Annotated in this window: 49 protein-coding genes and 1 tRNA gene (1 of these 50 only partly in view); 17 read left to right on the top strand and 33 right to left on the bottom strand. The window is 69.2% G+C overall.

Features of this window, described 5'->3' with window-relative positions:
• The 7 genes from ABTX24_RS19085 to ABTX24_RS19055 form a co-directional block, all read right to left on the bottom strand.
• Positions 1-500 carry the 5' portion of a glutamine amidotransferase-related protein gene (locus ABTX24_RS19085; RefSeq protein WP_350841747.1) on the bottom strand. The gene continues 163 nt to the left of window position 1, outside the view, so the window shows 500 of its 663 coding nt (coding positions 1-500); the start codon lies at positions 498-500; its stop codon lies beyond the left edge, outside the window.
• A gap of 53 nt (positions 501-553) precedes the next feature.
• Positions 554-2359 (bottom strand): methionine--tRNA ligase, encoded by a 1806-nt coding sequence (metG, locus tag ABTX24_RS19080; protein ID WP_350841746.1) that lies wholly within the window; start codon positions 2357-2359, stop codon positions 554-556.
• Between the two features lie 68 nt (positions 2360-2427).
• Positions 2428-3642, bottom strand: a complete 1215-nt coding sequence (locus ABTX24_RS19075; RefSeq protein WP_350841744.1) for a peptidoglycan recognition protein family protein — start codon at positions 3640-3642, stop codon at positions 2428-2430.
• Between the two features lie 98 nt (positions 3643-3740).
• Positions 3741-4286, bottom strand: a complete 546-nt coding sequence (locus tag ABTX24_RS19070) for a maleylpyruvate isomerase family mycothiol-dependent enzyme (protein WP_350841742.1) — start codon at positions 4284-4286, stop codon at positions 3741-3743.
• Positions 4287-4298: 12 nt separating this feature from the next.
• Entirely contained in the window at positions 4299-4850 is a 552-nt protein-coding gene (locus tag ABTX24_RS19065) for a TIGR03086 family metal-binding protein (RefSeq protein WP_350841740.1), read from the bottom strand.
• A 60-nt stretch (positions 4851-4910) separates the two neighbouring features.
• Complete coding sequence (locus ABTX24_RS19060) at positions 4911-5579, bottom strand: mycothiol-dependent nitroreductase Rv2466c family protein (protein ID WP_350841738.1); 669 nt, start codon at positions 5577-5579, stop codon at positions 4911-4913.
• 40 nt (positions 5580-5619) lie between these two features.
• The gene (locus tag ABTX24_RS19055; RefSeq protein WP_350841736.1) at positions 5620-7278 is read right to left on the bottom strand and encodes a CHAP domain-containing protein; all 1659 of its coding nucleotides are present in this window, start codon (positions 7276-7278) and stop codon (positions 5620-5622) included.
• A gap of 201 nt (positions 7279-7479) precedes the next feature.
• On the opposite strand from ABTX24_RS19055, the gene pepN reads away from it, so the two are divergent.
• Together pepN and helR are read left to right on the top strand one after the other, a co-directional pair.
• Complete coding sequence (pepN, locus tag ABTX24_RS19050) at positions 7480-10023, top strand: aminopeptidase N (RefSeq protein WP_350841734.1); 2544 nt, start codon at positions 7480-7482, stop codon at positions 10021-10023.
• Between the two features lie 198 nt (positions 10024-10221).
• Entirely contained in the window at positions 10222-12450 is a 2229-nt protein-coding gene (gene helR / locus ABTX24_RS19045; RefSeq protein ID WP_350841732.1) for an RNA polymerase recycling motor ATPase HelR, read from the top strand.
• Positions 12451-12459: 9 nt separating this feature from the next.
• On the opposite strand, the gene ABTX24_RS19040 is transcribed toward helR, so the two are convergent.
• Complete coding sequence (locus tag ABTX24_RS19040; RefSeq protein ID WP_160025139.1) at positions 12460-12750, bottom strand: hypothetical protein; 291 nt, start codon at positions 12748-12750, stop codon at positions 12460-12462.
• A 120-nt stretch (positions 12751-12870) separates the two neighbouring features.
• Between ABTX24_RS19040 and ABTX24_RS19035 the strand changes: the two genes are divergently transcribed.
• Positions 12871-13812, top strand: coding sequence for a mechanosensitive ion channel family protein (locus ABTX24_RS19035; RefSeq protein WP_350841730.1), 942 nt, complete (start codon positions 12871-12873; stop codon positions 13810-13812).
• Between the two features lie 60 nt (positions 13813-13872).
• On the opposite strand, the gene ABTX24_RS19030 is transcribed toward ABTX24_RS19035, so the two are convergent.
• Positions 13873-14298: an OsmC family peroxiredoxin gene (locus ABTX24_RS19030; protein ID WP_160025141.1), complete on the bottom strand. Its 426-nt coding sequence runs from the start codon at positions 14296-14298 to the stop codon at positions 13873-13875.
• A gap of 86 nt (positions 14299-14384) precedes the next feature.
• Here ABTX24_RS19030 and ABTX24_RS19025 point away from each other — a divergent pair, with 86 nt between their 5' ends.
• Entirely contained in the window at positions 14385-14756 is a 372-nt protein-coding gene (locus ABTX24_RS19025) for a globin (RefSeq protein WP_160025142.1), read from the top strand.
• Here the strand turns inward: ABTX24_RS19025 and ABTX24_RS19020 are convergent.
• The 7 genes from ABTX24_RS19020 to ABTX24_RS18990 form a co-directional block, all read right to left on the bottom strand.
• Positions 14753-16651 carry an APC family permease gene (locus ABTX24_RS19020; RefSeq protein WP_502890795.1) on the bottom strand — a complete coding sequence of 633 codons (1899 nt, stop codon included), beginning with the start codon at positions 16649-16651 and terminating at the stop codon, positions 14753-14755. The two genes, ABTX24_RS19025 and ABTX24_RS19020, sit on opposite strands and share 4 nt — an antisense overlap.
• A gap of 70 nt (positions 16652-16721) precedes the next feature.
• The gene (locus ABTX24_RS19015; RefSeq protein ID WP_350841728.1) at positions 16722-17411 is read right to left on the bottom strand and encodes a response regulator; all 690 of its coding nucleotides are present in this window, start codon (positions 17409-17411) and stop codon (positions 16722-16724) included.
• Positions 17408-19954: a DUF4118 domain-containing protein gene (locus ABTX24_RS19010; protein WP_350841727.1), complete on the bottom strand. Its 2547-nt coding sequence runs from the start codon at positions 19952-19954 to the stop codon at positions 17408-17410. Before ABTX24_RS19010 ends, ABTX24_RS19015 begins: the two co-directional genes overlap by 4 nt.
• Positions 19955-19958: 4 nt before the next feature.
• Entirely contained in the window at positions 19959-20573 is a 615-nt protein-coding gene (kdpC, locus tag ABTX24_RS19005) for a potassium-transporting ATPase subunit KdpC (RefSeq protein WP_350841725.1), read from the bottom strand.
• Positions 20574-20575: 2 nt separating this feature from the next.
• The gene (kdpB, locus tag ABTX24_RS19000; RefSeq protein WP_350841723.1) at positions 20576-22648 is read right to left on the bottom strand and encodes a potassium-transporting ATPase subunit KdpB; all 2073 of its coding nucleotides are present in this window, start codon (positions 22646-22648) and stop codon (positions 20576-20578) included.
• The gene (gene kdpA / locus ABTX24_RS18995; RefSeq protein WP_350841721.1) at positions 22645-24309 is read right to left on the bottom strand and encodes a potassium-transporting ATPase subunit KdpA; all 1665 of its coding nucleotides are present in this window, start codon (positions 24307-24309) and stop codon (positions 22645-22647) included. The genes kdpB and kdpA overlap by 4 nt, the downstream gene beginning before the upstream one ends.
• Positions 24306-24452: a hypothetical protein gene (locus tag ABTX24_RS18990; protein ID WP_350841719.1), complete on the bottom strand. Its 147-nt coding sequence runs from the start codon at positions 24450-24452 to the stop codon at positions 24306-24308. Before ABTX24_RS18990 ends, kdpA begins: the two co-directional genes overlap by 4 nt.
• 306 nt (positions 24453-24758) lie before the next feature.
• On the opposite strand from ABTX24_RS18990, the gene corA reads away from it, so the two are divergent.
• The 4 genes from corA (at position 24759) to ABTX24_RS18970 (ending at position 28603) form a co-directional block, all read left to right on the top strand.
• Positions 24759-25895: a magnesium/cobalt transporter CorA gene (corA, locus tag ABTX24_RS18985; protein ID WP_160025151.1), complete on the top strand. Its 1137-nt coding sequence runs from the start codon at positions 24759-24761 to the stop codon at positions 25893-25895.
• An 11-nt stretch (positions 25896-25906) separates the two neighbouring features.
• On the top strand, positions 25907-26935 hold the full coding sequence (locus ABTX24_RS18980) for a magnesium transporter CorA family protein (RefSeq protein ID WP_350841717.1): 1029 nt from the start codon (positions 25907-25909) through the stop codon (positions 26933-26935).
• A gap of 59 nt (positions 26936-26994) precedes the next feature.
• Positions 26995-27954: a DUF389 domain-containing protein gene (locus ABTX24_RS18975; protein ID WP_350841715.1), complete on the top strand. Its 960-nt coding sequence runs from the start codon at positions 26995-26997 to the stop codon at positions 27952-27954.
• 94 nt (positions 27955-28048) lie between these two features.
• Positions 28049-28603, top strand: a complete 555-nt coding sequence (locus ABTX24_RS18970) for a hypothetical protein (RefSeq protein ID WP_350841713.1) — start codon at positions 28049-28051, stop codon at positions 28601-28603.
• Between the two features lie 6 nt (positions 28604-28609).
• Here ABTX24_RS18970 and ABTX24_RS18965 read toward each other — a convergent pair whose 3' ends face one another.
• Positions 28610-29452, bottom strand: coding sequence for an acyl-CoA thioesterase (locus tag ABTX24_RS18965; protein WP_350841711.1), 843 nt, complete (start codon positions 29450-29452; stop codon positions 28610-28612).
• Positions 29453-29611: 159 nt separating this feature from the next.
• Here ABTX24_RS18965 and ABTX24_RS18960 point away from each other — a divergent pair, with 159 nt between their 5' ends.
• The gene (locus ABTX24_RS18960) at positions 29612-30826 is read left to right on the top strand and encodes an acetyl-CoA C-acetyltransferase (RefSeq protein WP_350841709.1); all 1215 of its coding nucleotides are present in this window, start codon (positions 29612-29614) and stop codon (positions 30824-30826) included.
• Positions 30827-30881: 55 nt separating this feature from the next.
• Here ABTX24_RS18960 and ABTX24_RS18955 read toward each other — a convergent pair whose 3' ends face one another.
• Positions 30882-31361, bottom strand: coding sequence for a MarR family winged helix-turn-helix transcriptional regulator (locus ABTX24_RS18955; RefSeq protein WP_160025157.1), 480 nt, complete (start codon positions 31359-31361; stop codon positions 30882-30884).
• Positions 31362-31613: 252 nt separating this feature from the next.
• Between ABTX24_RS18955 and ABTX24_RS18950 the strand changes: the two genes are divergently transcribed.
• Complete coding sequence (locus tag ABTX24_RS18950; protein WP_350841707.1) at positions 31614-32909, top strand: MFS transporter; 1296 nt, start codon at positions 31614-31616, stop codon at positions 32907-32909.
• A gap of 81 nt (positions 32910-32990) precedes the next feature.
• Here the strand turns inward: ABTX24_RS18950 and ettA are convergent, their stop codons facing one another.
• The 5 genes from ettA to ABTX24_RS18925 form a co-directional block, all read right to left on the bottom strand.
• Positions 32991-34673 (bottom strand): energy-dependent translational throttle protein EttA, encoded by a 1683-nt coding sequence (gene ettA / locus ABTX24_RS18945; RefSeq protein ID WP_160025159.1) that lies wholly within the window; start codon positions 34671-34673, stop codon positions 32991-32993.
• An 81-nt stretch (positions 34674-34754) separates the two neighbouring features.
• Positions 34755-35282 (bottom strand): single-stranded DNA-binding protein, encoded by a 528-nt coding sequence (gene ssb, locus ABTX24_RS18940; protein WP_350841705.1) that lies wholly within the window; start codon positions 35280-35282, stop codon positions 34755-34757.
• Between the two features lie 148 nt (positions 35283-35430).
• Complete coding sequence (locus ABTX24_RS18935; RefSeq protein ID WP_350841703.1) at positions 35431-37083, bottom strand: YfjP family GTPase; 1653 nt, start codon at positions 37081-37083, stop codon at positions 35431-35433.
• A 42-nt stretch (positions 37084-37125) separates the two neighbouring features.
• Complete coding sequence (locus ABTX24_RS18930) at positions 37126-38988, bottom strand: GTPase domain-containing protein (protein ID WP_350841701.1); 1863 nt, start codon at positions 38986-38988, stop codon at positions 37126-37128.
• The gene (locus ABTX24_RS18925; RefSeq protein ID WP_350841699.1) at positions 38985-40151 is read right to left on the bottom strand and encodes a PrsW family intramembrane metalloprotease; all 1167 of its coding nucleotides are present in this window, start codon (positions 40149-40151) and stop codon (positions 38985-38987) included. The genes ABTX24_RS18930 and ABTX24_RS18925 overlap by 4 nt, the downstream gene beginning before the upstream one ends.
• Before the next feature lie 124 nt (positions 40152-40275).
• Between ABTX24_RS18925 and ABTX24_RS18920 the strand changes: the two genes are divergently transcribed.
• Both ABTX24_RS18920 and ABTX24_RS18915 read left to right on the top strand, forming a co-directional pair.
• Positions 40276-41700, top strand: a complete 1425-nt coding sequence (locus tag ABTX24_RS18920; protein ID WP_350841697.1) for an aminopeptidase P family protein — start codon at positions 40276-40278, stop codon at positions 41698-41700.
• Positions 41701-41935: 235 nt separating this feature from the next.
• Positions 41936-42577: an N-acetylmuramoyl-L-alanine amidase gene (locus ABTX24_RS18915; RefSeq protein WP_350841695.1), complete on the top strand. Its 642-nt coding sequence runs from the start codon at positions 41936-41938 to the stop codon at positions 42575-42577.
• A 2-nt stretch (positions 42578-42579) separates the two neighbouring features.
• Here the strand turns inward: ABTX24_RS18915 and ABTX24_RS18910 are convergent, their stop codons facing one another.
• Entirely contained in the window at positions 42580-44343 is a 1764-nt protein-coding gene (locus ABTX24_RS18910; protein ID WP_350841693.1) for a hypothetical protein, read from the bottom strand.
• Positions 44344-44811: 468 nt separating this feature from the next.
• Between ABTX24_RS18910 and ABTX24_RS18905 the strand changes: the two genes are divergently transcribed.
• Positions 44812-44888 (top strand) — tRNA-Arg (locus tag ABTX24_RS18905).
• A gap of 100 nt (positions 44889-44988) precedes the next feature.
• Here the strand turns inward: ABTX24_RS18905 and ABTX24_RS18900 are convergent.
• From ABTX24_RS18900 to yczE, 5 genes are all read right to left on the bottom strand, one after another.
• On the bottom strand, positions 44989-45243 hold the full coding sequence (locus ABTX24_RS18900) for a tyrosine-type recombinase/integrase (protein WP_350841773.1): 255 nt from the start codon (positions 45241-45243) through the stop codon (positions 44989-44991).
• 90 nt (positions 45244-45333) lie between these two features.
• A complete protein-coding gene (locus tag ABTX24_RS18895; protein WP_350841691.1) occupies positions 45334-46071 on the bottom strand; it encodes a transglutaminase domain-containing protein in 738 nt (245 codons plus the stop codon).
• Positions 46072-46160: 89 nt separating this feature from the next.
• Positions 46161-46676: a hypothetical protein gene (locus tag ABTX24_RS18890; RefSeq protein WP_350841689.1), complete on the bottom strand. Its 516-nt coding sequence runs from the start codon at positions 46674-46676 to the stop codon at positions 46161-46163.
• 232 nt (positions 46677-46908) lie between these two features.
• Positions 46909-47235, bottom strand: coding sequence for a hypothetical protein (locus ABTX24_RS18885; RefSeq protein ID WP_350841687.1), 327 nt, complete (start codon positions 47233-47235; stop codon positions 46909-46911).
• Between the two features lie 432 nt (positions 47236-47667).
• Positions 47668-48291, bottom strand: coding sequence for a membrane protein YczE (gene yczE, locus ABTX24_RS18880; protein WP_350841685.1), 624 nt, complete (start codon positions 48289-48291; stop codon positions 47668-47670).
• Between the two features lie 78 nt (positions 48292-48369).
• On the opposite strand from yczE, the gene yczR reads away from it, so the two are divergent.
• On the top strand, positions 48370-49800 hold the full coding sequence (gene yczR / locus ABTX24_RS18875) for a MocR-like transcription factor YczR (protein WP_350841683.1): 1431 nt from the start codon (positions 48370-48372) through the stop codon (positions 49798-49800).
• 18 nt (positions 49801-49818) lie between these two features.
• Here yczR and ABTX24_RS18870 read toward each other — a convergent pair whose 3' ends face one another.
• Entirely contained in the window at positions 49819-50886 is a 1068-nt protein-coding gene (locus tag ABTX24_RS18870; RefSeq protein ID WP_350841681.1) for a DUF1152 domain-containing protein, read from the bottom strand.
• A 113-nt stretch (positions 50887-50999) separates the two neighbouring features.
• On the opposite strand from ABTX24_RS18870, the gene ABTX24_RS18865 reads away from it, so the two are divergent.
• Positions 51000-52625, top strand: coding sequence for a long-chain fatty acid--CoA ligase (locus tag ABTX24_RS18865; protein WP_350841679.1), 1626 nt, complete (start codon positions 51000-51002; stop codon positions 52623-52625).
• Between the two features lie 9 nt (positions 52626-52634).
• Here ABTX24_RS18865 and ABTX24_RS18860 read toward each other — a convergent pair whose 3' ends face one another.
• From ABTX24_RS18860 to ABTX24_RS18850, 3 genes are all read right to left on the bottom strand, one after another.
• On the bottom strand, positions 52635-55361 hold the full coding sequence (locus ABTX24_RS18860; protein ID WP_350841677.1) for an AfsR/SARP family transcriptional regulator: 2727 nt from the start codon (positions 55359-55361) through the stop codon (positions 52635-52637).
• A gap of 134 nt (positions 55362-55495) precedes the next feature.
• Complete coding sequence (locus ABTX24_RS18855; protein WP_160025172.1) at positions 55496-56080, bottom strand: hypothetical protein; 585 nt, start codon at positions 56078-56080, stop codon at positions 55496-55498.
• Positions 56081-56329: 249 nt separating this feature from the next.
• A complete protein-coding gene (locus tag ABTX24_RS18850) occupies positions 56330-56710 on the bottom strand; it encodes an MmcQ/YjbR family DNA-binding protein (RefSeq protein WP_350841675.1) in 381 nt (126 codons plus the stop codon).
• 76 nt (positions 56711-56786) lie between these two features.
• On the opposite strand from ABTX24_RS18850, the gene ABTX24_RS18845 reads away from it, so the two are divergent.
• Positions 56787-57245, top strand: a complete 459-nt coding sequence (locus tag ABTX24_RS18845; protein WP_350841674.1) for a MarR family winged helix-turn-helix transcriptional regulator — start codon at positions 56787-56789, stop codon at positions 57243-57245.
• 2 nt (positions 57246-57247) lie between these two features.
• Complete coding sequence (locus ABTX24_RS18840) at positions 57248-57670, top strand: winged helix DNA-binding protein (protein WP_350841672.1); 423 nt, start codon at positions 57248-57250, stop codon at positions 57668-57670.
• The last annotated feature ends 1 nt before the right edge of the window (position 57671 follow it).

Genomic DNA, 57671 nt, shown 5'->3' with positions numbered 1-57671 from the left:
ACGACACCGATCTTCTCCAGCGTCGCCACGGCCTCAGGTGTGGGCGCGTAGTTGCAGAAGTGCATGCCGACGAACGGCTCCGGCTGCCAGGCTTCGAAGCGGGTGCCGGTGACCGGGGTCACCAGCCGCTCCTCGCCGTAGAGCGAACAGGCCAGCGCAGCCACCGCGTTGTCCTCGCCCACGCCGTCGGACTCGGCATGGGTCGCCGTGGAGCCGAGCACGTTGCGGGTCCACTCCAGCACGGCGTACTGCATCCCACCGCACACCCCGAGGAACGGAATCCCCCACTCCCGCACGACCGTGAGCGCCGCGAGGACCGCGGCGTCATCGGCGTAGGGCGAACCGGGCACGAGCCAGACCCCGTCAAAGGCTGCGATGTCGAACCCGGAGTCGGTCGGCACCCACTCCGTCTCGGCCCCGAGCTCGGCCAGCTGCGGCCGAAGCGCGTTGAGCTCCTGATGGCTGCGGTGTCCCCGGTCGTCGCCGAGCAGTGCGATCATGCGCCGAATCGTCCCAGCCACGCCGGGTTCGATCCAACCGATTACCGCAGCCGCTACTCCGGCTTGATGCCCAGCCGGTCGAGCTCCTCGTCGATGATCGCGGAGTCCAGCTTCTGGAAGACCGGGGTGGGCTTGGCGACCGGGGTGCCGACGACGATCGGGTGACGCTCCCACGAGGGCGCGCCGGAGTAGTCGCCGGTGATGATCGGGTAGGGCTTGCCGTTGTCGAGGTCCTCGACCTCCTCGATGCGGGGCATCGGGGCGACCTCACCCTTGCCACCCAGCGCCTTGTCGATCTCGTTGGCGGAGAACGGCAGGAACGGGGAGAGGATCAGGTTGAGGTCGGCGACGCACTGCGCCATCACGTGCAGCACGGTGCCGAGCCGCTCGCGGTCCTCGGGAGCCTTGGCCAGCTTCCACGGCTCGAGGTCGGTGACGTACTTGTTGACCTCGCCGACCGCACGCATCGCCTCACCGATCGCCTGCTTCTGCCGGTGGCGACCGATCAGGTCGCCGACGGTGCCGAAGGCCGCCTCCACGGTGGACAGGATGACCTGGTCCGCCTCGGTCAGCGTCCCGGCGGCGGGCAGCTCGCCGAAGTTCTTCGCGATCAGGGTGGCGGTGCGGTTGACCAGGTTGCCCCAGCCGGCGACGAGCTCGTCGTTCGTACGCCGCACGAACTCCGCCCAGGTGAAGTCGGAGTCGTTCGACTCGGGGCCGGCGGCGGCCACGAAGTAGCGGAACGCGTCGGGCTGGTAGCGCGAGAGGAGGTCGCGCACGTAGATCACGATCTTCTTCGAGGAGGAGAACTTCTTGCCCTCCATCGTCAGGTACTCGCTGGAGACGACCTCGGTCGGCAGGTTGAGCGTGCCGTACGCCCCCGGCTCGCCGCCCTTCGAGCCGCCGCCGTTGTAGGCGATCAGCTCGGCCGGCCAGATCTGGGAGTGGAAGACGATGTTGTCCTTGCCCATGAAGTAGTACGAGGGCGCGTCAGGCGAGTTCCACCAGGCTCGCCAGGCGTCGGGGTCGCCCGAGCGCCGGGCCCACTCGATCGAGGCGGACAGGTAGCCGATGACGGCGTCGAACCAGACGTACATCCGCTTGGTCGGGTTGTCGCGCCAGCCGTCGAGGGGGACCTTGATGCCCCAGTCGATGTCGCGGGTCATCGCCCGCGGCCGGATCTCCTTGAGGATGTTCTGGCTGAACCGGATGACGTTCGGGCGCCACAGGCCGGTCTGCTCACGCTCGTCGAGGAACGCGTGCAGGGCGTCGGCCAGGGCGGGCAGGTCGAGGAAGAAGTGCTGGGTCTCGATGAACTCCGGCGTCTCGCCGTTGATCTTGGAGACGGGGTTGATCAGCTGGTCCGGGTCGAGCTGGTTGCCACAGTTGTCGCACTGGTCACCGCGCGCACCATCGGCCCCGCAGATCGGACAGGTGCCCTCGATGTAGCGGTCGGGCAGGGTCCGGCCGGTCGACGGCGAGATCGCACCCTTGGAGGTCTGCTCGACGAAGTAGCCGTTGTTCCACACCCCGAGGAACAGCTCCTGCACCACCGAGTGATGGTTGGCCGAGGTGGTGCGGGTGTAGAGGTCGTACGTCAGGCCGAGCGAGGTCAGGTCCTCGACGATGATCCGGTGGTTCTTGTCGACGAGCTCCTGGGGCGTCACGCCGGCCTCGTCGGCGGCGATCAGAATCGGGGTGCCGTGCTCGTCCGAGCCGGAGACCATGAGCACGTCGTGACCCGCCATCCGCATGTACCGACTGAAGACGTCGGAGGGCACGCCGAAACCGGCCACGTGGCCGATGTGGCGCGGGCCGTTGGCGTACGGCCAGGCGACTGCGGACAGAACGTTGCTCATGGCTCCATCCTAGGGAGCGGGCGTCATCAGCCCTCCATCGACACAGTCATCGACACCGGCAACCCGGATCACGGGTTGAACATCTGGTCCCGCTGGTAGGCGTACTTCCGGATCCACGGCAGCCACTTGGCGAGCTGGGCGCCCGGGCAGGAGGTCTCGTTGGTGTGGAAGTGGCCGTCGATGACCCAGACCCGCACCCTCCGGCCGGCCGGGAACCGGTCGCTGCCCTTGGAGATCGTCTCGAGCGTGCCGCGCTCGTCGCGGCCGGCCATGTCGAGCTTCCAGGCCGCCATCCGCTCGGTCTTGATGAGGGCGTCGTCGGAGGGACGTACGTTCTCGAAGTTGCCGATCAGGGCGATGCCCATCGACTGGTGGTTGAAGCCACGCGTGTGCGCGCCCTTGACGAGCCGGTCGATGCCGCCGGAGCGGCCCTCCCAGGCACGGCCGTACTTGTCGATGAGGAAGTTGTAGGCGATGTCGAACCACCCCAGTGACCTGGTGTGATAGCTGTAGATGCCGCGGATGATCCCCGGCACGTCGCCCTTGGAGTAGTTGTTGCTCGTGGCGGTGTGGTGGATGTGGACCTGCTTGAGCGTGCTGTTGTACTCCGGGCGGCCGTTGCGCCAGGAGTTGTTGGCCCCCCACTGCGACCGGGTGAAGATCACCGGCTTCGGCGCCCACCGCGGTCGCGACCGCGCGACCCGGCCGTTGGCGCCGCCGTCGCCGGCGCTGCCGTAGCCGAGGTCGTCGGCTTCCCTCTTCGGAGCCTTGACGTCCTCCTGCGGCCCGGTGTTGATGAGGGTCAGCTTCAGGTCCTTGGGCTGCGCACCCTCGACCCGCACCTGTACGCCGCTGGCCCGGCCGGTCCACACCGGCTGGGTGCCTCGGCGCTCGACCTTGCCGCGCGCGGCGACGTCCCCTTCGCCGCCGTCGGGCAGGTCCTCCTGCAGCGGCAGCTCCTGCCACTCGCGCCACTGGTCCGACTTGCTCACCCGCACCTCGACCTGGGGAGTCTCCTCCCCGCTCCACGAGACCCCGACCATCGAGAAGGTCGTCGTACGCAGCTTCTCCGTCGAGGCCGCGGCGGCGGACCGCTCGGTCAGCCGCGGCGGCAGCTTCACGTCACGGGTGGCGATGCCGTCCTCGAGACGGGGCAGCTTGATCAGCTGCCCGTCCTCGGCGGCTGCCGGATCGATCGCCGAACCGATAGCAGGCACGAGCATCGACGCGCCGACGACGACAGCGGTCAGGGTCACGGTGATGACGCGGGGGAAGCTGGCCATACCCTTGATTTTGAAGAGTCGAGCGCCCGACATGCCGCAAACGCATGTGTTCGGTGTGTCGTTTGAGACCTCTGTGACTCATGAGTCACAGTTTGGGGTCAGGCTACGAACGGCACCGGACGCCCCGCGTACGCAGCCAGGTGCTCATAGGCCCCCGACCCCTCCGGCGCCGAGAGCGCGTTGGCGAAGGCCCGCCCCTTGCGCTCCGGCCCGAGGATGCGGTCCATCGCGACGACCGCGCGCTGGGCGACGGCCTCGTCGAGGCCGTCGGTCGGGCGGCCGAGCGCCGCACACAGGTCCCAGGTGTGGACCGCGATCTCGGCCGACTGCCAGTCGGGGTCGATCATGACCATGTCGTCGGGGCCGACCTCGCGCCACAGGTTGATCAGCGCGTTGCCCCTGGTGCGGAGCTCCTCGCCCAGGTTGGCCGCGTAGTCCTCACGCCCGTCCCATCCGGGCGGCGAGCCCTGGAGCATCGTCACGAAGACGCGCGGCTGGGCGATCATGTGGTTGGCCAGCTTGCGCAGATCCCACTCCGGACACGGCGTCGGCCGGGTCAGATCATCCGCCGTGACGGTGTCGAGAAGCTCTGCTGCCTGCGTCAGTGCCCGCTGCAGCGCGAACACTCCCATCTGATCAACCACACGCCCATGGTGTCAGGCGAGCCTGCGTCCCGCGAAAGCAGCCAGCCGCTCGTACGCCCCGGCACCCTCGGGCGCCGCCACCTCGGCCTCGAACGCGCCCGTGCGCATCTCCGGTTTCAGGGTCGCCTTCATGAAGGCCAGCCCGACCTCGGCCAGCTCCGGGTCGAGCTCGGAGGTCGGGACGTCGAGTGCCTGCGCGAGGTCCCAGGAGTGGGTGGCGTACTCGGCGACGAGCAGACCGACCGGCACCGACGCGCCGCCCTCCCAGCCGTCCGTCCCGGGACCCTGGTCCCACGCGTGCAACACGTCGTCGGCGCCGACCTTGAACGCCGGTCCCCAGCTCTCGGCGATGTGCGGCGCGGGCGCACCCCAGTCGGGCTCACCGCCACGAAGCATCGTGACGAAGTTGGCGCCGTCCGCGATCACGTGGTCGGCCAGCGTGCCGACATCCCACTGGCGGCACGGCGTCGGCCGCGAGACGGTGTCGGCGTGCACCCGGTCGAGCAGATCGCCGGTCTGGTCCAGCGCCCGCGAGAGGAGTCCTGCGTCGTCTGTAGTAGTCACCCTGCCAACGTACGACTGGTAGACCTCGGCGTCACCGAAAAATTCCTCGCGGTCAGCACCTCAGCTGAAGTCGAGGTCGTGGACCCGGGCGCGCTTGAGCTCGTAGACGTAGGGGTAGGCGGTGATCAGCTGGAAGCCGTCCCAGAGCTTGCCGGCCTCCTCGCCCTTGGGCGCCTTGGAGATGACCGGGCCGAAGAACGCGGAGCCGTTCATCGCGATCGTCGGGGTGCCGACGTCGTTGCCGACCTGGTCCATACCCTCGTGGTGGGACTTGGCGATGTCCTCGTCGAACGAGGAGTCGTCCATCGCGTCGGCCAGCTCGACGGGCAGACCGACCGAGGCCAGCGCCTCCTCGATCAGCGCCCGGTCGAAGTCACGGCCCTCGACGTGGCGGCGGGTGCCGAGCGCGGTGTAGATCTCGGCGAGCTTCTCCTGGCCGTACTCGTTCTGGACCGCCATGCAGACCCGCACCGGGCCCCAGGCGGTCTTGAGGAAGTCCCGGTACTCCTGCGGGATGTCCTTGTCCTGATTGAGGTACGCCAGGCTCATGATGTGCCAGGTCACCTCGACGTCGCGCACCTTCTCGACCTCGAGGATCCAGCGCGAGGTGATCCAGGCGAACGGACAGGCGGGGTCGAACCAGAAGTCGGCAGAGGTCTTCTCGGGGGTCTTCTCGGAAGTCTTCTCGGAAGTCTTCTCGGACGGCGCGGCGGGGGTGGTCTGAGTCATATCGACACGAACCACTCCCGCCGCGGATCTGTTCCAGCCCTCACCTGACGGTGGTGAAGTCACCCCCGCTGGCCCAGTAGGCGACCTCGTCGCCGCTGTAGGCGGCGGTGACGGCGTACTCGCCGGCGGGGAGCTTGACGAAGGTGACACCGGCCGCGCCATCGCTGAGCGTCTTGGTGACCGTACGTCCGCCGTTGGTCGTGATCTTGACCGTCCCGGTGGGGAGGTAGCCCGGCGCGGTGACCTGGACGGCCACCTTCGCCTGCCGGGAGCCGCCGGTCGCGGTGACCTTGACGCTCGGCTTGACGCGGACCCGGCCGCTGGGGCCGTACGTCTTGCTCAGCGTCTGGCCGCTGCTGGAGCGGGCGACCACGGTGACACTGAGGCGGTGGCCGACGTCGGCCTCGGTGGGACGGTACTTCTCGGTCGTGGCTCCGGAGATCGGCGTGCCTTCACGTGTCCACTGGTAGGAGAGGTCGACGGCCTCGCTGAAGCCGCCCGGGTCGACCTGCATCAGGCCGCCGAGACGGGTGCCGCCCTTCACGAAGCCGGCCTCGGTCCGGGCGAGCGTGCCTCCAGGCGTCGGCTCCACCGGCTGCTGCGGTGCCTTGCCGCCACCGACGAGCGTGCTGGCGAAGGCGTACGACTGCTTCGGGCGGTAGCCCTCCTGGACACCGACGACGACCGCGCCGATCCTCTTCCCGGAGGCCGTTGCGGGCACCTTCAGGAAGCGGGACTTGGTGCGTGCGATCAGGGTCTTGTCGGCGTACCACCTGACCTCGCCGATCTTGGCCGACGGCTCGTAGTCCGCTCCGCCGACGGAGATCGTCGAGCCGACCTTCTGGGTGCCGTTGATCTTCGGCTGCGCCAGGACCTTGAACGTGCCCTGCTTGATCGGCGGCAGGATCTCGCTCATCGTCTTGGCCTCGCTGTAGTCCCGGCGGGTGCCGGTGAGCACTGCCGCGATCTGCTTGCCGGCGAGGTGGCCGGGGATACGGAAGGTCTTGTTGGTCGCTCCCGGGATCGGCTTCTTGTTCACGATCCACTGGTAGCGGATCTTGTTCGGGTTCGGGCTCCACGAGCCGGTGTTGACGGTGACCGCCTTGCCGACCTGTGCCGTGCCCTCGACCGTGGGCCGCTTGGTGACCGAGAGGCGCTGGTCGTTGAAGTGGATGAACCCGGTCGGGTAGTTCACCGAGTCCTTGCCGATCCGGCGCCAGCTGATGTCGCTGCCGTAGTTCGACTCCGAGATCGTGATCGTGTCCGCGCCGACCTTCTCGACGATCGCGACGTGCCCGAAGCGGCTCGCGCTCGGGTGCGAGGAGTGCCACCAGGCGACCGAGCCGACGGTCGGCGTGCGGTTCGTCAGCCTGCTCAGCGCGACGCCCCAGTTGGTGGCGTTGCCCTCGCCCGACCAGGGACGAGCGTTCGGCAGGCCCGTCTGGATCAGCTTGTACGCGACGTAGTTGGTGCAGTTCCGACCGGCGTACATCCGCCAGTACATGCTCCCCCACGCACTCTCGTACCCGCCGGTGGAGTAGCCCTTGCTGCGGCAGTCCGAGAAGCCGGAGCAGAGCGTGATCGAGCCCGCGTGCGCCGGTGATGCCAACTTGGGGATGACTTGCACACCGAGGCCGACGAGCAGCAGAACCGCGCCGGTGACCAAGGCCCGGCGCAGCGCCCCGCCAGGCTTCCCCACCTGGCGCGACTCCTGTGAATACTGGTGTTTCTGTGACTTGAGGGGCACATGAGCACCCTAGAGAAAGTTGTCAACCATTGATACCGGTGTGTCGGAATTACAACACTGTATTTTTACTTTTCACGCTCAGCGACTCCCAAGAACGGGCAACAACGGCGATATAAATGTCTCGAATTCCGGGCGCAGTGAGAGGATCCAGCCATGCCTGGAACCAATCTGACGCGCGCCGAAGCCACCGCTAGGGCCGCACTCCTCGACGTCCTCTCGTACGACATCGAACTCGACCTCACCACGGGTGCTGAGACCTTCGGTTCGACGACGACGATCACCTTCACCTCCACCGAGGCCGGAGCCTCGACGTTCGCCGATCTAGTCGGCGCGACGGTTCACGAGATCACGCTCAACGGCGTGGCGCTCGACCCCGCGGTGGCGTACCAGGACTCCCGGATTCTCCTCGACGGCCTGGCGGCCGAGAACGTGCTCGTGGTCAAGGCCGACTGCACCTACTCCCACACCGGCGAGGGCCTGCACCGCTTCGTCGACCCCGCCGACGACCGCGTCTACCTCTACTCCCAGTTCGAGGTGCCCGACGCCCGCCGCGTCTACACCACCTTCGAGCAGCCCGACCTCAAGTCCGTCTTCACCTTCCACGTGACCGCTCCCGAGGGCTGGAAGGTCGTCTCCAACGCCGTCACCCCCGAGCCGAAGCCGCTCGGCGACGGCCGCGCGACCTGGGACTTCGAGCCCACCAAGAAGATGTCGACCTACATCACCGCGCTGATCGCCGGTGAGTACCACGAGGTCCAGGATGTCTACGAGGGCAAGTTCGGCACCATCCCGCTGGGTCACTACTGCCGCCAGTCGCTGGTCCCCCACCTCGACCGCGACGAGGTCGTGAAGATCACCAAGCAGGGCTTCGAGTTCTTCGAGGACGCCTTCGACTTCCCCTACCCCTTCGGGAAGTACGACCAGCTCTACGTGCCCGAGTACAACATGGGTGCGATGGAGAACGCCGGCGCCGTGACGCTGCGCGACGAGTACCTGCCGCGCTCCAAGCAGCCGCGCTCCTTCTACGACTTCCGCGCCTCGGTGATCCTGCACGAGATGGCGCACATGTGGTTCGGCGACCTGGTCACCATGAAGTGGTGGGACGACCTCTGGCTCAACGAGTCCTTCGCCGAGTGGGCCTGCTACCACGCCCAGGCCAACGCGACCGAGTTCACCGACGCCTGGACCGGCTTCACCAACGCCCGCAAGCAGACCGGCTACCGCCAGGACCAGCTGCCCACGACGCACCCAATCGCCGCGGACAACTACGACCTGCAGGCCGTCGAGGTCAACTTCGACATGATCACCTACGCCAAGGGCGCTTCCGTCCTGAAGCAGCTCGTGGCGTGGGTCGGCCTGGAGCCGTTCCTGGAGGGCCTCAAGGCCTACTTCAAGGAGTTCGCCTACGGGAACTCCGAGTTCAAGGACCTGCTGCGCCACCTCGAGGCCGCCTCCGGGCGTGAGCTCCAGGGCTGGGCCCAGGAGTGGCTGCAGACCGCCGGCGTCAACACCCTCGCTCCCGAGTTCACGCTCGCCGACGACGGCTCCTACGCCGCCTTCGCCGTGCGCCAGTCGGCCGCCGCCGACTACCCGACGCTCCGCCGTCACCGCATCGGCCTCGGCCTCTACGACCTCGTCGATGGCGCGCTCGTGCGTCGGGACGCGTTCGAGATCGACGTCACCGGAGAGCTGACCGAGGTTCCGCAGCTGGCCGGGGTCAAGCAGCCCGACCTGCTGCTGCTGAACGAGGGCGACCTGACGTACGCCAAGATCCGGCTCGACGAGCGGTCGCTGGCCACCGCGCTGTCGTCGCTGTCCGCGCTGGGCGACTCGCTCTCGCGCGCGCTGATCTGGGGTGCGGCGTGGGACATGACCCGCGACGCCGAGATGCGGGCGAGCGACTTCGTCGAGCTCGTGCTCGCCAACATCGGCCAGGAGACCGACGCCTGGGGCGTCACCCGGATCCCGGTCTTCGCCGCCCAGGCGGTGGGCTCGTTCTCGGCTCCGGCCAACCGCGACGCCCTCAAGGCGCGCTGGGAGACCGGCCTGAGGGAGCTGCTGGAGGCCGCCGCGCCGAGCAGCGACCACCAGCTGACCTTCGCCCGGACGTACGCCGCCGCAGCCCGCTCCGAGGCCGCGATCGCCGACCTCAAGGGCCTGCTCTCCGGCGACCTGGCCTTCGACGGTCTCGACATCGACCAGGACCTGCGCTGGGCGCTCGTCACCGGCCTGGCCGCCTCGGGCACCTTCGGTGAGGCCGAGATCGCTGCCGAGCTCGAGCGCGACAACACGATCTCCGGCCAGGAGAAGGCTGCCGCCGCCCGCGCCGCGCAGCCGACGGCCGAGGCCAAGGAGGCTGCCTGGGAGTCGGTCGTCGTCCGCACCGACGTGGCCAACGAGACCGCCCGCTCGATCGTGCTCTCGTTCCAGCGTGGCGGGCAGGACGAGGTGCTGGCGCCCTTCGTCGACCGCTACTTCGAGGCCGCCGACACCCTCTGGGAGCACCTCGGCACCCACCGCGCCTCGACGGTGCTGGAGTTCATCTTCCCGAAGCCGGCCGCCTCCCCGGAGCTTCTGGAGAAGGCCGACAAGTGGCTCGAGACCTCCCCCGCCGAGCCGGCCGCGAAGCGGTACGTCCGCGAGGGACGTGACGAGGTCGCCCGCGCCCTCGCCGCTCAGGAGCGCGACGCTCAGTAGCACCACCCGCGAAGGGCCCCGGAAGCACCTGCTTCCGGGGCCCTTCCGTATCTGCTCGAAAACCACGAATGGAAGGGAGATCTCCCCTTCCACTAACAACTTTATAGCGCACATAGGGGCTTGCCGCAAGGCCCCCGGCTTGGGGCAGAATCTCCTCCTCGAACAGGTAAAAGGCCTGATCAGACAGGGGATTCAACGTTGCAAGCATTCGATCTCGCGGGCCGTCACGACGCCAAGGCGGACCCGGCATTGATCGCTGAGGACGAGCAGCACTTCGCTGCCATCGCGGAGAGTCTCGAGGAGCAGATCTCCGAGCTGAACGAACGGCTCGATGACGTACGCCGCCGCCCGGGTGGGCACGGGCAGGAGGCGATGGATCGCGACCTGGAGGTGCACCGGATCGGCGGGCAGCTGCGGATGCTGCGCAGGTTCAGCCTGGACCTGTGCCTGGGGCGGATCGTCACGGACGCCGGCAGCACCATCTACATCGGACGGCTCGGTCTGACGGCCAACGACGGGAAGAGGCTGCTGGTCGACTGGCGGTCGCCGGCCGCGGAGCCGTTCTTCGCGGCCACGCACGCCGACCCCCGCGGGCTGCTGAGCCGGCGCCGCTACCGCTGGACCAACGGACGCATCACCGACTACTGGGACGAGGTCTTCACCGCCGAAGGGCTCGAGGGGCACGCCGCCCTCGATGATCAGTCGGCCTTCATCGCCACGCTGGGCAGCAGCCGCTCGCCGCGGATGCGCGATGTGCTCGGCACCATCCAGGCCGACCAGGACGCCATCGTCCGAGCGTCCTCACGGGGCGCGCTGGTGGTCGACGGCGGTCCGGGGACGGGCAAGACCGTGGTGGCGCTGCACCGCACGGCGTACCTCCTCTACTCCGACCCGCGACTGGGCGAGGGCAAGGGTGGGGTGCTGTTCGTGGGGCCGCACGAGCCCTACCTCTCCTATGTCGCGGACGTGCTGCCGAGCCTGGGCGAGGAGGGCGTACGCACCACCACGCTGCGCCGGATGGTGCCCGAGGGTGCCTCGCTGGCACCGGAGACGGACAAGGAGGTCGCCCGGCTCAAGGCCGACGCCCGGATGGTCGCGGCGATCGAGCCCGCGGTGGCGCTCTACGAGAAGCCACCGTCGAAGCCCACGCTGGTCGAGACGCCCTACGGCGACGCGGTGATCAGCACCGGCGACTGGGCCGAGGCGATCGCCGCGGCCGAGCAGGGTACGCCGCACAACGACGCCCGCGACCAGGTCTGGGAGGCGCTGCTGAAGATCGTGACCGAGAGGATCCAGGAGAACACCGGAGCCGATCCCGACCGCGACTACGACGCCGATCTCGACGATTGGGGCGACGCGGACCAAGAGGAGGACGAGTTCGACGCGTACGGCCTCGTCGACGAGGACGCGACCGACGCCCTGCGCGCCTCGCTGGAGACCAACGCTGGCCTGCTCGACGTCTTCGGCGAGGTCTGGCCGCGGCTGCGGCCGGCCGACATCGTCGGGGACCTGTGGGAGGTGCCGGCGTTCCTGCGGATGTGCGCACCCTGGCTCACTCCGGAGGAGGTGAAGACGCTGCAGCGCGAGGACCCGAAGGCCTGGACCGAGGCGGACCTGCCGCTGCTCGACGCCGCCCACCGCCGGCTCGGCGACCCCGACGCCTCACGGCGCCGGAGCGCGCAGAAGGCAGCGGCGGCCGCCGACCGGAAGGCGAAGGCGGCGGTCGTCTCGGACCTGATCAGCCACGACGACTCCGACATGAAGGTGATGTCGATGCTGCGCGGACAGGACCTGCGCACCGCCCTTCTCGACGACTCCGTGCGGGAGCCGGAGGAGCTCGACCCGTACGCCGGGCCGTTCGCGCACATCGTCGTCGACGAGGCGCAGGAGCTGACCGACGCCGAATGGCAGATGCTGATCAGCCGCTGCCCCGCGCGCAGCTTCACGATCGTCGGCGACCGCGCCCAGGCGCGGCACGGGTTCACCGAGTCGTGGCAGGAGCGGCTCGAGCGCGTCGGCCTGGACCGGATCGAGATGGCCGGCCTGAGCATCAACTACCGCACGCCCGAGGAGGTGATGACCGAGGCCGAGCCGGTCATCCGTGCGGCACTCCCCGACGCCAACGTGCCCACGTCGATCCGTGCCTCCGGCATCCCGGTGCACCATGGCACGGTCGGCGAGCTCGATGTGATCCTGGACACCTGGCTCGCCGAGCACGAGGAGGGCATCGCCTGCGTCATCGCCGCTGATTCACAGGACCTGAACGAAGGCCGCGTACGCCGGTTGAGCCCGGAGCATGCCAAGGGGCTCGAGTTCGACCTGGTCGTCCTCATCGGCCCCGAGACGTACGGGACCGGGATCGAGGGTGCCGTGGACCGCTACGTCGCGATGACGCGGGCGACCCAGCAGCTGGCCATTCTCAGCTGACCGAACCGGTCAGTGCGTCGCGGCGGGGAGGTTGTCGTCCTCGGCCTTGTGGGGCTTGGGCAGCAGCCCCTCGCCGCGGAACACGCCCGGCAGGAGCACCAGCAGGGAGATGACCACCATCAGGATCACCGGGATGAGCAGGATGAGCAGGAGCAGACCGGAGGCGGTCATCTCCTCGGCGACCGGCCAGCCGTTGGGAACCTCGGCGCTGGCGGGGCCGGCGGTAGCAACAGAGGCGACGACGGCGGCGGAGGCGGAGGCGCCGAGGAGGCCGGCGCGGCGCAGGATCTGGTTGCTCACGGGGCAGATACTAACCGGCGTACGTCGTGGTTCTCATCTCTGCCCCTCGTCGCCGCGGCGGGAGTCGATGCCCGGCCGGGGATTGGCCGTCGACCTTGAACGGCTTGGATACTGGAACCCATGTCCATCCCCCCGAACCCCCCACTGGTCTCGGTCTCCTGGTCGACGCTCGGCGAATGGGTGATCGGCATCCCCCTGCGCATCCTCGGCCTGATCGTGCTGGCGCTCGTGCTGCGCTGGATCCTTCACCGGGTGATCGACAAGATCGTCAGCCGCACCGTCGAGGCGCCCACGCTCGCCAGCAAGATCACCAAGGCGCACGATGCGGGCGACGCCACCTTCGCGTCCTCCCGCCGCAGCCAGCGCGGCCAGGCGATCGGCTCGCTGCTCAAGAGCGTCGTCACCGGCGTCCTGGTCGCGATCTTCGCCACCATGATCCTGGACGAGCTCGGCATCAACATCGCCCCGATCATCGCCTCGGCCGGAATCGTCGGTCTGGCGCTCGGTTTCGGCGCCCAGTCGCTGGTGCGGGACTACCTGTCCGGCATCTTCATGATCATCGAGGACCAGTACGGCGTCGGTGACAGCATCGAGGTCAACAACATCAGCGGCACCGTCGAGGCCGTGACGCTGCGGATCACCCGGTTGCGCTCGCTCGACGGCACGGTCTGGTACATCCCCAACGGCGAGATCCTCACCGTCGGCAACCACAGCCAGAACTGGGCCCGCGCCGTCATCGACGTCGGCGTCGGCTACAACGAGGACCTCAACAAGGTGCAGCGCGTGCTGCGCGAGGTCTCCCACGACCTGTGGGTCGACGAGGACTTCAAGGGCCAGATCATCGAGGAGCCCGAGGTCACCGGCGTCGAGGCGCTGGCCGCCGACTCCATCACCCTCCGGGTGCTGATCAAGACCCTGCCGCTCAAGCAGTGGGCGATCGCGCGCGAGATGCGCCAGCGGATCAAGGCCCGCCTCGACTACGAGGGTATCGAGATGCCCTTCCCGCAGCGGGTCATCTGGCACCGCGAGGAGAAGGCCGCCGCCGAGGAGCAGACGGCCTGACGTACGCCGCCAGTGATGCCCCGGCTCGAGCCGGGGCATCACCACATTTCAGGCGAGATCTCAGGCGAGGGCGGCGTCGAGGGTGATGGTGGTACCGGTGAGGGCCTGGCTGACCGGGCAGCCGGCCTTGGCCTCCTCGGCGAGGCGGACGAAGGCGTCGTTGTCGAGGCCCTCGACCACGCCACGCGTGGTCAGCTTGATGCCGGTGATGCCCTTGCCGGGGGTGAACTCGACCTCGGCGCTGGTCTGCAGGCTGGTCGGCGGGGTGCCGTTCTGGGCCAGACCGTTGGAGAAGGCCATCGAGAAGCAGGAGGAGTGGGCCGCGGCGATGAGCTCCTCGGGGCTGGTCTTGCCGCCGGGCGCCTCCGTGCGGGCCGGCCACGAGACGTCGTAGGTCCCCAGGCCCGAGGAGTCCAGCGTCACCTTGCCGGCGCCCTCGAAGAGCGAGCCCTCCCAGACGGTGGTGGCGGTGCGGGTGGTGGCCATCGTTATCTCCCAAAGTTCGTGTGAATGCGTACGCCCCCGATCCTGCCACGGCAGGCGAGCGCGGACCCGCGTGGAAGAATGGCTCAGTGACGTTTTATGAGGAGATCGGCGGGATGGACACCATCCGCACGATCGTGGCCAAGTTCTACGAGGGCGTGGCGACCGACGAGCTGATGCGGCCGATGTATCCCGAGGAGGATCTCGGTCCGGCGCAGGAGCGGCTGACGCTCTTCCTGGCTCAGTACTGGGGCGGCCCGACGACCTACTCCGAGCAGCGTGGCCACCCGCGGCTGCGAATGCGTCACGCCCCGTTCGAGGTCACCTCGGAGGCCCGCGACCGCTGGCTCCAGCACTTCCGCGAGGGCCTCGACGCCGCCGGGCTGACTCCGGAGCAGGACGCGCAGTTCTGGGCGTACGCCGAGCACGCGGCCAACTTCATGATCAACACTCCCAGCTAGCCGACGTGCACATGCGGCCGGCGTGACCTGTCCGGCTCGGCACGGCGCAGAATCTCGCGCGTGGTCGGGGCGACCTCGCCGACCCCGATGAACAGGAACCGCAGCAGGTTGACCGCTGGGTTGCCCTCGGTCCACTCGAAGTAGATATGCGGCACCACGCCGGTGACGTCGCGGACATGGAGCAGGACGGCGGCCAGTGCGTTGGGCACCGCCGGTGCCTCCAGACGCAGCACCCGCCGGCGTCCGGTCACCTCGCCGCGTACCTTCAGGGTGCCTTCGAAGTCGGACGGGTCGGTGACGAGGACCTCGACGAAGATGATGTCGCCGTCGTCGGCCAGATCGTTGTCGAGGACCATCTGGCGCAGCTTGTCCTCGTACTCCTCGGGCCCCTCGGTGCCCTCGTGCTCGTTGGCGATCAGCCGGATCTGGCGGCGGGCGCACTCGCGCAGGAATGTCTCGGCCCTCTTGTCCAGCTCGACGCCGGTCACCCGCAGCTCGAAGGAGCGCATGATCCGGGAGACCAGCGAGACCCCGATGATCGCCGCGATGAAGCAGGCGGCGATCTTGACGCCGTCGGGACGCTCGATCACGTTCGAGACCGTGGTGTAGGCGAACACGGCCGCGATCAGGCCGAACAGCACCGTCCGGACCCGCTGGCCGGCCTTGTGCGCGGCCAGGGTCACCGCGACCGCCGCGGAGAGCATCAGGACCAGCACACCCGTCGCGTACGCCCCGCCCTGGGCGTCCACGTCGGCGTCGAAGATCCAGGTGATCAGGAACGCCGCGGCGGAGATGGTCACCACCAGTGGCCGGGTCGCCGCCGCCCACTCCGGTGACATCCCGTAGCGCGGCAGGTAGCGCGGGATCAGGTTGAGCAGGCCGGCCATCGCGGAGGCGCCGGCGAACCACAGGATGAGGATTGTGGAGACGTCGTAGACGGTGCCGAACGCGCTGCCGAGGTAGTCGTGGGCGAGGTACGCCAGCGCCCGGCCGTTGGCCGCGCCGCCCTCCTCGAACGCCTCGGCCGGGATCAGCAGGGTGGTCACCCAGGAGGAGGCGATCAGGAACACGCTCATCGTCAGGGCGGCCGCGGTGAGCAGCTTCTTCGTGCCCCGGATCCGGCCGGCAGGGTTCTCCTCCGTGTCGCCCTTGCCACCCCTGACCTGCGGCATCACCGCGACGCCGGTCTCGAAGCCGCTCATCCCCAGAGCGAGCTTGGGAAAGACCAGCAGCGAGACGGCAATCATCGTCGTGATGTTGCCGTGCTCGACGAAGAGGGCGTCGTTCCAGCGGGTGAAGACGCTGGGGTCGCTGAACACGTGCACCAGACCGACGGCGATGACGACGGCGTTGAGGGTGAGGAAGGTGATCACCAGGCCGACCGCGATCCCGATCGCCTCCTTGAACCCCTTCAGGAAGACCGCGGCCAGGGCGGCCAGCAGCACCAGGGTGATCACCATGTTGTGCCCGTGCCAGGTGGACGGGAAGAGCGGGTTCTCCACCACGTGCGCGGCGCCGTCGGCGGCGGAGAGGGTCATCGTGATGATGAAGTCGGTGGCCGCGAAGCCGAGCAGGGCGAGCACGAACGCCTTGCCGCCCCATCGGGACAGCAGCCGCTCCAGCATCGCGATCGAGCCCTGGCCGTGCGGGCTCTCGGCCGCGACGCGGCGGTAGACCGGAAGAGCACCGAGCAGGGTCAGCCCGACCAGCACCAGCGTCGCGATCGGCGAGAGCAGCCCGGCGGCGAGCGCCGCGATGCCCGGCTGGTAGCCCAGCGTCGAGAAGTAGTCGACACCGGTCAGGCACATCACCTGCCACCACGAATGCTTCTTCTCGGGGGTCTCCGTGGGCTCCGGGACGGCCGCCCGGCCGCTCTCTGCGATCGCTGCGGTCACGAGGACAACGCTTCCGTTTCAGGCGTCGCGACGCCACATCCCGGCTACGCGGGGAACCGTAAGGATTTCGTCAAGATCCGTCCGGGTCGAGGGTGTAGCCGACCCCGGAGGTGGTGACGAGGTATCTCGGGTGGGAGGGATCGTCCTCGAGCTTGCGGCGCAGCTGGGCGGCGTAGACGCGCAGATAGTGAGTCTCTTTGGCATAGGCGGGACCCCAGACCTCCTTGAGGATCTGCTCGCGCGGGACCAGCCGGCCGACGTTGCGGGCGAGCAGCTCCAGGAAGGACCACTCGGTCGGGGTGAGGCGTACGTCATCGCCTGCCTTGTGCACCCGCTTACGGGCGAAGTCGATCTCCAGGTCACCGATGGCGAGGGTGGTCGCGGCCGGGGGCACGGACTCCTGCGAGCGGCGTACGGCGGCCCGCAGCCGGGCCATCAGCTCGTTCATGGCGAACGGCTTGGTGACGTAGTCGTCGGCGCCCAGGTCGAGCGCCTCGATCTTGTCGTCGCCGTGCTGGCGGGCGGAGAGCACGACCACCGGCACCTGGGTCCAGCCCCGCAGCCCCTCGATCACCTCGGTGCCGTCCAGATCCGGGAGCCCGAGGTCGAGAAGGACGACGTCGGGGTGGGTGGCCGCGGCGGCGGCCAACGCCGAGCGGCCGTCCGTCGCCGTCTCGACCTCCCAGCCGGCGGCGCGCAGGTTGATGGCGAGCGCCCGCAGCAGCGCGGGCTCGTCATCGACGACCAGTACGCGGCTCATCGCCCGCTCCTCGCGCGCGGCACGGCGACGACCATGGTCAGGCCGCCGCCGGGGGTGTCCTCGGCCGAGAGCCGGATGCCCAGCGCCTCGCTCAGGCCCTTGGCCACGGCCAGACCGAGCCCGAGCCCACCGGCCGAGGTGTCGTCGAGACGCTGGAAGGGCTCGAACATCCGGTCCCGCTGCTCCTCGGGCACCCCTGGTCCACGGTCGACGATCATCACCTCCACAGTCTCCGGTGTCTCGTGTGCGAGGACGCGCACCGGCTCGCCGGCGTTGGGTCCCTGTCGGCTGACCCGGACCGCATTGCTGACCAGGTTGGCGACGATGCGCTCGAGCAGGCCCGAGTCGGTGCGTACGAGCGGAGTGTCCTCGCCGACGTCGAAGGCGATCGATCCGGGCGGCAGGCCGGCCACCGCCAGCGGCAGCGACTCCTCCAGACTGACATCCCGCATCGCGGGGTGCACCAGACCGGCCTCGACCCGAGAGAGGTCGAGCAGGTTGTCGATGAGCGCCTCGAGCTGGTCGGCGGAGGTCGCGGCCGACTCGACGAGCTCCTTGCGGTCCTCCTCCGGCACCCTGCCCACGAGCAGGCCGTCCAGGGCGGCTCGCATCGTCGCCAGCGGCGTACGCAGGTCGTGGGACACCGCTCGAAGCAGGGCCGTCGAGGTCTGCTCCGCCCGCTCCAGGGCGAGGGCACGGTCGGCCTGGTCGCGCAGTCGGCGATGCTCCAACACCAGCGACGTCTGCACCGCGAAGGCCTCCAGGACCCGCCGATCGCGCGCCTGCAGAGGGGTGCCGCGCAGGACGATCACGTGGGTGTCGTCGACGGCCACCTGGGCGTCGCCCTGGCCCGGGTCTGCCGGGTAGCCGACCCCGGCACCCGCCAGCCGCACCCAGCCCTGCGGTGTCTCCTCCAGCAGAACCACCGCCTGTTGGGCGAAGGTCTCGCGCACCCGGCTCACGATCGCCTCGGCGGTGTCCTGGCCGGTGAGCACCGAGCGCGACAGTGCCCCCATCGTCGCCGCCTCTCCCCTGGCCTGGCGTGCTTCGGCCGCTCGCCGCGAGGCACGGTCGACGACGGTGGCGACGCCGACCGCGACCGCGACGAAGATCACCAGCATCACCAGGTTGCGTGGCTCGGCGATGGTGAAGCGGCGTACGGGCTGGGTGAACCACCAGTTCAGATGGAGGAACCCAGCGAGCGCGGCGGCCACCGCCGGCCAGCGCCCACCCACGAGTGCGACCAGGACGGTGGCGGCGAGCAGCAGCATGCTGGCCAGCGGGAGCTGGTTGGAGATGTCGCCCTCGATGCCGTCGTTGTGGAGCAGCCAGACCAGCGCCGAGGGCACCAGGAGCGCGCACAGCCAACCCAGAGCCTGACGGGTGCGGCTGAGCGGTGAGCCGAGGCCGCCGCGGACCCGCGAGCCGCGGGCGATCTCCTCGTGGGTGACGAGGTGTACGTCGATCGACCCGGCCGCGGCCGCGATCCGGTCTCCGGTGGTGCCGGTGAAGAGCCGACGCAACCGCCCGTGCCGGGAGACGCCGACGATGATCATGGTGGCGTTGGCACCGGTCGCGAAGTCGACCACGGCGGTCGCCGCGTCCTCACCGATCACGCTGTGGAAGGTGCCGTCCAGGGACGCGGTCAGCGCCTGGACGCGCTCGATCGACCCGGCCTCCGGTCTGGCCAGCCCATCGGCGGTGACCACGTGGACGGCCAGCAGCTCAGACCCCTTCGCACGTTGGCACAGCCGGGCCGCTCGCCGCAGCAGCGTCTCCGACTCCGGGCCTCCGGTGACCGCGACCACGATCCGCTCCTTGGTCGGCCAGGGGTGCTCGATCCGGTGTTCGCGCCGGTAGTCGCCCAGCGCATCGTCGACCCGGTCCGCGAGCCACAGCAGAGCCAGCTCCCGCAGCGCGGTGAGGTTGCCGACCCGGAAGTAGGAGGTCAGCGAGGCATCGATGGTCTCGGGCTTGTAGACGTTGCCATGAGCCATCCGCCGCCGCAGCGCCTCCGGCGCCATGTCGACCAGATGGATCATGTCGGCGGTCCGCACGAGGTCGTCGGGCACCGTCTCCCGCTGGCGTACGCCGGTGATCCGCTCGACCTCGTCGTTGAGGGACTCCAGGTGCTGGATGTTGACCGTGGTGATCACGTCGATCCCCGCCGCCCGGATCTGCTCGACATCCTGAGCCCGTTTGGTGTGCCGGCTGCCCGGCACGTTGGTGTGGGCGAGCTCGTCGATGCAGACCACCTTCGGGTCGCGGGCGATCACCGCCTCCACGTCGAGCTCGGTGAACCTCGCCCCGCGATAGTCGATCTCCCGGCGCGGGATCACCTCGAGTCCCTCGATCTGACGAGCGGTGTTGCTGCGGTCGTGGGTCTCGACGAACCCGACGACCACATCGGTCCCCCGCGCCTGGCGCCGCTGCGCCTCGCCGAGCATGGCGTACGTCTTGCCGACGCCTGGCGCGGCTCCGAGATAGACGGTCAGACGGCCCCGCTTCCGCGGGGACCGTCCGTCCGTTGACGTGGTCTGCACGTCCCTATTCAACCCTCTGCGCACGCACCGCGATGTTGAGCTCGAGCACGTTGACCCGCGGCTCACCGAGGATCCCGAAGGTCCGGCCGTCGGTGTGCTCGGCCACCAGCGCCGTCACCTCCTCCTCCGAGAGCCCGTTGGCGCGGGCCACCCGGGACACCTGGAGGGCTGCGTAAGCCGGTGAGATGTCGGGGTCGATGCCGGATGCGGAGGTGGTGACGGCGTCGGCGGGGACCTGGTCGACCGTGACGCCTTCGCGCGCGGCGATCTCGCGCTGGCGCTCGGTGATCGCCTTGACCAGGTCCGGGTCCTCCGGGCCGAGGTTGGAGCCGTAGGTGGACAGCGTGTCCCAGCCGTCACCGGCCGCGCTGGGACGCGGGTAGAAGAGCCCCTCGTCGTCGTTGCCCTGCCCGATCAGGGCCGAGCCGACCGCCTCGGCGGGGTCGTTGGTGTGCGCGCCGGACTCGGCGACCAGGGAGCCGTCGGCACGCCATCCGAAGGCGGCCTGGGCGACGCCGGTGACGACGAGCGGGTAGACGATCCCGCACAGCAGGGTCGCGGCGATGAGCACGCGGAGCCCGGCGAGGGAGTGACGTAGCAGTGCAAAGAGATCAGACATGTTCACAGTCCTGGGATGAGAGAGATGACGAGGTCGAGCAGCTTGATCCCGACGAACGGCACGATCAGGCCACCGACTCCGTAGAGCAGCAGGTTGCGGCGCAGCAGGGCCGAGGCCGAGGAGGGCCGGTAGCGGACGCCGCGCAGCGCGAGCGGGATCAGCGCGATGATGATCAGCGCGTTGAAGACCACCGCGGAGACGATGGCCGACTCCGGCGAGGAGAGCCGCATGATGTTGAGGACGTCGAGCGCGGGGAAGGTGCCGACGAACATCGCCGGCAGGATCGCGAAGTACTTCGCGACATCGTTGGCCACCGAGAAGGTGGTCAGCGCGCCCCGGGTGATCAGCAACTGCTTGCCGATCTCGACCACGTCGATCAGCTTGGTCGGGTCGGAGTCGAGGTCGACCATGTTGCCGGCCTCCTTGGCCGCGGTCGTCCCGGTGTTCATCGCGACGCCGACGTCGGCCTGCGCGAGCGCGGGCGCGTCGTTGGTGCCGTCACCGCACATCGCGACCATCCTTCCCCCGCGCTGCTCGCGACGGATCAGCGCGAGCTTGTCCTCCGGGGTCGCCTCGGCGAGGACGTCGTCGACGCCCGCCTCCTGGGCGATCGCCGCGGCGGTGGCCGCGTTGTCGCCGGTGATCATGACCGTCTTGATGCCCATCGCGCGCAGCTCGTCGAACCGCTCGCGGATGCCGTCCTTGACGACGTCCTTGAGATGCACGACGCCCAGCACCCGTGCCGGGTCGCTGTTGCGGTGCTCGGCGACGACGAGCGGCGTACCACCGGTCTCGGCGATCTCGGAGACGATCACCCCGGTCTCCGGGGGCACCTGGCCCCCGTGCTCCTCGACCCAGGCCGTCACCGCGGAGGCCGCGCCCTTGCGTACGCTCAGGCCGGGGCTGTCCAGGCCGGACATCCGGGTGGTCGCGGAGAACTCCACCATCGTGGCCTCCGCCGGCCCACCCATGGAACGCCCGACGAGGGTGAGGATGCTCCGACCCTCCGGAGTCTGGTCGGAGAGGCTGGCCAGGACCGCTGCGTTCTCGGCGCCGGTCAGGGTGACCCCGGTGACCGGGATGATCTCGTACGCCTGCCGGTTGCCGTACGTGATCGTGCCGGTCTTGTCGAGCAGGAGCACGTCGACGTCACCGGCCGCCTCGACGGCCCGTCCCGACATCGCCAGGACGTTGCGGCGTACGAGCCGGTCCATGCCGGCGATGCCGATGGCGCTCAGCAGTGCGCCGATGGTGGTCGGGATCAGGCACACCAGCAGCGCGGTGAGGACGAGCCAGGACTGGTGCGCGCCGGAGTAGCCGGCCAGGTAGTAAAGGCTCCAGCAGACGACCACGAAGATCGCGGTCAGGCTGGTCAGGAGCACGTTGAGCGCGATCTCGTTCGGCGTACGCTGCCGCTCCGAGCCCTCGACCAGGGCGATCATCCGGTCCACGAAGGAGTGGCCCGGGTCGGAGGTGATCCGGACGACGATCCGGTCCGAGAGGACCAGGGTGCCGCCCGTGACCGCCGACCGGTCGCCGCCGGACTCGCGGATCACCGGAGCCGACTCGCCGGTCACCGCGCTCTCGTCGACGCTCGCGACTCCGTCGATGACGTCGCCGTCACCGGGGATCCGCTCGCCGGCCTCGACCACGACGACGTCGCCGGCGCGCAGGCTGGTGGAGGCGACGACCTCCTCGGCACCGCCCGGGCCACCATGGAGACGGCGCGCGGAGGTCTCGGTCTGCAGGGCACGCAGGCTGGCCGCCTGAGCCTTGCCGCGGCCCTCGGCGACCGACTCGGCCAGGGCTCCGAAGACGACGGTGAGCCACAGCCAGATCGTGACCAGCCAGCCCATCACCGACGGGTCGAGGACCGACATGACGGTCGTGGCGGCCGCACCGATCTCGACCACGAGCATGACCGGCGTCGCCACCAGCTTGCGGGGATCGAGCTTGCGCAGCGCACCAGGCACCGCTTCGGCGATCTGCTTGGTCGTGAGCACCGACGGTGCCGCCTCGACATGGGTCGGGTGCTCGGTGTCCTCTTCACGGGTACGTACGGGGGTCTGGGTCATGACAGGGACTCCACGATCGGGCCCAGCATGAGAGCCGGGACGAAGGTCAGGCCGACGACGACCAGCGCGACGCCGGTCAGCAGGCCCACGAAGAGCGGGCGGTGGGTGGGCAGGGTGCCGGCGTTGTCCGGCAGCCGGCCGGCGGTCGCGAACCTGCCCGCCAGGGCGAGCACGAAGACCATCGGGACGAACCGGCCGAGCAGCATCAGCATCCCGAGCAGCGTGTTCCAGAACGGGGTGCCCGAGGTGATGCCGGCGAAGGCGGAGCCGTTGTTGTTGGCGGCGCTGGTGACGGCGTACAGCGCCTCGGAGAGGCCGTGCGGGCCGTCGGTCGAGAGGCCGGCCAAGCCTGCCGGAGCGGTCAGCGCGATCGCCGCGCCCACCAGCACCAGGATCGGCGTGGTCAGGATGTAGACCGCGACCAGCACCATCTCGTCGCGGCTGATCTTCTTGCCGAGGTATTCAGGCGTACGTCCCACCATCAGGCCGCACAGGAAGACCGTGACCACGGCGAGCATGAGCATGCCGTAGAGACCGGAGCCGACGCCGCCGGGTGCGATCTCGCCGAGCATCATGCCGAACAGCGCGACACCGCCACCGGGCGCGGTCAGGCTCTCGTGCATGCCGTTGACGGCACCGGTCGAGGTGCCCGTGGTGGCCGCGGCGAAGAGCGCCGTGGCCGCCTCGCCGAAGCGGGTCTCCTTGCCCTCCATCGCGGCTCCCGCGAGCCGGGGAGCGGTGCCGGGACCAGCCATCTCCGCCCAGGTCAGCAGGGTGATGCCGACGGTGAGGAGGGTGCCCATCGTGGCCAGCACCGCGCCGCCTTGGCGCTTGTCCTTGACGATCAGGCCGAAGGCCCTGGCCATCGAGAACGGCAGCACGAGGATCGCCCAGATCTCGAGCAGGTTGGTGAACGGGTTGGGGTTCTCGAAGGGGTGGGCGGAGTTGACGTTGTAGAAGCCGCCGCCGTTGGTGCCGAGCTCCTTGATCGCCTCCTGGCTGGCGACCGGGCCACCGGTCAGGGGCTGGGTGCCGCCGGTCAGCGTGGTCATCTCGTGCACGGAGTGCAGGTTCTGCACCGCCCCGGCCGCGACCAGCACGATCGCGACCACGAACGCCGCCGGCAGCAGGACCCGGACCGTCGTACGCACCAGGTCGACCCAGAAGTTGCCGATCCTCCCCTGGCTGCGGGTGCGGGCGAGCCCGCGCGCGAAAGCCGCTGCCACGGAGAGACCGACCGCGGCGGAGACGAAGTTCTGCACGGCGAGCCCGGCCATCTGGATCAGGTGGCCGGTGGCCGCCTCGCCGGAGTACCACTGCCAGTTGGTGTTGGTCACGAACGAGACCGCGGTGTTCCAGGCACCGTCGCTGGGGAGCGGGTCGAAGCCTCCGTCGAGCGGCAGCAGGTTCTGCAGCCGGCCGAAGGCGAACAGGAACAGGATCCCGGCCAGCGAGAAGCCCAGCGCCGACATCGCGTACGAGCGCCAGTGCTGGTCGGCGTCGGCGTCGACCTTGAGCGCACGGTAGGCCACCGTCTCGGCACGCAGGTGCTTCGAGCTGGTGTAGATGTGGGCGAGGTAGCGCCCGAGGAGAGGAACCGCGAGGGCCAGCGCCGCGATCAGGACGACGATCTGCAGGACGGCGGCGGCGACGGGACTCATCGGCTCACCACCCGCGGCTCGGCCTCGGTGGGGGCGGTGTCGGTGTCGGAGGGCTGGCCCAACCGCCGGTCGATGACTCCGACCAGCGCGGCGAGCCCTGCGAAGGACACCAGCGTGATGAGGATGTAGACGAGATCTAGCACGGCTCCATTGCAGCCCCGCCCGAGGCCGTAGAGGGCCGGCCTTGACGGTTCCCTGACGGGGTACGCCTCGCGATTGACGCATCCTTGACCGGGGGCGCCTACCATGTCCCCGTGCGGACGTGGCTCCGCGCTGATGAACAGGCAGTCGGTTGCTACCGCGAGCGAGAAGAGGAGGTGGCTGAGATGGACGGCCAACCTCCGAGTACCACCTCGCCCTGACCGGTCCGGCCCACCTGGAGTGCGCGCCGGGCTGGTGCGTCGCGTTCCCGCGTCGCGATCCCCGCTCGCATCATTCCGGAGGCCATCATGTCCGAGCACCCGTTCCTGCGCCCGTTCACCAAGCAGCGCCGTTCCGACCCGCCCACGATCCCGCCGCTGCATGGCGGAGGCGGTCGGCCGACGACGCCGGTGCCGGCGGCGCGCGGCAGCATGATCGACAGCGCCGTCTACGTCGGCGGCGACCGGGTCGACTCGCCTTCGACCCTGGCCGAGACGTACCGCTCGCTGCGCGACCACGACGACGCGATGGCCTGGATCGGTCTCTACCAGCCCAACCAGCACGAGCTGGCCTCGCTGGCCGAGGAGTTCGGCCTGCACGAGCTCGCCGTCGAGGATGCCATCCTGGCTCACCAGCGACCGAAGATCGAGCGCTACGACGAGACGCTGTTCGTGGTGCTGCGGGCAGCCTGGTACGTCGACGAGACCGAGAACATCGACTTCGGCGAGCTGCACCTCTTCGTCGGTCCCGACTTCGTCCTCACCGTCCGCCACGGCGCCCAGCCCGACCTGTCCCCGGTGCGGCGCCGGATGGAGAGCAACCCCGATCTGCTCAGGCTCGGCCCGGAGGCGGTGCTGTACGCCATCCTCGACCGCGTCGTCGACGGCTACGCGCCGGTGGTCGCCGGACTCGCCAACGACATCGACGAGATCGAGACCGAGATGTTCCGCGGTGACACTCAGGTGTCCCGTCGTATCTACGAGCTCTCCCGCGAGGTGGTCGAGTTCCAGCGGGCGACCCGGCCGCTGCTGAACGTGGTCCGCTCCCTCTCTGCTGGATTCGAGAAGTACCGCACCGACGAGGAGCTCCAGCGCTACCTGCGCGACGTCGAGGACCACGTGATCGGGACCGTCGAGCAGATCGACGAGTTCCGCAACCTGCTGCGCGACATCCTGACCGTCAACGCCACCCTGGTCGCCCAGCAGCAGAACGAGGAGATGAAGGCGCTCAGCGAGCTCAGTGTGCAGCAGAACGACGAGGTCAAGAAGATCTCCGGCTGGGCGGCGATCCTGTTCGCTCCCACACTGGTCGGCACGGTCTACGGGATGAACTTCGACTTCATGCCCGAGCTGCAGTGGCGCTACGGCTACTTCATGGCGCTCGGGCTGATGCTGACCGTCAACGTGGTGCTCTATATCCTGTTCCGCCGTCGCAACTGGATCTGAGAGGCCCCCACATGACGGTCTACGCACTACGTCCGACCGGACTCACCGAGCACGACCTCGACGAGGTCACCGAGCTGCTCGACGAACCCGACACCGTGGTGTGGATCGACCTTCCTCAGTGCGACGCGGCCATGTCCGAGCAGCTCAGCCGTTGGTTCCCGTTCCACTCCCTCGCCTTGAGCGACTGCGTGGCCCGCAACCACATCTCGAAGTTCCACTTCTACGACGACCACGTCTTCACGGTGCTGCACGCCCCGAAGCTCGGCAGCGGCGGACACGTGCACTATGTCGAGCTCGACCAGTTCATCGGCCCGAACTACCTGGTGACCGTGCACGGTCCGCTCAACCCGGTGGTCGACCCCGAGGTGGCGCACATCGACACCGACGGCGTGCGGCAGCGGATCCTGAAGGGCGACATCCATCCCCGTACGTCCTGGGACCTGTCCCACTCCATCGTCTCCTCGATGGTGCGCCGCGAGACCCAGCTGGTGGCCGACCTCGCCCGGGAGTCCGGCCGGATCGAGCAGCAGGTCACCGACGACGACCGTGACGACGATCCACAGACGCTGCTGGAGGAGCTGTTCCAGGTCGGGCACGCACTGCTGGCCGTACGCACCATCGCCACCCACAGCGCGGAGACCTACCGAGCCGTGGCGCGGCGTGGGAACGGACCGGTCGCGGGCCTGGCGGTGCGCGCAGCGGAGATCGCCGACCGGTTCGAGATGGTGCGCACCATGGCCGACGGGCAGGGCGACTTCGTCCGCGGGGTGATCGACTTCTACCAGGCCCGCACCAGCACCCACCTGGCCCTGGCCACCGAGGAGCTGGCCGCCACCTCGGTGCGACAGAACGACGACATGCGCCGGATCTCGGCCTGGGTCGCGATCGTCGCCGCACCGACCCTGATCACCGGCTTCTTCGGGCAGAACGTGCCCTACCCCGGGTCCGGCGAGACCGCTGGCTTCATCGCCTCGACCATCGCCATCATCGTCACCGCGGTGGTCCTGCACAGGGCGTTCAAGGCCAAGCACTGGCTCTGACCCGAGGCCCGGGCGACGGGTGCGGCCACACGGCGATCCGGTAGGCGACAATGTGCGCCATGCTGCAACTGCGGATCACCTCCCCGGCACACCTGACGTCTCAGGTCATCGACGTGCTCACCGCAGACCCGGCGGTCAGCGAGCTCTCCTCGCTGCCCGGCGCATCGCTGCGTCCTGAGGGCGACGTGGTGATGGCCGGGGTGGCGCGGGAGGCCGCCAACGACGTCATCGACCGGCTCCGTGACCTGGACGTGCACAAGGAGGGCAGCATCCACGTCGACTCGGCCAAGGCGTGGCTCTCGGAGAGTGCACTGAGGGCCGCCGACCTGGCTCCGGGCAGCAGCGCGGACAGCGTGGTGTGGGCCGACGTCACCCAGCAGGCCTACGACGACACCGAGGCCAACTGGACCTTCATGAGCCTGATGACCCTGGCGACGCTGCTAGCCGGGATCGCGATCGTCCTCGACTCCCAGATCCTGGTGATCGGGGCGATGGTGATCGGCCCCGAGTTCGGCGCCATCGCGGCGCTGGGAGTCGCCCTGGTCCGGCACCGCTATCACCTCCTCGGCCGCTCGCTGGGCACTCTCGCCCTCGGATTCCTGGTCGGTATCGCGGTCACCACGGTGGCCGCGCTCATCGGCCGCGCTCTCGGCTGGATCGATCTCGAGGACGTGCTCGCCGACCGGCCGGGGACCGGCTTCATCTACACCCCGGACAAGTGGTCGTTCATCGTGGCGCTGATCGCGGCGTCGGCAGGCGTGCTCGCCCTCACCTCGGCCCGGGTCGGCGGCCTCTCCGGGGTCTTCATCTCGGTGACCACCATCCCGGCAGCCGCCAACATCGCCCTGGGTCTCGCCTTCGGCGTGGGCCACGAGATCCGGGGCAGCGTGCTGCAGCTGCTCCTCAACATCACCGGGATGGCGCTCGCCGGCTGGGCGACGCTCGGCATCCAGCAGGTGGTGTGGAAACGGATCTCCGAGCGACGCGCCCGGTTCGTCCGGAGGGTCAGGAAACGCTGACAAAGGTCCCGCTTCTCGACATCTGACGCAAGCACTGGGAGGCTACTGGACTCAAGCAGAACATTTAGTTGACCAGAGCGCTCTCGGAGGACGCATGCGGGCAATTCAGCGGGCTATCGTCGGAGTCGGGCTTGCAGTCGTCGCCCTCGTCGCGATGGCACTGCTCATCGGAGGGATACGGTCGATCGGACCGGACCAGGCGACCCAGCCCGCGCAGCAGGCGACCGGTCAGCAGACTCCGCTCGCCGATGACCCGACCGGCCCGCCCGAGCCCATCGACGCCGCCGAGGACACCTCGGTCGGCACGCTGCCCCCTCCTCCCGACGCCGCCACCCAGCTCGCCTCCCGCGACCTGCTCGCGCCGCCCGACTCGGCACAGAAAGCGAAGCAGCCCACCGAGGGCAGGACACTGAGCGCCCGGAAGACGCGCGGCGGCGAGAAGTCGGACGAGACCTCAGGTCAGGTCCCGGCCATGCCCGGGCAGGACTTCACCGCGACCCAGGACGCCTGGGACTGGAGTCAGTGGGACGCAGATGGCTGGTACGGCGACCGCGACAGCGACGACGGCGACGACTGCCGGCGCGAGCAGCACTATGAGCACCGCTACGACCGCCGCGACGACTGCGACGATGACGACCGGCGCGACTGAGGCGAACTAGAGCACGCTCTCGACGGCCGCACGCACCTCCGGGCTGGGCTCGACGGCCTTCCCGGACTCGAGGTCGTAGAAGACCAGCGTGACCTGCCCGCGGGCGAGCCGAAGGTCTCCGTCGGCGATCTCGGACTCGATCGTCATCGACTTGGTGCCCAGCCGGGAGACGTAGCTCCACACGTCGTACGGCTCCGAGCGAGCCAGGACCGGAGCGTGGTAGGTGACGTCGGTCTGCGCGACCACGACGGACGGCCAGCCTTCGATGCCGTGCTGCGACCTGAGCCGCATCATCAGCGCCAGTCGCGACTCCTGGAAGTACTCGAAGTACTTCACGTTGTTCACGTGCCCGTAGGCGTCGACGTCGGAGAACCGGACGTAGAGCGGGAAGCGCCCGTCCTCGAGCCGCTTCGGCTCACCCAGGGCGAGCGGCTTCGGCGACCACTCCTCCGGATAGGTCTCGAGGTACGGCTGGAGATTGGCCTTCTCCTCCGGCTTGAGCCGGCGCGGCGACTCGGTGGCGAAGACGTACGGAGCCAGGACCGTGCTCGCCCGCAGGAAGATCTTGCGGGTGCCGTCGGGCTGGTCGCGGAAGATCTCGTAGGCCATCGTGAAGCTGGCCGCCCGGATGTCGGTCACCCACGACTCGACGTAGACCGGCTTGAAGTCGAAGAGCAGCGGGGCGACGTACGTGACCTGGTGGCTGGCCACCACGACTCCCTCGGCCAGGCCCTGGGTCTGCGGGCTCCGGGCGTGCGTGCGCAGCATGTCCACGCGCGCCTCTTGGAGGTAGTCGACGTAGACGACGTTGTTGACGTGGCCGAGCATGTCGAGGTCGGCCCAACGCATGGGGCATTCGTAGAGGTGGCGCACGTGGCCGATCCTTCCAGATCCCTGTATCGAGCTTGTCGAGATGATCTTGGGCACTGGGCCTGGCGACCAGACGCTGTCCGGGCGAGTATGGTGTCGACCACAGTTCTACCTACTCATCAGTAACCGGGAGTCTTCATGCCTGAGGCAGTCATCGTCGCCGCCGCCCGCACCCCGATCGGGCGAGCCAACAAGGGATCTCTGAAGGACTTCCGTCCCGACGACCTCGCGGCGCTCATCACCAAGGAAGCCGTCGGTAAGGTCGAGGGTCTCGACCCCAACGACATCGACGACCTGCTGCTCGGCTGTGGTCTGCCGGGCGGCGAGTCGGGCAACAACATGGGCCGTGTGGTCTCCGTGCTGAACGGCTGGGACAAGGTGCCCGGCGCGACCATCACCCGCTACTGCTCCTCCTCGGTGCAGACCTCGCGGATGGCGCTGCACGCGATCAAGGCCGGCGAGGCCGACATCATCGTCTCGGCCGGTGTCGAGACCGTGTCCCGCTTCTTCAAGGGCACCTCGGACCACCTGCCCGACACCGTCAACCACCTCTTCGACGACGCGCAATCGCGGACCACCGCCACCGCCACGTCCAACGAGAAGTGGCACGACCCGCGCGAGGACGGCCTGCTGCCGGACGTCTACATCGCGATGGGCCAGACCGCCGAGAACCTCGCCACCTCGCGCGGCATCTCGCGCCACGAGATGGACGAGTTCGGCGTACGCTCCCAGAACCTCGCCGAGAAGGCGATCGCCGACGGCTTCTGGGCCCGCGAGATCACCCCGGTCACGACCCCCGACGGCACCGTCGTCTCGGCCGACGACGGCCCCCGCGCGGGCGTGACCCTGGAGGCCATCTCCGGCCTCAAGCCGGTCTTCCGCGAGGACGGCACCGTCACCGCCGGCAACTGCTGCGCGCTCAACGACGGCGCCGCCGCCGTCGTGGTCATGTCCGACACCAAGGCCGCCGAGCTCGGCGTCACGCCGCTGGCCCGGATCGTGTCCACCGGCGTCTCCGGCCTCTCCCCCGAGATCATGGGCCTCGGCCCGGTCGAGGCGACCCGCAACGCGCTGAAGTACGCCGGCATGTCGATCGGCGACATCGACCTGGTCGAGATCAACGAGGCCTTCGCGGCCCAGGTGATCCCGTCCTACCAGGACCTCGGCATCGACATCGACCGCCTCAACATCAACGGCGGCGCCATCGCCGTCGGTCACCCCTTCGGCATGACCGGCGCGCGCCTGCAGAACACCATGCTCAACAGCCTCGACTGGCACGACAAGACCACCGGTCTGATCACCATGTGCGTCGGCGGCGGCCAGGGCATGGCGATGATCCTCGAGCGCATCTGACACCCACCCCTCGACTCGGCGCGTCTGCCCCAGGCAGGCGCGCCGAGTCGGCGTTTCAGCGCATCTCGATGCCGGGTCGGTCGCTGATGAGGTGGTCGGAGACGGCGTTCATCACGCGTCCCAGAGCCGCGAAGTCTTCCTCGCTGACCAGGTCGATGAGGTACTCGCGTACGCCGGTGACGTGAACGTGGGCCGCTTCCCGCAGCAGCTCGAAGCCGCGTTCGCTGAGGTTGGCGACGACACCGCGACCGTCCTCGGCGGAGTTGCGGCGTTCGACCAGCCCGGCACGCTCCATCCGGGTGATCGTGTGCGTGACCCGGGAGCGCGAGTGGGCCAGGGAGTCGGCGAGCTGAGCCATCCGCATGGCGCCGTCGTTCTCGGAGAGGCGTACGAGGATCTCGTACTCCGGGAGCGAGATGTCGAAGCGGGTGCGTAGGTCGGCGTCCAGGCGGTCATCGAGCAGGGTCATCCCCATCATCAGCGCACGCCAGGAGCGCTGTTGCTCTTCGTCCAGCCACCGAGTCTCATCACCCACGGGGCATTACGTTAGCCCTCTCTACAGGCTGTTCCATGCACTGGCACCCCTTAACGGCGAGGAAGTTGTCACCGAAGGTTCGATCCGAACCCGGGACGAGAGCCCTGAAACAGCCGGGACCAACGGCAGAATGAGGCGGGACCTAAGCCCGGCAATGAGACCGGCGAGGAGACCGGTGATGAGGCCAGACCGAGGCATCGCAGGCCGCAGAAACAATTCGCCACGGCTCCAGGTAAAGGCGAGAATTGTTCGGTGTCGACTCCCCCTGCTCTCGGTCTCCGTGACTTCATAGCCGCACTTCCACGCGAGGGCCGCTGGCTCCTGTCGACGGTTGCGATCCAGCTCCTCGGTCGCGGCATGACGCTGCCGTTCACGATCATCTACCTGCATGAGGTACGCGGCTTCGACCTCGGTCTCTCCGGCACCCTGATGGGCCTGATCGCCATCGCCGGCTTCATCGTCACCGGCCCGGCGGGCAGCCTGATCGACAAGTACGGAGCCCGTCCGGTCATCCTCGGCGGCCTGGTCTGCGCGATCGCCGGTGACGTCATGCTCGCCTTCGCCACGACGCCGGTGCTCGCCGCGGCGGCGCTGTGCCTTCTGGGCGTCCAGGCCGGGGTGTCCTGGCCGGCAGCCAACGCCCTGGTCGCCACCGTGGTCGAAGGTGAGCTCCGGCAGCGCTACTACGGGGTGAACTTCGCGCTGATCAACCTCGGTATCGGCGTCGGCGGCATCATCGGTGGTCTCTTCATCGACGTGAGCCGGCCCGAGACGTTCACCTACGCCTTCCTCGCCAACGCCGCCACCTTCACGATCCCGGCTCTGGTCCTGCTCGGCCCGCTGCGTCATCTGCACGGCCGCGCCGCGCGACCTGCCGCCGACCAGCCCGACGCGACCGCGTCGTACGCCACGATCCTGCGCCGTCCCGAGGTCATCTGGCTGGTGGTGATCGGGGTGCTGCTCTCGACCCTGGGCTATGGCCAGATCGAGAGCGGGTTCCCGGCCTACTCGCGTCAGATCGCCGAGGTCTCCACCCGCGTCATCGGGTTCGCGTTCGTGGTGAACTGCGCGGTGATCGTGCTCGCCCAGTTCTGGGTGATGAACCGGGTCAGCGGCCGGCGGCGCACTCGAGTGCTCGTCGCCACCGCTGCGATCTGGGGCCTGGCCTGGGTGGTGTTCGGGGCGACCGGCTTGGTCCCCGGCTCCGTCGCGGCCATCGTCGGCGTGGTCGCCTTCCAGGGGATCTTCTTCGCCCTCGGCGAGACGCTGATGCAGTCGGCCTACCCCGCCCTGACCAACGACATGGCCCCCGACCATCTCCGCGGGCGCTACAACGCGATCAACTCCGCCTCGTTCCAGACCGGGGCGATCATCGGCCCGATCCTCGCCGGCTTCCTGCTCGAGCACGGCCAGTCGACGGCATTCATCGCGCTGATGGTGGTCGGCTGTGTCTTCATCGTCGCTGCCTCGATGCGCCTGGAGCGCCGGATCACCCCCGCCGTGAACGGCGTACGCCCGGCAACGACCCACGAGCCCGCACCCCTGTGACAAACGCGCCGAGTCGGCTCGTTGTGACGAGCCGACTCGGCGATGGTTCTGGTCAGAACGCGCCGACTCGGCGCGGGTTGGTCAGTCGCGGGTGAGGCGACGGTGGGTGACGCGGTGGGGGCGGGCGGCCTCCTGGCCGAGGCGCTCGATCTTGTTGGCCTCGTAGGACTCGAAGTTGCCCTCGAACCAGAACCACTCGCCCTCCTTCTCCTCGGTGCCCTCCCAGGCGAGGATGTGGGTGGCGATGCGGTCGAGGAACCACCGGTCGTGGGAGGTGACCACGGCGCAGCCGGGGAAGTCGAGCAGCGCGTCCTCGAGCGAGGAGAGGGTCTCGACGTCCAGGTCGTTGGTCGGCTCGTCGAGCAGCAGCATGTTGCCGCCCTGCTTCAGGGTGAGCGCGAGGTTGAGGCGGTTGCGCTCACCGCCGGAGAGCACGCCGGCCTTCTTCTGCTGGTCGGGACCCTTGAAGCCGAAGGAGGCGACGTAGGCCCGCGAGTTCATCTCGAAGTTGGCGACCTTGATGAAGTCCAGGCCGTCGGAGACGACCTCCCAGACGTTCTTGTTGGGGTCGATGCCGCCGCGGCTCTGGTCGACGTAGGAGATCTTCACCGTCTGGCCGACATTGAGCTCACCCGCGTCGGGCTTCTCCGAGCCGGTGATCATCCGGAACAGCGTGGTCTTGCCGACACCGTTGGGGCCGACGATGCCGACGATGCCCGCGCGCGGGAGCGAGAACGAGATGTCGTCCCACAGCGTGCGGCCCTCGAAGCCCTTGACCAGGCCCTTGGCCTCCATCACCACGTCGCCCAGGCGCGGGCCCGGCGGGATGTTGATGTCGGCGGTGTCGATCTTGCGGGCCTTGTCGGCCTCCGCGGCGAGCTCCTCGTAGCGGGCCAGACGCGACTTCGACTTGGTCTGGCGGGCCTTGGCGTTGGAGCGGACCCACTCCAGCTCCTTCTCGAGCATCCGGGCGCGCTTGGCGTCCTTGAGGCCCTCGACCTTGAGACGGTCCTTCTTGGTCTCCAGGTAGGTGGAGTAGTTGCCCTCGTAGCCGTGGATCGAGCCGCGGTCGACCTCGGCGATCCACTCGGCGACGTTGTCGAGGAAGTAACGGTCGTGGGTGACCGCCAGGACGGCGCCCTTGTAGCTCTTCAGGTGACCTTCCAGCCACTGCACCGACTCGGCGTCGAGGTGGTTGGTGGGCTCGTCGAGGAGCAGCAGGTCGGGCTCCTGCAGGAGCAGCTTGCACAGCGCGACGCGGCGGCGCTCACCACCGGAGAGGTTGTCGACGAGCGCGTCGCCCGGAGGGCAGCGCAGCGCGTCCATCGCCTGCTCCAGCTTGGAGTCGATGTCCCAGGCGTTGATGTTGTCCAGGAAGGTCTGGAGCTCACCGGTCTCGGCCATCAGGGCGTCCTGGTCGGCGTCGGGGTCGCCCATCTCCATGTAGGCGTCCTCGAGGCGCTTCATCTTCGACTTGATCTCGCCGACCGCCTCCTCGACGTTCTCGAGGACGGTCTTGCCCTCGGTCAGCGGCGGCTCCTGCTGGAGCATCCCGACGGTCGCGTCCTGGTCCCGGACGATGTCGCCGTTGTTCGGGTGGTCCAGCCCCGCCATCAGCTTGAGCAGCGAGGACTTACCCATGCCGTTCGGGCCGACGACGCCGATCTTGGCACCGTGCAGGAACGAGAGGGTGACGTTGTCGAGGACGACCTTGTCGCCGTGGGCCTTGCGCACATTGCGCAGGGAGAGGATGTAGTCGGCCATGGTGCCCACCCTAATGAGGGAGAGGCACGCCGGTACAACCGGCGCACCCTGCCACCGGGCCGTGCGACCGCCCGGCTCACCTCAGGCTGCCACAGACGCCTCCGTCTCATCAGTCGCCTCGCCATCGTCCGTTGTCGCCGGCTGCTGGTCCCACGGGTCCGCACCCGGCGCCCGCCAGTCGGAGAGCGGGTCGCGCTCGGGGTCGTCGTCGCGGGGTCCGGGGGCCGGAGCGGCGACCGCGGCCAGCGAGCGCGGATTGCGCGAGATGCTGGACATGCCACGGTTGAGGTCGTGGCCGACGACGGTCGCCTCGACCTCGAAGGTGTTGACCTCGAGCCCGTCCTTGTTGACGTAGCTGCGGGCGGACAGCCGTCCCTGGACGACCACGGGGTCGCCCTTGCGCAGCGAGCGCCCGACGTTCTCCCCCAGCTGACGCCAGGCACTCACCGAGAACCATTGCGTCACGCCGTCGCTCCACTCTCCGGTGGACCGGTTGAACTTCCGCGGCGTGCATGCCATCCGGAAGTTCGCGACCGAGACCTCACCGACGTTCCGCACGACGGGGTCGGCGCCGACGTTGCCGCGCAGGGTGATGATCGAGTCGTTCATCGTTGTCTCCTCGTGTTCGCGCCCGCCTGATGCGGGCCTCGGAGACAACCCTGCGCTCGACCACCGACAGTTCCGGGCGGCGTACGTCTGCCTGTGGACAACCCCGGATCGAACCGTGCCTGTGGACAGTGATCGGTCCGCAGACCGGTCAGCGCAGCGCCTTCGCCACCCCGTGACGAAGGGCGGTGTAGGCCGCCAGCTCGGTCTCGATCGGGTCGACGACGAGCTCACGGGACACGTCGGCGACCGCCGTACGCAGCCGCGCATCGGCCGCCCGCGCCCGACGTCGAGCGGTGCTGATCACCAGCACATGACACACGGCCCACAGCACCAGCCCGAGCCCGACGCCCCCGATGACGAGGACGTACGGCAGCTCGACCCCGGCGACAGAGGGCGTCGCGTCGCCGATCTGAGCGGCTCCGGAGAGAAGCAGCGCCACTGACCACACCAGCCCGACGGTGGCGAGGATGATGAGGAGCCACTGGAGCGCCTTGACCAGCCCGGTCCACAGCGGCAGCCGCTCGGCGTTCAGGTCGACTCCGCCGACCGAGGCGTCGAGCCTGTCGGCGAGGTCGTCCATCCGGGATACCGATGCCCGCCGGATCGCGTCGCGCCACGGCGAGGCGAGTCCGGCGCCGGCCTCGTCGGCCAGCTGACGCACCTCGGTGTCGACCCGCGCGCGCTCGACGGCGGTGGTCTGCGGCAGCGAGGTCCGGGCGCGCCCGGCCAGCTGGGTCGCCTCCTCGCCCAGCGCCAGGTGAAGCCGCTTCAACGGGTCCGGCTTCAGCCGGGAGACCCAGGAGACCAGCGGCCAGCCCGTGGCCGCACTCGCCCGGGTGCGTACGGATCGCTCGACCGCGTCCACCACGGTCGGCACCCCGGCGGCCTCGGAGATGGCGTCCTCGAGAGCCTCCACCCGGGGCTTGGCCAGGGAACGCGGCTTGGCGTCACCGGATGCCTTGGCGAGCTTCACGGCCGCGGTCTTGATGTCGGCGGAGAGCCGGGATTTGTTGGCCCGCTTCGCCGCGGCCCGCTGGGCGATCTCGGTCTTGAGCTGCGGGATCCCCCAGCCGAGCTTGGCCGAGACCGGGATCACCGGCACATTGCGCAGCCCGTCCTGGTCGAGCAGGCGGCGTACGTCACCCAGCATCGCCTCACGACGGTCCTCGGGAACGCGGTCGATGTGGTTGAGCACCACGACCATGATCTCGGAGTGGGTCCGGAGCGGCTGCAGATAGCGGTCGTGGATGGCCGCATCGGCGTACTTCTGCGGGTCGAGCACCCACACCAGCATGTCGGCGAGCTCGACCAGCCGGTCGACCTCGAGATGGTGCGAGACCTCGGTGGAGTCGTGGTCGGGCAGGTCGAGCAGCACCACGCCGTCGAGCTCGTGCCCCTCACGGCGGGTGTCGAGCATCGAGTCGCGGGTGGTCTGGTGACGCTCGGGGATGCCCAGCCACTCGAGGAGCTCCTGAGCGCCCTCCGAACCCCACACGCAGGCGGTGGCCCACGAGGTGGTCGGCCGCCGGACACCGACGGCGGAGAGCTCCAGCCCGGTCAGGGCGTTGAACGTGGACGACTTGCCCGACCCGGTCGCCCCCGCGACCCCGACGACCGTGTGGTCGGCGGAGAGCTTGAGGCGTCCCTGAGCCTTGTTGACCACGGCGCGCGCGTCCTCGACGAGTCCGTCGTCGAGACGCCCCGTCGCCGCCACGGTCGCAGCCGTCAGTCCGTCCAGCCGATCACCGAGGTCTCCGCCTCGGCTGACCAGGTTCTTTGCACCTTCGAGCAGACCGCTCAAGGATCCCCCTTCCCTTCCTGAAAAAGCTCAGTCTGACAAGTCTCAGTCATCGCCGCGCTGGCTGGCGAAACGGGCGTCGCCGACCTTCCGCGCAGCGTGCCGCAGTCGCTCCGGTGCACCATGGTCGATCTGCAGCGCGTCGACCTGACCCGTGTAGCGCGCACGCTCCTCGTCGACGAGGCCCACGATGCGTACCTCCAGCGCCTTGCGCGCACGGGACGCGAGCCCGCGCACGGCCTGGTCGCCGAAGACCGCCTCCAGGAGCTTCTGGCCGAGCAGGAGGGTGCCGCCGGCGATGCCCACCTCGGCACCGACGAGCGCCCCGCCGGTGGAGGCGAAGACGACCACCATCAGCGCGACCCCGAGGCCGTTGACCCCGTAGGAGAGGAACTTCGCGGTCGTACGTTTGTCCTGACCCTCGCTGCGCACCATGTCGAGCACGTCCTGCTGCCAGTCGCGCACCGCACGCTCGGCCTTGGGCCGCAGCGCACGGGAGGCTCGGCCGAGGTCGGCGGGGCCGGTGGCGAGCAGCCCGCGGCCCGCGGGACTCATCTGCCAGGCCGCCTCGGCCCTCTCGGCAGCCGCCTCGCACTGCTCCAGGATCAGCATCTCCAGACCGCCCTGTACGGCAGCGGTCACCCGCTCGGCCTGCTGCGGCTTGCCCTTGATCGAGCCGAGGATCTTGTCGCGAAGCATCCCCACCTTCGTCTCGAGCGCCTTGAGGATCTCGCCGCTGCCGACGAACTCCTGCCAGCGCGCGAGCACCTCGCCACGCAGCAGCGTCCCGTCGGCGGTCGCCGCCATGATGGACCTGAGCGCCTCGTCGTAGGCCATGTCCGCATCGGTACGCAGCCGCTGCGCGGCCTCTCCCTGACCGTCCGCGGTGTCGGCGATCGGGTGGACCTCCAGGGTCAGCGCCCGCACCGCACCGTCGAGGGTCTGGGTGACGACCTGGTGTCGCGCGGTGGCGTCGTCGGCGAGCATGTCGAGCCAGGCGCGTACCTCGGCGACGTGCTCGGCGGGCAGCAGCCCCTGCTCGGAGACCTCGCCCTCGTGGACGATGAAGAGCGGTGAGTCCTTGAGCCCGCGCGAGGCGAGCATCCGCGCCAGGTGGCCGGCGACGGTCTGGACGGCCTCGGTCGGAGTGCGGTCGAGCACCACGGCCACCGCGGTGGAGCGGTTGGCGGCGAGCTGGAGGAACTCCCAGGGCACCTGGTCGGCGTAGCGTGCGGCCGAGGTGACGAAGATCCACAGGTCGGCCGCGGCGAGCAGCTCGGCCGCGAGCACCCGGTTGGCCTCCTCGACCGAGTCGACGTCAGGCGCGTCCAGGATCGCCAGCCCGGGGTGCAGCCGGTCGCTGGCGACCAGCTGCAGCGCACCGGGGTCGTTGGTCGGGTGGTTGACCCGCTCCAGCTCGGGAAGCAGGCGGTCCTGGCCGAACCAGCGGCCGTCCTCGGGGTGGTGCACCAGCACCGGCGAGCGGGTCGTCGGCCGCAGCAGCCCCGGCGTGGTCACCTTGGTGCCGACCAGCGAGTTGACCAGCGTCGACTTGCCGGCGCCCGTGGAGCCGCCGACGACCGCGAGGAGCGGCGCGTCGATGGTCATCATCCGCGGGATGACGTAGTCCTCGAGCTGCTCGACCATGTTCTGCCTGGCGGCCCGCTGCTCGTCGGCGCCGGGCAGGTCCAGCGGCAGGGTCACCTCGGTCAGCGCGCGGTGGAGCTGGATGAGCGAGGTCACCATCCGGTTGCCCTCGCCGCCGGACGCCTCGATCTCGGCCCGGGCGGCCTCGAACTCGGTGGTCGGCTTCTCCGCGAGCATCCCCGCGGTCAGCGCCTCGTAGGCAGCAGGCGGGGTCTCCGGAGCCGCCTCCGGAGCGTCGTCGTCTCTGTGTTCTTCGTTCATCCGGTCATCACCTGCCCGCTCGGGAACGCGATGTGTGGACGTACCTCACTGATGCGGTCAACGTATGCCCTCCCCCGGGCGGCGAAGTCTGGCGGCGGGTTGCCGCGCAGGAATCGCCAGTGCAAGTATCCGAGCTCGATGGCAGCCTGCTGGTATTCACGCATGGCCGCAACCCCCTGAGCCCCTCCATGAGTCGACGCGAACCTCCGCGCCTGCTCCCGGCGCCGCAGATCGACCACCCAGCCGATGTCGGTGTAGGGAATCAGCCCCCGTTGGGCGGCGTCGGTCAGCGACCGGGTCAGCACGATGCGCTCGGACTTTCGCCGCCACACCGCGAAGACCACCATCGAGACGAACGCGGGCACCATCACCACGACGTACGCCAGCAGGAACCCGGCCCCGTCATAGAGCAGTGTCGAGCCGTTCCAGGTGCCGTGGGCGAGCACCGCGATGGCGTAGCCCAGCAGCGGCGCCACGATCTTCAGCCAACGCTTGCGCGTGACCACCGCGATGCCGATACCGATGCCGGTGAAGGCGGTGAAGAGCGGGTGCGCGAAGGGGCTGAACAGGCAGCGCATCACGAAGACGGCGGTGAACTCACCGATGTGTCCCGTGGAGCTGTCGCCCATGCCGGGCGTGCCGTTGTAGGTGCCGCCCAGGTAGAGGATGTTCTCGGTGAAGGCGAAGCCGATGCCGACCATGCCGGCGTAGACGATCCCGTCGAGCACCCCGTCGAGGAGGTGGCGACGCCAGACCAGCAGCACGAAGAGGAACAGCCCCTTGGCCGCCTCCTCGGTGACCGGAGCCACGATCGCGAGCTGGGTCGGCTCGCTCCACCCGGCGAGCAGCGCCCCGACGCTCTGCACGATCAGCGCGGCCGCGACCGCGACGAAGGCGCCCCACCCCAGGCCGAGCGCGAGCAGCGACTTCGGCTCGGGTTCGTAGCGGTCCAGCCACAGGAAGGCGTAGACCAGCGGCACCACCGGGATGGCCGCGAAGAGCACTCCCAGGATCGCGCCGGTCGGGGCAAGATGGTCGTTGACGACGCTGGTGCTGAGCAGAACGATGCCGAGCACCGGCAAAGAGGTCAGCACGACAAGCACGCCCACCACGATGGTGAACGTGCGGTTGCTTCTCGTCGGATCCTTCGGGATCGCCCCCATGCGCGCCAGACTATCGGGCGGCCGGACCGCACGTGCGACCAGACACCGATCGAGACGTCCTCGCCACCCGCGTGGCCTGGGAACTCACGAGCGTTGTCGATCCGGCGCGGCGTACGATTCCGGTATGACGGACAAAGGCGCCCCCACTCCTGCAGACGACCACACCGAGAGCCACGACCAGACGGTTCCGGAGGCGTGGTCCAAGTTCATGAGGGAGGGCTGGGACGACCGCGAGGTCGAGGTTCCCGAGCATCCGATCACGCCATGGGCGGCCGCCCGCCGGGAGCGCCTCTCGGGCATCTTCCCGGGTGAGCGCCTGGTCGTCCCGGCCGGCACCTACAAGGTCCGCGCCAACGACACCGACTACCGCTTCCGCGCCGACACCGCCCACGTGCACCTGACCGGCAACCAGACCTCCGACGCCGTCGCCGTGATCGAGCCCGACGGCTCCTCGGTCCTGTACGCCCGCCCGCGCAGCGGCCGCGACACCGACGAGTTCTTCCGCGACCGTCAGTACGGCGCGCTCTGGGCCGGTGCGCGTCCCTCGGCCCGTGAGCTCTCCGACTCGTTGGGCATCGAGGTACGCCACGTCGACCAGCTCGAGTCCGACCTCGCCGGCAACACCCCGACCCGCGTCCTTCGCGGAGTCTCGGCCGACGTCGACAAGCTGGTCGCCCCGGCCGAGGCCGCCCGCGACGAGGAGTTCGCCAAGGCGCTCTCCGAGCTGCGCCTGATCAAGGACGAGTGGGAGCTCGGCGAGCTCAAGGAGGCTTGCGACATCACCGTGCGGGGCTTCACCGACGCGGTGCGCGAGTGGGATCAGGTCCTGAAGCACGGCGAGCGCTGGATCGAGGGCACCTTCTTCCGCCGCGCCCGCGCGGAGGGCAACGACCTCGGCTACGACTCGATCGTCGGCGGCGGGTCCCACGCCACCACGCTGCACTGGATCGACAACGACGGGCCGATCGTCCCCGGTGAGCTGGTGCTGCTCGACATGGGCGTGGAGGGCCACAACCTCTACACCGCCGACATCACCCGCACCCTTCCCATCTCCGGGACCTTCACGCCGTTGCAGCGCAACCTCTACGAGCTCGTCTACAAGGCCCAGCAGGCCGGCATCGAGGCGATCCGCCCGGGCGTGACCTTCCGGGCCGGCCACTTCGCCGCCATGGAGATCCTCGCCCACGGCCTCGACGACCTCGGTCTGCTCCCGGTCTCGGTCGACGAGGCGCTCTCCGAGGACAACAAGACCTACTCCCGCTGGACCCTCCACGGCGTCTCCCACATGCTCGGCCTCGACGTCCACGACTGCGCCTCCGCGTCGAAGGAGGCCTACATCGAGGGACCGCTGCAGGAGGGCATGGTCCTCACCGTCGAGCCGGGCCTCTACTTCCAGAAGGAGGACAAGCTCGTCCCCGAGGAGCTGCGCGGCATCGGCATCCGCATCGAGGACGACATCGTCGTCACCAAGGACGGCTCCGTGAACCTCTCCGCCGGCCTGCCGCGTACGGCCGACGACGTCGAGGCGTGGATGGGTCAGTATCTGTGAGGTGAATGCTGACCGAGGTAACTCAGTCGAGTCGCGCTTCCCTCGTGGAGTTCCACGAGGGAAGCGGGTGCTGACCGAGTTACCTCGGTCAGCGATCGCCGTGGCCGGCTGCGTCGCCCTGGCCTCGGCCCTGATGGCCTGCAGTCCAGGAAGTACGCCACGGCAGCAGCCCGCCACATCAGCGACGGCGTCCGCGCCGGCGTCGAGCAGCTCTGACGACGTCTTCGCGGGAGCCGTGGTCGGCATCGACCCGGGCCACAACGGCGGCAACGCGGGCGCGCCCGAGGTGATCAACGAACCGGTGTGGAACGGGCGCTCGCAGAGCCCGTGCAACACGACGGGCACCGCGACCGACGACGGCTACCCGGAGACCGACTTCACCTGGGCCGTGGCCACGAAGCTCGCGGCCGATCTGCGCGAGTCCGGCGCCAAGGTGGTCATGACCCGCGACAGCAACGACGGGGTCGGGCCGTGCATCGACGAGCGCGCGAAGATCATCAATGACGCGAAGGCCGACGTCGCGATCGACATCCATGCCGACGGCGCGGCCGCCTCCGAGCGGGGCTACTCGCTGCTGATCCCGGTGCCGTCGGGCACCAACGACGAGGTCGTCGAGCCTTCGCGACGCTACGCGCAGCTGCTCCGCACCGAGATGCGGAAGACCGGGATGCCGCTGGCCTCCTACCTCGGTGAGGGCGGGTTCGTGGAGCGCGACGACCTGGCCGGCCTCAACCTCACCACGGTGCCGCAGGTGCTCCTCGAGACCGGCAACATGCGCAACGCCGAGGACGCGCGCCTGCTGAAGTCGGACCGGTTCCAGGCGCGGACAGCCGCCGCCATCAAACGGGCGATGGCGGCGTACCTCCGCTCACGCTGAGCTCAGAGCTTCTTCCACTCGACGGGCTCGAGGCCGTACTCCTCCGCGATCGGCCCCCACGCCTTGGCGGCCGCCTTCTTCGGGTCGTGGCTGGCCAGGCTGAGCGTGGTCGCCTTCTCCAGCTTGCCCTTGCCGCCCACGCACTCGCCGTCGGCGTTGACCCTGCGCTTCTCGCCCCAGGCCGCGAAGGCGAGGTCGGCGTTCTGCGAGGTCATCCACGCGGACTCGAGGTTCTTGACGAGCTTCCGCGACCCCGGGAGGACGGCGGTGTCGATCTTGGCGACATCCGCAGCCAGCTTCTCGCGGGAGGCCGCGGCGTCCTGGAAGGTCTGGATCGCCTCGTCGATGTTCTCGCAGGCCTCGAGGTCGGCCTGAGCGGTACCGATGGCCGCCTTGTCCTTGGCCGAGGTCTTGATGAGGTCGTCGATCTTCTTCGCCTCGGCCGCGGCACCGCCCTCGGTCGTGGTGGCATCCGTGGTGGAGCCGGTCTTCGCGTTGGCGTCGTCGTTCCTGGTCAGACCGATGACGAAGGCGATGATCGCGACCACGACGGCCAGCGCGAGGACGATCAGGCCCCAGCGCTTCAGGTCGAGACCACCAGGGCCCTTGCCCTGACCGCCCTGACCGCGCTGCGGCTCGTAGCGGGCGTCGTAGCCGTTCCCGTACGGGTCGTAGCCCTGCGGCGCCATCGGCGGCGGCGCCGGGGTGTTGGGCCCGCCGCCGACCGGCGGCTGCCCGACGAGGGTGGCATCGGTGTAGGGGTTCTGGCCGTAGGGGTCACCGTACGGCTGGCCGAAGTCGTCCTGGGACCGGTCCTGCGGCTGGCCGTAGGACTGCTCGTACGCCTGGTCGAAGCCCTGGTCAGCGCCCTGTCCGTACGGCTGTCCGTAGGGCTGGTCGTAGCCCGGCGACCACTGGCCCTGGTCCGGCTCCAGCTGCGGTGCGAGCGGGGCGTAGGCGGGGTCACCGTACGTCGGCGCCTGCTGGCCCTGGTCGGGCTGGCCGAGATCGGGCTGGCCGTCGTCGTAGCGCGACTCGGGTGCAGGGGCGTCGAACTGCGGCTGCGGCGGCGCGAACTGCTCGAACTCGTCGCGCGGACGGGTGCCTCCGGAGGCCTCCTCGTCGACGGCGTCGAACCGGGGGCTCATCGCGACCTGGGTCTCGTCCGGACGGACCGGCTCGGGCTGGCGTCGCTCGACCGGCGGCATCGCCTCGTGGGTCGCCTCGTAGGCCGACTCGGGGGCCTGGCCACCGAACTGCGGCGCGGGCTCGACGAAGGTCGGGTGCTCCCCGCTCTGGTGGTAAGCAGCGGCCGGACGCTCGGGCAGCGGGGGCGCGGCCATGGGCTCCGGGGTCTGCGGCACCTGCGGTTCCGGCATCTGCGGCTCGGGCGCGGGGGCGGGGGCGGGCGCAGGCGCGAGCGGCTCGGCCGCGCGGTCCTGTGCTGCCGGCCGCGTCGGGAGATCCGGCAGCGGCGCCGGTGCGGCCACCGGTGCCTCGGGCTCAGGATCCGGCTCCGGGGCCGGCTCGGGCTCTTCCGCGACGCGCTTGCGCTTGGGCAGGAAGAGCGACTGCGACTGGGAGGCGAGCTCCGGCTCGAACTTCGGCGTACGCGCCGCGAGCCCGAACAGGCCACCACCGTCCGAACCTGCCGGCGGCGGGGCCATGCCACCACCGAAGGCCGGCTGCTCACCGCTGGGCGCGGTCATGCTCAGCTGGGGCGCCATCGAGGCCCCCGGCGTACGCCTGACCTGCTCGAGCGGCAACGGGGCCGGCTCCGTGTCGGCCTCGGGCGCGGGCGCAGCACTTCCCTGCCCACGCCTCGGCAACGACAGACCACCCTGCTCAGGATCGGCACCCCGCTGCGGCAGTCGCGGCGGTGCGACCGGCTCCGGTGCACCCTGCGACGGCGGCTGATGAGCGCTTCTGACGGGGGTCCCACAACCTGTGCAGAAGCGCATACCGGTGACGGCTGCACCGCACGAGGTGCACATGGACTCCATAGTCATGTCCGGGGACCTTACCGATGATCGGGCCCAGTCTCGAACCCTCGTGGTCCGCCAATCGGACACTCACGTCGACAGTGTGGGGACAGTGCACCCAAATACCCCCCACACCTTGGTAACACTCCGGCCAGCGTTTCGGATTCCGATGCACACAGGGGATACGGGCACCGGTAAGATCGTGCGCGGCCTGCGCAAACCCCCTTCCAGCGGGGTGCTCACACAGGCCACGCCTCCGTAGCTCAGCTGGATAGAGCATCGGCCTTCTAATCCGACGGTCACAGGTTCGAATCCTGTCGGGGGCGCCAGAAAAAATACCTGGTCCGACATCTTCACGACCTTCGGCGTGTCGCCCTTCGTCACCGTTTTCGGGGTCCTGAGGGCGCACTTCGGGCACACCGTGATCGGTCAGGTAGTCGGCGACTTCGTCCACCAGTTCCCCAGCAGGACTTCGACCACGCCGTCTACGAGCCCGGCGAAGAGCTCATCCATCGCGCCGGCCACGGCGTCGAGGTCATCGGCGAAGAGGCCGGCGTACACATCGAGAGTCATCGCGGCCGATGCGTGGCCCAAGATTCGTTGCACAGCTTTTACGTTGACTCCGGCTCCAACGGCCAACGATGCGGCGGTGCGTCGAAGGTCATGGGGCGTGAAGCCGACCAGGGCGACCTTGATGGTCTCGCCTATGAGTTTGGGGTACCGGGTGGCGATGTCCGAGGGATCCGCCGCATGACCGGCCTTCCGATCCGAGACTCAAAGCCGAAGGGCCGCCGACGCAGACCGGCGGCCCATGGCTTGGTCGGCCAGGCATCGCGGGAGCCAGGCAAGGGTCTGTCCGCGGGCGCCGAATAGGTCGTCGCGTGAGTCGAAGTAGCCGAGGTCCTCCTTCACGACCGCAGAGAGGTCACATGACTCAATGCCGCTTCGGCCGTCCCAATCGATCGCAGTGCGGGCGATAGCATCGAAGAGCGTCTCGCCGTCTGCGTTGGTGAACCCGAGGCCACAGGCGGACATCTCCTCGATTGATCCGTACAACTCGCCGACCTGCGTCCAGTGCCCATCGACCATGAACTCTGGCCACGCAAGGATCACCCGGTCCGGTACAAGCCACTTCAGGCGCGGGAACCGCGGGTACCAGAAAGAGCCGTCCACGGCGATGCCCCTCACACGCGTGACGATCCCAGCTCGACGCGCCACGGCCTCGAGAACGGCCAGTCGCTGGCTGCAAGAGCCGCGACCCCGCCTCACCGTCACTGATGCCGGCTGGCGATCATCCATCGCATAAACAGGCCGGATTGTCCGCGCGATGTGGGCGTGGACCTCTATGAGGAACTCGCGGGCGTTGATGAGGTCGGGATCGACCGGACTCATGGTCACGATCTCGGGCGAGGCCCAGTCCAGGATCGGCGTGGCAGTCGTGCCGCCGGATGCGTCGCCCCGTGCGTTTCGACGCGATCGGATGCACCTCGGGGAAACCAGCGACGTCGTCATACATCGAGTATCAGCCACTTCTGCGCGGGTCTTGCCGGGTACCTCGAATGCAGCCGGGTATCGGGTATGAGTGCGAAACGGGTCTACGTTCAGGCTGCGGGTGTCGGTGTGTAGACCGAGCCCCTTCTCGTCAGCCACAAGACGCCCAGAGCAATTCCCGTAAGGCCCAGGCCCGCCGCGATCAAGGTACCGATGAGAACCGATGGCAGGTTGCCTACCGGGCCGACGCGCACCGATGCGTTGTCCGCCTGGCACTCGACCGTGAACGTCCCGTCCTCGGGGGTGGTGAACTCGTGGTCGAGCATCTCGGTTTCTGACGCCGAAACCGTGGCGCCAGGATCGCGGAACTCGACCGGCCGGCCCGCACTGTCGTTGACCGAGCAGAATGCGCTGTAGCCCGAGTTGTCGGCGTCGTCGGTGTAGATGCCCCACGTGCGGTGGGCCGGTGCCTCAACCGTCACCGGCGCATCGGCGACGGCAACGCCATCGTCGGCTGACGCAAAGGCGAACAGTGTGACCGGAACGACGAAAGAAATCGCAGCCGCAAGGAGCAGCACCAGCGTGCTCCAGCCAAGCAGCGGCGACGCGGTCCGATCCTGAGCCATGACGGAACTTTGGCACAGAACACCGCACCAGGAGACCGAACGCCGCACTGGCACCAGCAGCCTGAGCCAGCCATCGGGCGAAGGCTGTTACCGACACGGATTCTTGGGCTTGCATGGTTCGACATGCCAACCGCATTCGCGGTTTCTCCAGCCGTCCCGACGGCACCGGGCCAAAGCGAAGAAGAGCATCCGAGCCAGTAGCTCAAGTGCTCACCCTCAGGGCAGAGCGGCCTTACTCCACAGCGCCGGACCAGTCCACGTCACCGTCGGCAGAGACACACACGTTCCAGGCCACCGGCTCGGTGGTAGCCCCGCGAAGCAGTTCCAATGCGGCCTCCCCCATCAGCCTCACCACAGATTCGCCATCGACGGCCATGTTGAACTCGAAGTCAATGTCCGACATCGATCCATCGATGAACCCGCCCCCGCCGGTGACCTCGCCCCAACCTGGGTGTTGCGCGTCGAGCGCCTCAACAATCGCATCCTCGACCACCCCGCGATCCATGGCACTGAGCCCAGGCTTGATCTTCACTGTTACGTCCACAAACATCTCCTTCACCGGCCCGAGCTGAGTACACGCCGCCGAGAACATAAACCCCTTAGGGGAAGCCGTGTATGGCCAGGCGCACAATCGCACCTCCGGCCCCCGCCCCGATCCCCGGGGTTTGCACGACGCCGCCCGGCATCAAGAGCGCTAACGAGTCACTGCGCGATGACCTACGGTCACTCTTGACACCGAGCACCGCCGAGCAATCTTGGCTGGCTATCGGCACAGTGGCACCGAACTGGACTACCACGAGGGGAGCGCCCCGGCGCAATACAGACGCACTCCCCCGTTGGACACCGACAAACAATGAGAACAAGTACGCCCGGAACCACGCAGAAAAGTTCTCACGAGAACATTTCTCTACCTGATCCCGTCGGCCTTCTAATCCGACGGGCGCAGGTTGGAATCCGTTGGGGGCGCCACAGGAAATTCGTGTGGGTTAAATCATGCACTCGCGCGTGTTTCGGCGCTGAGCGCCGCAGCGGCCGCCCGCCCGGCGTACAGGGTCCGGAAGAACGGCAGGGTGCGGTGCACCATCGGACCGATGAGCAGCGCCTCGGCGACGGTGCCGATGCCGACCAGTCCGCCGAGCAGCCAGCCGATCGCCAGGACGGTGATCTCGACGCCCGCACGGCAGAGCCAGACCGGGGCGCCGGTCCGCTGGTGCAGGCCGGTCATCAGGCCGTCGCGCGGGCCAGGGCCGAGGCCCGGCGCGATGTAGATGCCGGTCGCCGCGGCCAGCAGCGACAGCCCGCCCGCGAACATCGCGATCTGGACGAACACGCTGGAGACGGGCGGGATGAGCCACAGGCCGATGTCGGCCGAGGTGCCGACCAGGAGCACGTTGAGCACCGTCCCGATCCCGGGCCGCTGGCGCAGCGGGATCCATATCAGCAGCACGCCGAGCCCGATCAGATTGGTCATCAGGCCGAACGAGATGCCGGTGACCTCGACCAGACCCGAGGTCAGCACGTTCCACGGCCCGACGCCGAGCGAGGCCCGCAGGAGCATGGCAAGTGCGATGCCGTAGAGGAAGAGTCCAGTTATCAACCAGGAGAGCGACTTCACAGAGAGATCCTTCACGATTGCAAAGCCAATCACGGGTCCAATCGAAGGTAAAGAAGCCAATCGCGGTAAGGTGGCCTCATGCCTCGCGGAAGAATCGGTGCCACTGCGCTCGCTGGCCTGCTCGGTCAGTGGCAAGGAGAGGGCCCGGCGTACGAGAACCTCGCCGAACGGATCCAGCTGCTGCTGATCGACGGCCGGCTCTCCGCCGACGTACGTCTCCCGTCCGAGCGGGAGCTCTCCGAGCGGCTGATGCTGAGCCGCACCACGATCACGGCCGCCTACCGGCGCCTGCGTGAGCACGGGTACGCACTGAGCGTCCAGGGGTCGGGTACGACGACGAAGCTCCCACCCACCGCGCCCGACTCGTTCACCGAGGGCGGCGAGATCGACCTGGTCAGGGCCACTCTGCCCGCCACCCGGCGGCTCCCGGAGGCCGCGATCGAGGCGACCCGGCGGCTGGCCGACCACATGACCGGCCCCGGCTACACCCTGTGGGGCATCGAGGAGCTTCGCGCGGAGATCGCGGCGCGCTACACCGACCGCGGCCTGCCGACCGACCCCGACCAGATCATGGTGACCACCGGCGGCCAGAGCGCCATCGCCCTGCTCGCCCGCACCGTGATCCACCGCGGCGACCGGGCCTACGCCGAGAGCCCGTCCTACCCCAACGCGTACGACGCCCTGAGCCTCGCCGGAGCCCGGATCATCACGAGTCCGGTGACCACCGACGCCGGCTGGGACATGCCCGCGATGGAGGCGGCCATCGCCCGGACCACCCCCGTGATGGCGTACGTCATGCCCGACTTCCACAACCCGACGTCTCGCTCGATGTCGACCGAGGACCGGCTCCGGCTGCTGCACGCCGCTGCGAAGGTCGACACCCTCCTGGTGGCCGACGACACCACCGCCGAGCTGAACATCGACCGCCCGCACACGTTCCCGCCGCTGGCCGCGATGGCCGGCGAGCACCAGGCCCGCGTCGTCCACATCGGCTCGGCGAGCAAGATGCTGTGGGGCGGGCTGCGGGTCGGCTGGATCCGCGCCGACCCGGTGCTGCTGACCCAGATCGCCAGCGGACGCTCGGCCACCGACCTCGGCACCCCGATCTGGGAGCAGCTCGTCACCACGATCCTGTTCCGGCATCTGCCCGAGATCCTCGAGGAGCGCGCCGCGCAGCTCGCCGCGGGCCGCGCCGCGCTCTACCACGCGATGCGCGAGCACCTTCCTGACTGGGAGCTGCCGCCGCGTATCGACGGCGGACTCTCGGCCTGGGTCGGTCTGCCCGCGCCGGTCAGCTCCCAGCTCACCCTCGCCGCCCGCCCCCACGGACTGCTCGTCACCGCCGGGCCGCGGTTCGGGGTCGACGGCGCCTACGAGCGCCATCTGCGGCTGGCGATCACGCCCCGCCCCGAGCTCGTCCGGCGCGGGGTCGAGATCCTCGCCGAGGTCTGGCCGCGCGCCGCCTCCACCCCGGCTCTGGCCCTCACCACTTCCGAGGCCGTCGTCTGACCGGACTCGACCTCGGGCTCAACCCCGGGCGAGAGCCTCCAACGCCCACAGCCCGAGCCCGTCGAAGCGTGCCGCCTCGTAGCTCGGTACGTCCCCGCTCGTCGCCTCCAGAAGGCGGCGAGTGGTGATGTGCGAGGCGCCTCGAGCGAGGCTCGCGTGAGCGATGTCGGCAGCAGTCACGGTTCGCGACGGGATCTCGCGACGTTCCCGGGCCCGTTGCCGCTCGTAGTCGAGCTCGTCGACGGTGGTGATGCCGCGGATGATCGTCTCGGCGCTCCCCAGGGAGCGGGTGTTGATCAGCGCCTCGGCGAGCGGGAAGTCGTACGTCACGACGGCATCGAGGCGCCACACGGTCGCACTCGCCTCGCTCACCGGGACGGGGGTCTGCCCTCGTCTCATCTCCACGGCGCCCCGAAGGCCCCGCGCGGCTGCCGCGGCCAGCGTCGTCGCCTCGGTGGGATGCCAGCCGAGCGAGTCGCCGACCCGGTCCACATCCGCCGTCCCCAGCGTTCCCGCATGGATCCCACCGAGCCCACCGAGGATGGCGATCACCTGCTCCGCCGGGAGCTCCCCGTCCACACCGGGGCCGACGACGGCGAGCCGCACCGGCAGGCCCGTGCGCAACGCCGCGGCCAGCGTGAGCGAGTCGGCCAACGGGCTCAGCAGGCCGGGCTCGTCTCCCCGGGCGACCACATCGCCACCGACGTCGACGACCGTGAGCGAGTCGGCACCGAGCGCCCGAGCGAGGTGCTGGAGCTGCTCGGCGAGTCCGACCGCACCGTCCGCGAGGTCGTGCAGGAAGAGGCGCGCGTCGACGTCGCCGGCAAGCCGCGGCAGCACAGACCGGCCCGGCGGGAGAGTGTCCGTCGTGGTCGATATCTCCGCCCGGACGCCGTCGACCAGGCGGAGCCCGATGAAGTCGCCGCGCGAGCGTGGGCCGGGCACCGGGTCGATGCGGAGCCGTTCCCAGGCGCAGGTCGACACGAGGACGTCGCCGTCGTCCATCTCGGGCTCGAGTACCCGACGCGCCAGGAGCACGCCGAGCGCATCACCCCCACCACCGGCCGCGACGAAGAGAGTGCTCACGCAGACGATTCTGACCGCTGGGCATCCCGCGCGCCACAGGTCGGCCGCATCGCCCGGCAAGAAGTTCGCGGAAGACGTTGTGACGCACGCCACGTTGGGTCACGATGTGCAGCATGCAAGGACTGATCCAAGACGCACCGTTGACCATCGACACGATCATCCGGCGCGCCGAGCGCGTCTTCCCGACGCGGGAGATCGTCACCAAGACCGCCACCGGTCTGGAGCGCAACACGTTCAAGGACCTGGCCGTGGAGGTACGCAAGCAGGCCACCGTCCTCGACCGGCTCGGCATCTCCGAGGACGGCCGGGTCGCGAGCTTCGCGTGGAACACCCTGCGCCACCTCGCGCTCTACTACTCCGTCCCCTGCACCGGGCGGGTGCTGCACACCGGCAACATCCGCTACTTCCCGGAACAGCTCGTCTACACCTTCAACCACGCCGAGGACGAGGCCGTCTTCGTGGACCGGTCGCTGCTCGGTCTGCTGGCTCCGCTTCTCCCCCAGCTGACCACGCTCAAGCACATCGTCGTGATGGATGACGGCGCGCCGACCCCGCTTCCCGAGGACCCGCGGGTCGTCTCCTACGAGGAGCTGATGGCCGACGCCGAGGAGGCGGCGATCGAGGGCCGGGTCACCGACGAGCGCACCGCTGCCGGGATCTGCTACACCTCCGGCACCACCGGCAACCCGAAGGGCGTCGTCTACACCCATCGCTCGCAGTACCTGCACGCGCTGGCCTCCCTGGCCGGCACCCTCTTCGGCACCCACGACCGCGACCGTGTGCTTCCGGTGGTGCCCTTCTTCCACGCCAACGGCTGGGGCTTCGCCCACTCCTCCCTGCTGGCCGGCGCCAACCTGATCCTGCCCGGCCCCGACCTCTCGCCTCCCGGCATCATCAAGCTCCTCGAGGCCGAGAAGGTGACGATCGCGGCCGGCGTACCGACGATCTGGATGGGCATGGTCCCGTTGCTGAAGGACGCCGACCTCTCCTCGCTGCGGGTGGTCATCTGCGGCGGCTCCGCGGTGCCGAAGTCGCTCTCGGAGGCCTGGCGCGAGGCGATCGGCCTGCCGATCACCCAGGCCTGGGGCATGACCGAGATGTCGCCGCTCGGCAGCGTGTTCAACGAGCGCGCCGAGATCACGGACCTCTCCGAGGAGGAGAAGGCCGACTACCGTACGTCCCCTGGCATCCCGGCCGTCGGCGTCGAGCTCCGCATCGTGGAGCCCGGGACCACCGACGAGCTTCCGTGGGACGGCGAGACGACCGGCGAGCTCGAGTGCCGCGGCCCGTGGATCGCGTCGGGCTACTACAAGGTCGACGCACCGACGTCGTTCTCGCCCGACGGCTGGCTGCGCACCGGTGACATCGCCGCGATCGACCCGCTGGGCTACGTACGCATCGTCGACCGCACCAAGGACCTGGTGAAGTCGGGTGGCGAGTGGATCTCGACCGTCGCGATCGAGAACCTCATCATGGGCCACCCGAGCATCGCCGAGGCGGCCGTCGTGGCGGTGCCGCACCCGAAGTGGGGCGAGCGGCCACTGGCCTTCGCGGTGGTCAAGGACGGCGAGTCGGTGACCAAGGAGGAGCTGCTCGGCTACCTGGCCGAGAACCTGGGCAAGTGGCAGGTGCCCGACGACGTGGTCTTCATCGACGAGGTGCCCAAGACCTCGGTCGGGAAGTTCTCCAAGAAGACGCTGCGCGAGGAGTACGCCGACTACAAGCTGCCCACGGCGTAGCCGGAGCGGTCAGCCCAGCTGCGCGAGGATCGAGGCGGACTCGACCCTCGCGCAGCGGGCGTCCTCGTCCTTGCCGAGGGCTGCGCGGGCGTCGGCCAGGTGGCCGAGCGCGTCGGCCAGACCGGGCAGGTCGCCGGCGGCACGGAGCTTGGTCACGGCCTCCTCGAAGTGACCGGCCGCCTCGTCGACGGAGCCGAGCTGCTGGTGGATCCAGCCGATGGTGGCGATGACGTTGCCCTCGCTGCGGTAGCCGGGCGCCACCCGGCGCAGCTCCTCGAGCGCCGCCTCGCAGTGACGAAGCCCGGACTCGTACGCACCGTCGAGGGCCTCGTAGAGACCCAGCCGCCCGGTTGTCCAGGCCGCCCGGATCGGGTCGCCCGCGCGAGCGAAGACCTCCGCCGCCCGAGCCGCGTACGCAGCAGCCCCGGCATGATCGCCGGAGGCCGTGGCCACGGTGGCCAGCCGGTGCAGGGTCTTCCCCTCGCCCACCAGGTCGGCGGACTCCATCGCCAGGTCGAGGGCACGGCCGAGGTGGTCGAGGGCATCCTCGACACGCCCTAGGCGCCCGCAGGCCGCCCCGGCGGCGCGGTGCATGACGCCGAGCCCGGCGGGGTCGCCGCCCTGCGAGACGCTGCGGCGCACACCCGGGAGCGCGGCCTCGGCCAGCGCTGCCAGCTCGATCCAGCGTCCCTGGAGGTCGAGCAGACGCTCGAGGGCACCGACGAGCAGCACGATCCGATCGGGTGCGAGTCCCCGGGCGACGGCGACGTCGATCACCCGGGAGATCACCGGCAGCTGGGTGCCGATCCAGGCCAGCGCCTCGACGCTGTCGCCGACGACCTCGGGGGTGACCCCGTCGCGCATCGGCTCCTGCGCATCGAGGTGGCGCTGGTGCGGGTCGTAGGCGCTGTGCACCGCCCGAGCGCTGAAGACGTAGTGGTCGATCATCCGCAGCTCGGCCGCCTCGCGGACCTCCGCGGGCTCGCCGGTGGCGAGGTCGGCGGCGTACTCCCGGAGCAGGTCGTGCAGCACGAACCGTCCGGGCGCGACCTCGGTCAGCAGGTTGGCTTCGGTGAGCTCGTCGAGCAGGCGGCGGGCGCGCACGCGGGAGATCCCGGCCACGCTGGCCGCGGCCACGCAGGTGAGCGTCGGCCCGGGATGCAGGCCGATCAGCCGGAACAGCCGGGCCGCGGCGTCGGACAGGTGCCGGACCGACCACGAGAAGGTCGCCCGGAGGTCACCGCGCCCGCCGCCGAACCCGTCCAGGCGGGACTCGCCGAGCTCCTCGGCCAGGTCGGCGAGGGAGTAGGCCGGCCGGATCGCCGCCCGGGCGGCCACGACCGAGAGCGTCAGCGGCAACGAGGCGCACAGCTCGATGATCCGCTCCACGGCCTCGGGCTCAGCCAGGAGACGGTCCTCACCGAGCCGCCCGGCCAGCAGCTCATAGGCCTCGGCGTCATTGAGCAGGCCCAGCTCCATCGGACTCGCACCGGCCTCCGCGACCAGGCCGGAGAGCCTGTTCCGGCTGGTCACCAGGGTCACGCAGCCCGGGCTGCCGGGGATCAGGCTGCGTACCTGCTCGCTGTCGCGGGCGTTGTCGAGCACGAGCAGCACCCGCTTGCCGGCGAGCTTGCTGCGCAGCAGCCCCGCCCGGCCGTCGATGTCCTGGGGCTGGCGGGACCGCTCCACCCCGAACGCCTCGAGCAGCACCCCGAGCGCGTCCAACGGGTCGAGCGCGTCACACGGGTCGAAGCCGCGCAGGTTCACGAACACCTGGCCGTCCGGGAAGCGGGGAGCGGTCCGGTGCGCCCAGTAGAGCGCCAGCGTCGTCTTGCCGATCCCGGCCGTGCCCGCGATCGCCGAGATCACGACGGCCCCGCCGTCTTCCTTCGCCACCAGCTCGTCGAGCGTCGTCAGGTGGTCCTCGCGGCCGGCGAAGGCGGCGACGACCGGCGGCAGCTGGCGCGGCACGATCTCCTCGTACGTCCGTGCCGGCACCGGCTCGGGATCGTCTCCCTCGATGATCCGCAGCTGCAGGTCGCGTACGTCCTTGGACGGCTCGACCCCGAGCTCGTCGCGGAGGACACGGAAGAGACGCTGGTAGGCGTCCAGGGCCTCCGCCGTGCGGCCGGAATGCCACAGCGCCGTCATCAGCAGCAGCCACAGGCCCTCCCGGAGCGGATTGGCCCGGACGATCGGTCCCAGGTCGGCCACGACCGCGGCCTGCCGGCCGAGCGCCAGATCAGCGGCGGCCCGGGACTCGACGGCGACGAGCCGCAGCTCCTCGAGCCGAGCGGCCTCAGTCGCGATCATCGGCGACTCACCGACCGAGCCGTACGCGCCCCCGGTCCACAGTCCCAGGGCCGCGTCGAAGAGCATGCTGGCCCGCTCGTGGTCTCCGGCCTCGGCCGAGGTACGGCCCTGCTCGACCAGCTCCTCGAAGCGGGCCTGGTCGATGTCGGCGCCGACCAGCGCGTAGCCGTTCGCCCGGCTCTGCAGATGGCGGCGATCCTCGCCGAGTGCCCGGCGCAGGTCACGGACGCGCTGGTGAAGCAGGTTCACCCCCGTCGCCGGGGGTGAACCTCTCCACAGCTCGTCGACCAGGAGGTCCGAGGAGACCGGCGCTCCGCGCGCGGCCGCCAGCAGGGCAAGCAGAGTCCGCCGCGTGCGCGACAGCTTCTGCACCGTGCCGTCGTCACACACCAGCTCGACGGCACCTAGGACCCGGACCCGCACCACACCTCCTGTTTGACCACGCAGCATTACGTCCGAGAAGACTCATCGTCTCATCACCACAGAGATGGTGACGCGTAATGCCGCCAGAAGGTTGCCTGGAGGCTGATGCTGGATTCAGATTTAAAGGTTCTGGCTTACGGAACCCGCCACAGGCCGCTCTCGCCGCCCTTGTCGATCTGGAACCCGACCTGCTTGATGTTCACCCCGACCGGGACGACGAACGGCACCAGGGCCGTCCGCTGGTCACGCGGCTGCAGACCGAACGGGTTCGGGAACACCTCGCCGCCGTCGACCGTCACCGTGCTGGGCAGGCTCTTGTACTTCTTGCCCGAGGCATCGATGACCGTCGTGCCGGTGGCCGGGCTGTCGTTGAAGACCCTCGACCCGGCGTTGACGACCTGGATCTCGACGGCCATCACGCGCGACCCCGGCGGGGTCTCGGTGCCGTCCGTGAAAGACGTCTCGAAGACGTCCTGCACGATCACCCTCAACAGGATTCCGGGTGCTTCGCCCTTGATGGTTCCCTCAGCCGTCAACCCGAGCTGCTGGTTCTGCTCGATCCTCTCGGTGCTGTCGACGGTGATCACCTTCTTCTCCATCGCGGGGTTCTCGCCGTGGTTGTTGCTGTAGAACCCGTAGTCGATGGAACTGTCCGAACCGCAGCCAACCCCGGCCGCCGCAACGGCTCCCCCGAGGATCAGCATGGCCATGCGACGCACACGCACTCCTTATGAAATTTGTTGCCATGGAAGGGAAACTGTTCCCTTGGATTTGCCAAGGTAACATGCCGGAGTCTGGCCGGTCGGCCTAGGGTCTAAAGTCCCAATCCGGGCTGCAACTCTTCGCAGTCATCTCCACGGCACGAGGTGGCAGACGAGCACCGGAATCACCGGCGCCACGAGAAACCAGGGCGTGACCAGCGAAAGCTGGTTGATCGGGCGTACGCCACCCGCCCAAGGTGAGCGGACCTACTCCGTCGTCACCGACGGACGCTCGACGAGACCGGCCAGCTTGGCCGGCGCCTGGATGCAGTAGGAGTCGGTCAGGAGCTCGGCGACCTCGTCCCAGTCGGTCTCGTCGTCGAGGATCATCCCGACCACGTTGCCACCCCAGCCCGCCTTGAAATAGGGGTGGCCGAGGTGCTCGAAGGCCACCACCTCGTCGGGTTCGCCCCGGAAGACGATCCGGAAGAGCTGGTCCTCCCCGCCGAAGACGTGCGCGACCGTCTCCTGGCCGACACGCCAGCGCACCCCCACCCAGGCGTCGTCCTCGAGGCACTTCGGGAAGGCGGTGAGGATCTCCCTCAGCCGCGTCACCATCGCCTCGGGGACCTCAGGACGCTCAGCCATGCTTCCGATCCTGCCAGGGACCACGGACATTCTTAATTGCTATACATGTTTATGATCAACATGTACGGTTTCTTCCATGAAGAAGCAGACGATCGGATACGTCGTGTGGCGCCTGGCCATGCGTCTGCGGGTGTCGATGGACAGAGCGCTCGCGCCCTTGGGGCTCACCCATGCGCAGTACTCGCTCATCGCCTCCCTCCACGGCCTCCGCGCCTCCGAGGCCCCGACCCAGAAGCAGCTTGCCGACCTCACCGGCCTCGAGCCGATGTACGTCTCCAAGCTCGCCCGCCAGCTCGAGACGAGAGGCTGGATCGAGCGCGTCCGCGACACCAAGGACACCCGAGCCGTACGCCTCGTCATCACGCCCGAGGGCACCGAGGTGACCCGCGAGGCGATCGCGGTGACCGGTCGGCTGCTCGACCAGCTCACCGCACCGCTCGGCGGCCGCAACAGCCGTCGTGCCGCCGAGGCGCAAGCAGCGCTCGAAGCGATGCTCGCCGCCCCCATCGACACCGATCCCACATCTGGAGACTGATCATGACCGTTGCCACTCCTCCGCTCACCGGCGCCAACCTCGGCGTCGCCTACTTCGCCGTGCGCAAGAACCTCCTCAACGTGCTCGACGACTACGACCTGACCTTCGAGCAGTCGCTCCTGCTCAACTACCTGCGCCAGGGCGATGCCACGCGTGCCGATCTGGTCGCATCGACGGCCGACAACATCAAGGTCTCCGCGGCCGAGGTCGAGTCGCATCTCGACGCCGCGATCGCCCGCGGCCTGATCGCCGACGGCCTCACCCTGACCGAGGAGGGCGACCGTCTCCAGCAGCAGATCACCGAGCGGACCCAGCCGCTGACCAGGACGTTCTTCTCCGACATCCCGGCCGAGGACCTGGCCGTGACCGCGCGGGTCCTGGCCACCCTCACCGAACGGGCCAACGCCGCTCTGGCCACCTCCTAGG

The sequence above is a fragment of the Nocardioides sp. NPDC127514 genome (genome assembly GCF_040302125.1).
In the GTDB taxonomy this organism is placed as follows: domain Bacteria; phylum Actinomycetota; class Actinomycetes; order Propionibacteriales; family Nocardioidaceae; genus Nocardioides.
The sequence above is the reverse complement of the archived record's forward strand: the minus strand, read 5'-3'. Positions and strand labels throughout refer to the sequence as shown.

Coding starts and splice junctions, on each gene's coding strand:
- metG (WP_350841746.1), bottom strand. CDS start 2,359: ATGAGCAACGTTCTGTCCGCAGTCGCCTGGCCGTACGCCAACGGCCCG.
- ABTX24_RS19075 (WP_350841744.1), bottom strand. CDS start 3,642: ATGGCCAGCTTCCCCCGCGTCATCACCGTGACCCTGACCGCTGTCGTC.
- ABTX24_RS19060 (WP_350841738.1), bottom strand. CDS start 5,579: ATGACTCAGACCACCCCCGCCGCGCCGTCCGAGAAGACTTCCGAGAAG.
- pepN (WP_350841734.1), top strand. CDS start 7,480: ATGCCTGGAACCAATCTGACGCGCGCCGAAGCCACCGCTAGGGCCGCA.
- ABTX24_RS19035 (WP_350841730.1), top strand. CDS start 12,871: ATGTCCATCCCCCCGAACCCCCCACTGGTCTCGGTCTCCTGGTCGACG.
- ABTX24_RS19030 (WP_160025141.1), bottom strand. CDS start 14,298: ATGGCCACCACCCGCACCGCCACCACCGTCTGGGAGGGCTCGCTCTTC.
- ABTX24_RS19015 (WP_350841728.1), bottom strand. CDS start 17,411: ATGAGCCGCGTACTGGTCGTCGATGACGAGCCCGCGCTGCTGCGGGCG.
- kdpC (WP_350841725.1), bottom strand. CDS start 20,573: ATGTCTGATCTCTTTGCACTGCTACGTCACTCCCTCGCCGGGCTCCGC.
- kdpB (WP_350841723.1), bottom strand. CDS start 22,648: ATGACCCAGACCCCCGTACGTACCCGTGAAGAGGACACCGAGCACCCG.
- kdpA (WP_350841721.1), bottom strand. CDS start 24,309: ATGAGTCCCGTCGCCGCCGCCGTCCTGCAGATCGTCGTCCTGATCGCG.
- corA (WP_160025151.1), top strand. CDS start 24,759: ATGTCCGAGCACCCGTTCCTGCGCCCGTTCACCAAGCAGCGCCGTTCC.
- ABTX24_RS18980 (WP_350841717.1), top strand. CDS start 25,907: ATGACGGTCTACGCACTACGTCCGACCGGACTCACCGAGCACGACCTC.
- ABTX24_RS18975 (WP_350841715.1), top strand. CDS start 26,995: ATGCTGCAACTGCGGATCACCTCCCCGGCACACCTGACGTCTCAGGTC.
- ABTX24_RS18970 (WP_350841713.1), top strand. CDS start 28,049: ATGCGGGCAATTCAGCGGGCTATCGTCGGAGTCGGGCTTGCAGTCGTC.
- ABTX24_RS18965 (WP_350841711.1), bottom strand. CDS start 29,452: ATGCGTTGGGCCGACCTCGACATGCTCGGCCACGTCAACAACGTCGTC.
- ABTX24_RS18960 (WP_350841709.1), top strand. CDS start 29,612: ATGCCTGAGGCAGTCATCGTCGCCGCCGCCCGCACCCCGATCGGGCGA.
- ettA (WP_160025159.1), bottom strand. CDS start 34,673: ATGGCCGACTACATCCTCTCCCTGCGCAATGTGCGCAAGGCCCACGGC.
- ssb (WP_350841705.1), bottom strand. CDS start 35,282: ATGAACGACTCGATCATCACCCTGCGCGGCAACGTCGGCGCCGACCCC.
- ABTX24_RS18930 (WP_350841701.1), bottom strand. CDS start 38,988: ATGAACGAAGAACACAGAGACGACGACGCTCCGGAGGCGGCTCCGGAG.
- ABTX24_RS18925 (WP_350841699.1), bottom strand. CDS start 40,151: ATGGGGGCGATCCCGAAGGATCCGACGAGAAGCAACCGCACGTTCACC.
- ABTX24_RS18920 (WP_350841697.1), top strand. CDS start 40,276: ATGACGGACAAAGGCGCCCCCACTCCTGCAGACGACCACACCGAGAGC.
- ABTX24_RS18895 (WP_350841691.1), bottom strand. CDS start 46,071: ATGACGACGTCGCTGGTTTCCCCGAGGTGCATCCGATCGCGTCGAAAC.
- ABTX24_RS18890 (WP_350841689.1), bottom strand. CDS start 46,676: ATGGCTCAGGATCGGACCGCGTCGCCGCTGCTTGGCTGGAGCACGCTG.
- yczR (WP_350841683.1), top strand. CDS start 48,370: ATGCCTCGCGGAAGAATCGGTGCCACTGCGCTCGCTGGCCTGCTCGGT.
- ABTX24_RS18865 (WP_350841679.1), top strand. CDS start 51,000: ATGCAAGGACTGATCCAAGACGCACCGTTGACCATCGACACGATCATC.
- ABTX24_RS18850 (WP_350841675.1), bottom strand. CDS start 56,710: ATGGCTGAGCGTCCTGAGGTCCCCGAGGCGATGGTGACGCGGCTGAGG.
- ABTX24_RS18845 (WP_350841674.1), top strand. CDS start 56,787: ATGAAGAAGCAGACGATCGGATACGTCGTGTGGCGCCTGGCCATGCGT.
- ABTX24_RS18840 (WP_350841672.1), top strand. CDS start 57,248: ATGACCGTTGCCACTCCTCCGCTCACCGGCGCCAACCTCGGCGTCGCC.